Here is a 57,671-nt window from a genome sequence, read left to right as displayed (position 1 = left end):
TGTCCTGCCGCTGGAGCAAGCGATCCGTATCCGTACCGGTGAAACCGGCAACGAAGCACTTTAACCCCAACTTTTTAAGATTTTCTGGAGAACTTACCAATGGAAGAACTTCTGAATTCAACAGCTGGCGACGTAACCCAGCTTAAGTATGCACTGGATACCTTCTACTTCCTGGTGTGTGGTGCCCTGGTAATGTGGATGGCAGCGGGTTTTGCCATGCTGGAAGCCGGTCTGGTACGCGCTAAAAACACCACCGAGATCCTGACTAAAAACATTGCCCTGTACGCGATCGCCTGCACCATGTACCTGGTATCCGGTTACGCCATCATGTACGGCGGCGAATACCTGCTAAGCGGCATCACCGGCGACGGTTTCACCGGCGCTGAAGAGCCAGCAACCTACGCACCATCGGCGGACTTCTTCTTCCAGGTGGTCTTCGTAGCAACTGCAATGTCCATCGTATCCGGTGCTGTTGCCGAGCGCATGAAGCTGTGGTCCTTCCTCGCCTTCGCTGTCGTGATGACCGGTATCATCTATCCACTGGAAGGTTCCTGGACTTGGGGCGGTAACGACGTATTCGGTATCTACAACCTGGGTGACCTGGGCTTCTCAGACTTCGCAGGTTCCGGCATCGTTCACATGGCAGGTGCTGCCGCTGCGCTGGCTGGTGTGCTGGTACTGGGTGCTCGTAAAGGCAAATACGGTAAAGATGGTTCTGTAAACGCAATTCCAGGTGCAAACCTGCCGCTGGCCACCCTGGGTACCTTCGTACTGTGGTTGGGTTGGTTCGGCTTCAACGGTGGTTCCGTATTGGCAACGTCCGATGTTGAAAACGCGAACTCCGTAGCGGTTGTATTCATGAACACCAACGCCGCGGCTGCCGGTGGTGTGGTTGCCGCACTGATCGTAGCTCGCCTTCTGTTTGGCAAGGCTGACCTGACTATGGCACTGAACGGTGCGCTGGCAGGTCTCGTAGCGATCACGGCTGAACCTTCTACTCCAACAGCTCTGCAGGCTACGCTGTTCGGTGCTCTGGGTGGTGCGCTGGTCGTATTCAGCATCCTGACCCTGGATAAAGTGAAAATCGATGATCCGGTTGGTGCGATCTCTGTACACGGTGTAGTCGGTCTGCTGGGTCTCCTGCTGGTACCGGTAACCAACGGTGAAGTGAGCTTTGCAGGCCAGATCATCGGCGCACTGACCATCTTCGGTTGGGTGTTCGCTGCAAGCCTGGTGGTATGGCTGGCAATCAAAGCAGTGATGGGTGTGCGCGTATCCGAAGAGGAAGAGTACGAAGGTGTAGACCTGGCTGAGTGTGGTATGGAAGCGTATCCGGAATTCACTTCCGCTAAGTAATCCAACCTGCTCAATACCTTAAGGGTGCTTCGGCACCCTTTTGCTGTTTTTATAATCAGCTCTGAGCATTGTTTGTGAAATCTGGGTATACTAGGTCAAAACTTGCTTTTGAGTATTAATTGTCTCGCGCCTCCAGAAGGCGACAAGAAGACATAATAGGAGAACGTTATGAAGCTGGTCAGCGCGGTAATCAAACCGTTCAAACTGGATGACGTGCGTGAAGCTCTGTCCGAAATCGGTATTCAGGGTGTAACCGTTACTGAAGTTAAAGGATTCGGTCGTCAGAAAGGTCACACCGAACTGTACCGTGGTGCAGAGTACGTTGTAGATTTCCTGCCAAAAGTAAAAATCGAAGTGGCAGTGGACGACGACATGGTTGACCAAGTCATTGAAGCGATCGCTTCTACTGCAAACACTGGCAAGATCGGCGACGGCAAGATCTTCGTTATGCCGCTGGAGCAGGTTATCCGTATCCGTACCGGCGAAAGTGGTCCGGACGCGCTGTAAGCAAACACCCCCGTATTCTCGAAAAAGCACCCTTATGGGTGCTTTTTTTGTTTCAGTATCAAACTCTCCCCCTTCCGCTTCAGCGCCGTTTTGCAACGTTACCTGACGTTAAGCGCTGATCGCTCCTACCTTCCGGCCTTTGAGCACTTTTTAGCCAGACAACAACTTACCCAATCAATCTGTGTCTAAACTGAGGGTATCGCCCCATTGAAGGAGGTGCCGGATGACTCACCTATTCAACCGCCAGACGTTTGACGAAGTGATGATGCCCAATTACGCCCCTGGCGCGGTCATTCCCGTGCGTGGGGAGGGGTCGCATCTCTGGGATCAGGACGGACGCAGTTACATCGATTTTGCCGGTGGCATAGCCGTGAATGCGCTGGGCCACTGCCATCCTGAACTGGTCAAGGTACTCACCGACCAGGCAAAAACCCTCTGGCACCTGAGCAACGTGTGGACCAACGAACCGGCCCTGAAACTCGCACAGCAGCTGTGCCAGCTCACCTTTGCGGAGAAAGTCTACTTTGCCAACTCCGGTGCAGAGGCCAACGAAGCCGCGCTGAAAGCTGCACGCCACTGGGCGATTGAAACCTTCAGTGCCGATAAACACGAAATCATCGCCTTTAATAACGCCTTCCACGGTCGTACCCTGTTTACCGTCAGCACCGGCGGCCAACCCAAATACAGCCAGGGTTTTGGCCCCACACCCGGCGGTATCACCCACTTGCCGTTTAACGATATAGACGCGCTGGATACCCGGATCTCCCACCACACCTGCGCAGTAATCATGGAGCCGATCCAGGGCGAAGCGGGCATAATCCCCGCCGATCACGACTTTGTGCGTCGTGCCCGCGCGCTGTGCGACGAAAACGATGCTCTGTTGATCTTTGACGAGATCCAAACCGGAGTCGGCCGCACCGGCGAGATGTACGCTTACCAGAAAATCGGTGTAACACCGGATATCCTCACCACGGCCAAGGCGCTGGGAGGTGGTTTCCCTATCGGCGCCATGCTCTGCACCAATCAGGTTGCCAACGTGATGGGAGTAGGCACCCACGGTAGCACCTACGGCGGCAACCCACTCGCCTGTCGTGTCGCCTCGAAGGTTCTGGAACTGATCAGCGATCCGCTGCTGCTGGACGGCGTACGCGAACGCCATCTGCTGTTTATGGACTTGCTCGATCAACTCAACGAACGCTGCCATCTATTCCATCAAATCCGGGGCGAAGGTCTGCTGATTGGCTGCGAACTGCGTAATCGCTGGAAAGGTAAAGCCCGCGACTTGTTAGTCAAAGCACAGGACGTAGGCGTGATGGTGCTGATCGCCGGCCCGAACGTGGTGCGTCTGGCCCCTTCACTGATTATTCCACCCGAGGATATCGAAGAAGGTCTGAAACGTTTTGGCATCGCCATGTCCCAGTTCCATGATGAGCACAGCGAGGAGAGTGACGCATGAAGCCCGAACTGCACGAGAGCGCCAAACCAATGCTGTATTGGCTGGATCAGCACCGTACGTGGATGGAGGATCGCTTGCTGGAGCTGGTCAGCATCAACAGCGGCAGCCATAACCCGGTGGGCATCGACCGGGTGGGCGAATACTTCGCCGCGCTCTTTGCCGACCGTCTGGAAGCAGCGGTGGATAAGTTTAGCTTGGATCCGTGGCAACGCATCGACATGCAGGGGCAGATGGTAGAACAGGCACTGGGCAGTTTATGGCGCATCCGCAAACGCCCTGACGCCCCCATTCAGGTGCTCCTGTCCGGCCACCTGGATACGGTCTTTGGCGCAGAATCGGGCTTCCAGAAAAGCACCTATCAGGATAAAAACACCCTCAATGGCCCCGGTGCCGCCGATATGAAAGGAGGCATTCTGGTGATGCTCAGCGCTTTGGAAGCACTCGAGCAGCATCCGGACCACTACAACGTGGGCTGGACCGTCCTTCTCAACCCGGACGAAGAAGTGGGCTCGCCCGGTTCCGCAGGCTGGTTCGCCCGCGAAGCCCCCCGTCATCACCTTGGGATGCTGTATGAGCCAGCCCTGCCCGATGGCAGTCTGGCGGGCAGTCGCAAAGGCAGCGGCAACTTTACCCTGAGCATTGGCGGGCGCAGTGCCCATGCCGGGCGCAACCCGGAGGAAGGCCGCAATGCCATCAGCGCCGCCGCCCATGCTATTACCCTGCTGGAACGGATCAACGGCGCCCGCGAAGGCCTGACCCTCAACACCGGCATCATCGCCGGTGGCACCACGACCAACCAGGTGCCGGACAGCTGTGTGGTGAAATTCAACGTCCGTATTCGTGACCCGGAAGATGCCGATTGGTGCCTGACACAGCTGGAAAACATTCAACTGACCATCAACCAGACAGAGGGCTTTAACGCCAGCCTGCACGGTAGCTTTGGCCGTATGCCCAAGGTGCTGGATGACGCCCACATTAAGCTCTATAGCCTTCTAAAAGCATGTGGCCAACATCTGCAGCTGGACCTGAACTGGCACCCCACCGGCGGTTGCTGCGACGGCAATAACTTAAGCAGCCACGGCCTGCCCAACATCGATACGCTGGGAGTACGCGGTGGACTTATCCACAGTCCCGGCGAGTTTATCTGTCTCGACAGCCTGACCGAACGCGCCAAACTCAGCACCCTGCTGCTAATCGCCCTGGCCCACGATGGATTACCTGACAGTCTCGCCAAGCGGGAGGTACAGCGATGAATACTGACGACTTGCGCAGCCTGCTGGATGCGATGTGGCAGGATTTCCTCAAACTAAATCCCGATGCACGGCGGATTCACCAGCTGTTTACCGAACGCAACCCAACCATCATCAACGACCATATCGGTCTGCGCACGTTCGACCTGCCCCGGGTAAACATCCAGGCGATCGCCAGGCCCTTCGTAGAGGGTGGCTACAAACCCAGGGGGGAATATTACTTTCCGGTGAAAAAGCTGTTTGCCGAGCACTTTGAACATCCGGACAGCACGCTGCCTAAGCTGTTTATCAGCGAGCTGCATGTCGATCAGCTCTCGGACAATGCCGCCGAGATCATCCATCAGAGTGTCAGCCAGATCCCGGATGACGCAATCGCGGCGTCCGGCTTCTGCTACTCCGGTCGTCACTGGTCGCTGAACTCCGATATGTATCAACAGTTGCTCAGCGAAAGCGAGTATGCCGCCTGGATGTGCGCTTTCGGTTACCGCCCCAGTCACTTCACCATCCTGGTCAACGCCCTGCAGTCGCACCGCTCCATCGATGCAGTCAACGATTTCCTACTGCAGCAGGGCATCCAACTCAACAACGCGGGTGGCCTGGTAAAAGGCTCGCCAGAGGAGTGCCTGGAGCAGTCCGCCACCCTGGCAAAACCGATCCTGGTACCGTTCAGTGACCGCAATATAGAGATCCCCGGCTGCTACTACGAATTTGCCCAACGTTATCCACTGGCCAACGGCCAGCTATACCAGGGTTTTGTGGCGGCTTCCGCCGACCGCATCTTTGAGAGTACCGACGTTCACCGATAGTCCTGAGCCCTTGGTTCAGAGGTTGCGAATACGGGAGGCAACACATGAAAGTGATACGACCTATTTGCGCCGACGATCTGGATATCCTGCACCAGATCGCCATCGACACCGGCCCCGGTTTCACCTCGCTGCCGGATAACCGGGAGCTGCTGGAGCAACGCATCAGCGCCACCCAGAAAGCGCTGCACAGTGACATCCAGAAGTGTGGCCCCGAGCACTACCTCTTTGTGATGGAGGAGACCGACACCGGCGAGGTGGTGGGCACCTGCGGCATCGACGCCGCCGTGGGCCTGACCTCCCCCTTTTACCATTACCGCATCGGCACGGTGGTGCACGCATCCCGCGAACTGAAGGTGCACAACAGCTTCCGCACCCTCTACCTCTGCAACGACTACACCGGTTGCACCGAGGTCTGCACCCTCTACCTGCAACCCGACGCCCGTCACTCCGCCAATGGCAGCCTGCTGTCCAAGAGCCGCTTCCTGTTTATGGCCGAACATCCACAGCGCTTCGCCAAAAAAGTGATCGCCGAGATGCGGGGTTATACCGACGAGCAGGGTCAGTCACCGTTCTGGGATGGCCTGGGTAAACGCTTCTTCTCCATGGAGTACAGCGAGGCAGATTACCTCACCGGCTCCGGCAATAAGGTATTTATCGCCGAGCTGATGCCCAAACACAGCATCTATATCCACCTGCTCCCGGATGAGGCACAGGCCGTGATCGGGACCGTGCACCCCAATACGGAACCAGCCCGCAAGATGCTGGAAAGCGAAGGCTTCCGCTACGAGGAGTATGTGGATATCTTCGACGGCGGCCCCACCCTGGCGATCCGCCTGGACGATATCCGCGCTATTCACAACAGCCGCTACCAAAAAGCCAACATCGGAGAGGTTGACGCCTCTGGCCCCGAGTTCCTGATCAGTAACACAGGACTGGCCGATTTTCGCTGTACCAAGGCCCCCATCGATAACAGCGGCAGTATCACCACCATCAGCCAGGCCACCGCTGACGCACTGCAGGTCAGCGCCGGCGATACCCTGCGCATCGTCGAACTGAAAGGGAGGGTTACATGAACCCGGTCGCATCGTTGTTTATCAACGGCAACTGGATTGCCGGCGAAGGCTCCGCGATGGATTCGCTCAATCCCGGCAACGGGGATCAGATCTGGAAAGGCCACGCCGCCACCGGCAGCCAGGTCAAAGATGCGGTCCAGGCCGCAATCAACGCCTTTCCCGCCTGGTCGGGTCACACCTTCGAACAACGGGTGTCCCATGTGCGCCGCTTCAACGAAGTGGTGGAGCACTACCGCACCCTGCTTGCCGATACCATCGCTCAGGAGACCGGCAAACCGTTCTGGGAAGCGGAAACCGAGGTCGCCGCACTGTTGGGCAAAGCCGAGATCTCCATCCAGGCTTACCTGGACCGTACCCCCAGCGTTGAAGACACTGAGGCGGGCCTGACCAGCCGTTTGCAGCACCGCCCGCATGGCGTAGTGGCAATCTTTGGCCCGTACAACTTTCCTGCCCACCTGCCCAACGGACACATCATGCCAGCCCTGCTGGCAGGCAACACGATCATACTGAAACCCAGTGAACTGACACCGCGCACCGCCGAACTGCTGGTGCACCTGTGGCAGAAAGCAGAACTGCCGGACGGTGTTCTGAACCTGGTACAGGGTGACCGGCACACCGGCGCGGCCTTAGCCTCCCATCCGCAGATAAACGGTCTCTACTTCACCGGCAGCGCAACCACCGGCTGTTACCTGCACGAACAGTTTGCCGGGCAGCCGGAGAAGATCCTGGCGCTGGAGATGGGCGGCAACAACCCGCTGTTGGTCACCGAGGTGAAGGATATCCAGGCCGCTGTGTTTCATACCATCCAGTCCGCCTATATCACCTCAGGTCAGCGCTGTACCTGTGCACGTCGCCTGATCGTGCCGGATGGCCATCCCGGCGACCGCTTTATTGAGGCGTTGGGCAAGGCGGTTCGCCGGATTCAGGTGGGGGCGTACAACCTGCAACCGGCACCGTTTATGGGCGCGATGATCAGCAATATGGCTGTGGATAACGTCATGGGTATGGAGCGGGGGTTAACCGAATCAGGCGCTGAACCTCTGGTTGCGTTGCATCGACCTGATCCGCAATATGCCTACCTGACGCCCGGCCTGATCGATGTAACTGCGGTAAAAGACCGGGAAGACAAGGAGTGCTTTGGCCCCCTGCTGCAGGTCATCCGGGTCACCGACCTGGATGCAGCCATCCTTGAAGCCAACAACACGCGTTTTGGTTTGTCTGCGGGTGTACTGAGCGACAACCCGCAGGTGTTCCACCAGTTCGACCGCAGTGTGCGGGCTGGATTGATCAACTGGAACCGTCCTCTTACCGGTGCCTCCAGCAGGCTGCCGTTTGGCGGCACCGGCATCAGCGGCAACCACCGCGCCAGCGCCTGGTATGCGGCGGATTACTGTGCTTACCCGGTGGCCTCCCAGCTCAGTGAACGACTGCTGCTGCCCGAGGCACAACCACCGGGTCTGACACCCCCGGCGAAAACCGACTGATCAGCGCGGCGCCATCGGCACCCGGATGGTCACGTCCAAACCACCTTCCGGATGGTTACGTGCTTCGATGCTGCCTCTCAAGCGCTGTACGGCACGCTGAGCGATACTCAGGCCCAGTCCATAGCCGTTGTTCTTGCTGGTACTGCGATAGAATGGCTCGAACAGGTGTTCCAGTGCCGACTCGGACACACCGGTGCCGTGGTCACGGATGTTGATCACACACTGACCGGCCTCGTCCGTCAACATCACATCAATCGCCACGTCCTCTTCGGTGTGTTTACAGGCGTTACCCAGAATGTTGTTCAATGCCCGTTCCAGCAGCGCCCGGCTGCCTTCCACCTCGCAGTCACAATCGACGGTGAGATTTACCTTACGCCCGGCGTTGGAGAAACGCACATCCTCAATCATCTCCTGCAGCAGCTTTTTCAGCGCGAACGGCGGTCCGGCCGCTTCGCTGTTCTCCAGCTTGGAGAGGGAAAGAATCTCGCCGATCAAAGCATCCAGACGCTGGCACTCACGAATGATCCGTTGCACTACCTTGTCGTCATCCCCCCAACGCTGCTCCGCCAGCCCGGCAGCAGCCTGCAGACGTGCCAGCGGCGCGCGCAGTTCGTGGGATACGTCCTGCATCAGCTTCTGATGGGTATTCAGCGTCTGCTCCACATACTCGGCCATGCGGTCAAAATCCTGCGCCAGCGCCCCGATCTCGTCGCCGCGGCTGCGCAACGCTGCGTCGGTACGGGTATCCAGTTCACCGCTGTAGATCGCCTGGGTATGGTCACGCAAGCGGTTGATCGGCCGCACGATAATCCAGGTCACCAGGCAGGCGGCGATACCTGACATAAGCATCACTTTCAAACCGATCTGAAAGGAGATTACGATGCGGAGAATATGCAGAATCGACGCGTGTTTCAGGTCGATTGCCACATCCACACGGTAGTTGCGCTGGTGCTCGGTGGTCATATCAAAACTGACCACCTCAAAGGAATCCGGCCAATCCTGATTCGGCCCGACCACCAGTTTGTTGTTGTCCAGATCGGTAATGCGGATCAGATTGCGCTTTTTCCAGCGCTCGAACAGCTCTTCCCGATGCGGTCGACGACTATCGTGGCGCTCATCATCCCAGTCACCGTGGCGTTCAAAACGCCAGGAGCGGATAGGTGGGGGACGTCGGAGCGGTATTTCGCAATCGCCGTCCCCTTCATACCGGTCGATTACCCGCTCCGCGTGCCCCTGTGCGGTTGCAACCACCAGGTTGCGAAAATTACTGCGCTCCGACACGCCGCCAACGATGGCGATGGTCGCTAGCAAAACAATACTGCTGGCGAGCCAGATCGCCAGAAAAATCTTAACAAACAGGCGTTTATACCAACGCATCAGGCACCCCGGATAAACTGGTAACCCACACCACGCACGGTTTTGATTACTTCACACTCGGCCAGCCGTTTGCCCAGTTTCTGGCGCACGCGGCTAACGTGCACATCGATGGCGCGGTCGTAGGCGGTGAGTTTGCGGTGCAGGACCAGCTCGGTCAGTTGTTCTTTGCTGATCACACTGCCTGCGCTGTTCATCAGGTAGGCCAGTACGTTGAACTCGGTACCGGTCAGTTCCAGAGCGTGTCCACCGACCGTGACTTCACGCACGCCCGGGTCCAGCTCGATACCCGCCTCAGCGATGGGCTGGTCGGGGAACAGGGTCTGGTGTTCTTTCGGACCGCTACGGCGCAGTACAGCCTTGATGCGGGCCACCAGCTCGCGGGGATTGCAGGGTTTGCTCAAGTAGTCGTCAGCGCCCATCTCCAGGCCCAGAATGCGGTCGATGTCCTCGCCGCGGCCGGTCAGCATGATCACCGGCAGCTGCAGACGCGGGCGGATCTCCTGCAGCAGGTCCATACCGCTGCGGCCCGGCATCATCACATCCAGGATCATCAGTTGATAACGCTCGGCGCGCTGCAATTTATGCTGTGCTTCATCCGCGTCATGAGCAAACTCCATCTCAAATCCTTCGTGTTCCAGATAATCGCCGATCAGCTCGCACAGCTCGGTGTCATCATCAACCATCAGTAATCGGATCTGTTCGCTCATTTCGGTTCCGCCTCTTTTATCAGTCCTTCAATAATAATGCGCCGTCCGGCCACGCCCAGCCCCATTTACCAAACTTTACACATCCGACACCAAAGTTAACCCAGGACTGAGGGAGAATAGCCCCTGTTCCACAAACCCTACGTCTGGAACCTTTACCACCACCGTCAGGTCTTAAGCGGTGGTGCAGGAAGGCGTTAATAAGTCGCCCCTCAATTGACGTATTAACACCTTCCCCAAACCCCTCGGATGGAGGTGGGTTCGAACGTTTATATCACGCCCCGGCATGAGATAAACAATCCCTCAGTGCTTCGGGCCTCTCCATTCTGTTCTCACCGGCTGACGGATAACGTCCACAGCCGGTTTTTTTTGCCCGCCCTTCGCGATTTACCAATCTTTACATAGCCGCAACCCAACTTAGCGATGACAGGATCAACAATAGACCCAACACTACTTAGGAGATGGAACAATGCGTAAACAACTGATGATTGGTTTGACTGCAGCAACACTGACTCTGGGTGGCCTGGGTACTGCGGTCGCAAGTGGCAAATTGGGGCACGGCCCTGAGGGTATGATGGGTGGTCGTATGCTGGACCGCATGGCCGAGAAACTGGATCTGACCGCTGAACAGCAGAGCCAGGCAGAAGAGATCATGATCGGCAGTTTCAAAGAGATGCGCGAAAACAAACGTGCCATGAAGGATCTGCGCACCAAACTGCACAAGCTGGATCCAACCGCTGCCGATTACAAGCAGAGGTCCGAACAGCTGGCTGCTGATATCGCGGCCGCAACCGAGAAGATGGTGCTGATGCGCTCCGAACAGCGTCAGGCCTTCAACGAGATCCTGACCGACGAGCAGCGCACCGAGTTTGCACAACTGAAAGATCAATGGCAGGAACGCGGCCACCACTATGGCGGCCACGGCGAAGGTAAAGGAGGTAAGCACTGCCGCGACTGATCGGATCTAGCGAATCTGAATCCCACTCCCAACCTTTGCCCTGAGGGGTAAAGGTTGGGGTAACGTTCAACTACCCCCGCGGGGTTCAATGACGCCTGATCGGTTTCAGGTCGCAGCGCAACGTCCCTTTCATAAAACGATCGATCTCGAAGCTTTGGCTGATTCCCCTTCGGAAATCACGGCTGGTGCCCAAAACACGGGTGCAGTCACCACCGTAGCGGTAACTACTGTTTCGGCATAGCTCAACCTCCAAGCCTGACTCGGCAAACGATACACTAGCCTCGCGGCTGTAGCGTTCTTTCCAGTCCTGCATTTTGAGCGTCAGTTGCTCACCCCGCACCAGGTCAAAGGCTTGGGGTTTAGCCGGTTGCCATTTCGAGCTGAATTGCATGTCCACCGGATCAAGCACACACTGCACGATATCGCCGTACTGGGCATTCTGGCGCAGATAGGCCATCGCCTCATATTTGCGCGCTTCCGCCTCGGCCTGTGCCGCCCGCTCTCGCGCCTGGGCTTCGGCCCGCACTTTGTCTAGCTCCGCCTGCTTTTCATAGGCCCGCAGCTGTTCTTCACTGCTCATCCTCGCCCACTCGTCATCATCGATTCCCAGCGGGTGCAGGCTGCAGCCGGTCAGCCACAGCGTCCCCACCACTAACAGCCATTTATTCAGATGTTTCATTCCATTTCCCCCAGTCTTGATGGGCATAGCGTAGGTAGCAAGAGCTGAATAGGAACTGAAAAGGCCCGGTGTCCTATACGGTCGGCTCTGAGCTGCCGGTGTTTACGGCCAACAGACTGTCTTCCGGGTTCGGCAGCTCGTCGAAGTTGAGCGCCTGACGACTCTGCACAATCAGATCGAGCAACTCCTCGGCAAAGCCGGCACGGTTATCCTCGGTCATCCAGCTGCGGTAATCCACCATACTGAGGTTGTCCTGTTTACCCAGCATCCACAAAGTATCGATATAGGCGACAAACTCCTCTTCGTTGGCACGGAACATCTCCTCGATCGCCTGGCTGTTGGGGTGCAGTTGTCCTGCGTCGGTCAAACCCAGCGGCTGGCCGCTGCGAAAGTTGTCGATCAGTTGGTCCAGATCGAACGACACGTCACCGCTGAATCTACGGGCGTCCAACACCAGATCCTGCAAACGTACCATCCGTTGATGGGCTTCGCTCAACAGCCTTTCCTGGGTAGCGGCTCCCGCGCCTTCAAAATGATCCAACCCCATCCACTGCTCCGGCCGTATTGCGCGGCTGTTGCGGCCGGTCTCCCAGGGTTCGAGGCCGTACTGCTGATACACCACCTGCTGGGCAAGGCGGTTGTTTTCCGGAATGGCCTGCCACTCCAGACGGGTGCGCGGCAGTTGATCCATGCGCTGCTGTTTATCCACCAACGTGGTCAGTTGACTATCAACGCTCTTCACAAATGCTTGAATCTGTTCGGCCTGCGGGTGCTCACTGCCATCCTCCAGCATAGCCACTTCATTGTCAGCGGCCACATTGTCTAGCAGATCCTGCAGGCTGAAGCGGGGCTCCAACTCGCCAAGCTGGTCATAAAATGCCGTGCTCATCGACTGGAAGCTGGTCTGATAGTCGGCCAGTATGGCGCGGCGTTCGCTGTGCATCAGTTCGCTGGCAACGGCATGCTTCATCATGCCCGCGTCTCCCAGGCGCAGGGCCAGGTCAATACTGTGTTGCATCATTGCGTTTGCCGCTTCCAGGTCGTAACGCTCCAGCAATGGCATATCCATCGTATCCATCGGTATGCCAAGCGGTCCGAAGTTCTCCAGTTGCTGTCCATCACCTCCGGCACTGAGTTGGAATGAGGTGGAGTCGAGCAATCCTTGTGCCCCCGCGTATTTGCCGTTCAGACCGCTGTAGCGGTGCTTCTCCACCAACTGATCCATCGCCAACGGACGCTCGATCTGCTTTTCATCGAGCCAGCCGGATAGGTTGTCAGGACACGCTTTCAGGTCTTCGTAGGTTTGTTGCATCGCGTCGATCTGATCGCGGTTTTCCACCCAGAACGCTTCGACTTTGTCTGCTTTGGGTACTAACGAACCATCGGAATTTTCGCTGGGTTTACGACCTGCCAATACGTTGTCCAATAACTCATCCAAGTCGGTGGATGCTGGGTAATTATCCTGCAGGTTTTCAGCCAGGGTGTTGGAGAGGCTGAAGAAATCGTCCATATAGCTGGAGGCAATCTGACGACGCTCCGCGGTCATCTGTTCCAGATACCCCGCAGCCTGCCGGCCTAGTTCACCTTCACCCGACAATCCCCACCAAAGGCTGTTGATCTCTTCGCTCCATTGAGTAATTCGGAAGCGGTCCATAGTATTAACCGACATCACATTTAAGCCGGAGCTGTTTTCACCCACCAGCCCTTCCGCTTTGAGTTCCTGAAATTCTTCACGGGTTGCTGAGTGTGCGTGGATCTGACCCGGCGCAACGCCCGCTAGCAGTGTCGAGAGGGAGATATTCATATGCAGTCCTTGCCCATTCCATTGTTATCGTTTTCTGGGAAATTCGGTGTTACGTCGCACCATCGAAGCGGCAATAACTGTCCTCTGTTTGCCCCTGACATCTGCTCAATCGGCAAACAGATGAACAATCCTGTCGCTAAAATCCCAAAAAAAACGCTCGCCACTTTTTCCAGCAATTTCCATACCCAGCATCGCTACTCGAAGAGTAAATTTCATAACGCGGACAACAGACGCCTTTTCATGGACGCACAAAACGTGCAAACAACATACACTTTAAATATGAGCATGATGGCATTAGACTTAGCGCGCACAAACTGACCAGCACAGGCGGAGAAGTGGTACAATTGCTCAAATTACCGCCTGGTGCGGCTATGCGTATAATCGAATTGTTCCCTGCTGAACGCCTCTGGTGATACTTAAGGGCCTCTCAGCAGCTTTGCCCACTTACAGGAGGTGGCTAATGGAAACCGTATTTCTTGCCTTTGTTGTATTGCTGGTTGTGATCGTAGGTGCATCCGTGGGTGTACTGATGGGCCGTAACCCAATCAAAGGCTCCTGCGGTGGTGTTGGTAAGGCGATGGGCGAAGAAAACTACATCTGCCCGGTATGCGGTGACGATCCGAACAAGTGTGAAAGCGAGAACGAAAAAACCGCTGCTGCCAAAACGGACGAACTGTCTTACGAACTGACCAAGTAACAGCACGATATCTCATACAATAAAGGGGCTTACTGAGTAGCCCCTTTATCTTTTCCGCCCCTGCGTCTCGAATGCAACGCACGTCAGATCCTGATCCGCACCCAAAGCCCCTTTAGCACTACCCAAATTTATGTGATTCAAGGATCACATAAATTTCACATTAAAAAGCTTTATTTGCCGCCAATTGCTTGCAACGTCTGAAAAACAAACCTAATCTCGCCAAACTTGCCCGAGCTTAGCCGATCGGATTTGCACCGCTTTTCCAATATTTACCCAAGGCAGGCCCGCGCTCTGTTGCCCACTAGCGGGCAAACCCAGATGAGACATAATTGATGGATAGCACCACGATAATCGGGCTGATGGCCGCCTTTTGCACCACCTGCGCCTTTGTGCCCCAGGTAATCCAGATCCTGCGTACCGGCAACGTGGATGGGATCTCACTGCATATGTACACCATCTTCACACTGGGTGTCGCCCTGTGGTTAACCTACGGCATCATCATGGATGACCTGCCGATGTTGCTCGCCAACATGGTGACACTGGTGCTGGCATTGATGGTACTGTGGCTTACGCTACGTAAACGCATGCAGAATAAGAAGTAACGTTCATAATGGCGGTTGTGAATAACGGAAGCGTTATATAAATCGCGCCAGCCAGAGTTTAAAGCGCATCCCCCACTCACTGCTCAAGCCGGCGCTCACCTGCGTAATCTCACCCTCGGTGTTCAGGTAAAACAGACTCGGTGTAATGGTCACACCCCATTGTTGGCTGATCAGTCCGTTATCATCGTTCAGGGTGGTAAATTGGTAACCGTGTTGGTCCATGTACTGCTGCACCTCGGTATCGCTTCCCGAGGCCAGCACAATCGTCAGTACGTTGTTGTCATGCGCTATATCGCTGACTGCAGGGGATGTGAGACTGCAGATGCCACACCAACTGCCCCAGAAGTACACCAGCAGCGAGCCTTTCGCGAGTTCATCCTGCAGGTTGTAGGTTTTGCCCTCCAGCGTGTTCAACACCAGCGCTGGAGCAACACCCGAGACCATATTGCGCTGTTGATAAAACGCCACCGCCGACACGATCACAACCATGATCAGCACAGTTTTCAGCTGGGAGAACCACCATGCGGAGGTAAGCAAACGTTGTTTCAGCGCGCTTATCATCGTATTTATCCATACCATCCAATTCTATTTTCATGCCACATAGTCGCTGTCGGTAGACCGTCCCACGACGGTTTCATTCCAACCGAATGAGCGCGTAACCCTACCTAAATTGCGCGCTAGTTTTCCATTCATCACGCTGAAACGCACGTATCTTTGGGCCTGAAGCCCTGCATAATTTTTTCTGATCCATTTGTAAGTTTAATAATATTTTAACGATGCAACGTTTCCCCATAACCTGAACAGGCAATCGGAGGAGACTGTTATGACCGCTGTCGTGACTCCCACTAGAAGGCCTGAGCCTCTGGAGTCCTGGTTAGTTGATCCTTCGCAGATGGGTTGAGTGCATCAAATCCAGGACGCCCAGCAACGCGCCTGACACCTCTGAACCATCACCCCGTTGAACAACTGAATAACAAAAAAGTAGGACTCAGACATGACAGTTGAAAAAATCGAAATTGATACGCTTGTTGTTGGCGCCGGTCAGGCGGGTGTAGCCATGAGTGAACACCTGAGCAAACAAGGCGTTCCTCATCTGGTTCTGGAGCGCGATCGTATCGCTGAGCGCTGGCGCACAGCCCGTTGGGATTCCCTGGTTGCCAACGGCCCGGCTTGGCACGATCGTTTTCCTGGTCTGGAGTTCGAAGATCAGGATCCTGATGCATTCGTACCAAAAGAGCGCATTGCGGATTACTTTGAAGACTACGCTGAAAAATTCAATGCACCGATTCGTACCGGTGTAGAGGTCAAGAGCGTTACCCGTAACGAAAACAATGCAGGTTTCACCATTGAGACCTCTGAAGGCACCATCTTGGCAAACCGCGTTGTTGCGGCGACCGGTCCATTCCAGGTGCCGGCGATTCCACCCATCGCGCCTAAAGACGACAACCTGATGCAGATCCACTCTGCAGATTACCGCAACCCGGAACAGTTGCCTGAAGGTGGTGTACTGGTAGTCGGCGGCGGTTCCTCCGGTGCGCAGATCGCAGACGAACTGCAGCGCGCAGGGAAGAAGGTATACCTGTCTATCGGTGCGCATGACCGTCCACCACGCTCATACCGCAACCGCGACTTCGTATGGTGGTTGGGTGTTCTAGGTCTGTGGGACGTGCCTGCGATGAAACCGGGTACAGAGCACGTAACCATCGCAGTAACCGGTGCGCATGGTGGCAAAGGTACTGTTGATTTCCGCGCAATGGCGCACCAGGGTGTGACGCTGGTAGGTCTGACCGAAGCTTTCAACGACGGCAAAGTGACCTTCAAGGGTGATCTGGTAGAAAACATTGCTCGCGGTGATCAGAACTACAACGAGTTGCTGGACGCAGCTGATGCCTACATCGAGCGTAACGGCCTGGATCTGCCGGAAGAACCAGAAGCACGTATCAAGCTGGAAGATCCAGAGTGCATGGTGAATCCGATTCGTGAACTGGACCTGGCTGAAGCAGGTATCACCTCCATTGTTTGGGCAACCGGTTTTGGTCTGGACTACGGTTGGTTGAAAGTTGATGCCTTTGATGAGAATGGCAAGCCAGCCCACCAGCGTGGTGTATCCAACGAGCCAGGCATTTACTTTGTTGGCCTGCCATGGCTGTCCCGTCGCGGCTCCACCTTCATCTGGGGTGTATGGCACGACGCAAAACACATTGCTGACCACATCGCGACCCAGCGTAAGTACCTGGAGTACCGCGACCCATCTCAGCTGTAACACCGGGACGTAGCACCAAACCAGCATCAAGATAGGCCTGCGGGCCTATCTCCTTTTTCAGACAGACATATATGTCAGCATTTTGGGAGTCAGTTAATGCCTACGCATACTCGCATCCGCATGTTTAACACCAAAGAGACCTATCCAAATCAGACGCTGGATAACGATCTCTGCCAGGCAGTGCGTGCCGGCAACACCGTTTATGTTCGTGGCCAGGTGGGCACCGATTTTGACGGTAATCTGGTTGGCCTGGGTGATCCTCGCGCGCAGACCGAACAGGCGATGAAAAACGTCAAACAGTTGCTGGAAGAAGCGGGCTCCGACATGAGCCACATAGTTAAAACCACCACCTACATCACCGATCCCCGTTTCCGTGAAGCAGTCTACGGCGAAACAGGTAAGTGGATGAAAGGTGTGTTCCCGATCTCCACCGGTCTGGTCGTACAGGCACTGGCCCAGCCAGAGTGGCTGATGGAGATCGACGTTATCGCTGTGATCCCAGAAGAAGAGGCCTAAGCCATGACCTTTTCCGTTGCGGGCATCTGCCCGGATACCGGCATGGTCGGTTGTGCGATCACCTCCTCCAGCATCTGTGTCGCCAGCCGTTGCGCCTTCGTGCGCAGCGGCACCGGCGTCGCGCTGACTCAGAACATCACCAACCCCAACCTGGGACCGCTGGCGCTGGATCTGCTGCAGGAGGGCCAATCTCCTCAACAGGTGATGGCGGCGTTGGCCGAAGCAGACAGCGATGTGCAATGGCGTCAGTTAGGCGTTTTGAATACTGCCGGTGAAGGCACCACTTTCAGCGGTGAACAGGCGCTGGGGATCTTCTCCACAGCCGAAGGCCAGAACTGTATTGCCATGGGCAACCTGCTGGAGAATACCGGCGTACCCCAGGCGATGATCGACCGCTTCGAAAGCAGTAGCGGGCACCTGGCCGAGCGGCTGCTAAGCGCACTGGAAGCCGGACTTGCCGCCGGTGGCGAACTGGGTCCGGTGCACTCTGCCGGCCTGCTCGTCGCCGCTCAACCGCAGTGGCCGGTGGTGGACCTGCGCGTTGATTGGCATATCGAGCCGATCAATGAACTACGCATGGTGTGGCAAAACTACGAGCCACAGATGCAGGCCTATATCACCCGTGCAAAAGATCCGTCTAACGCCGAATCCTTTGGTGTACCCGGTGACGAGTAATATCAGTCGGTGTTTTTTTATTTGAAACAACGCTGACTATATTACGACACCACTCACTATCAGGCTCCTTTTTACTGCTTTCTAACCAGCAGTAATTTAAATAGGGGCCTGTCTCAACATGCCCGCATGCTTTTAACTGCGGTAATTTTATTTTCCTATCCGACACCCTTTCCACATCATTTCTTTTTCATATCCATTACTACAAATAAAACTATTTTAACCCCCCCCTGCTCCACTAAGGTATTTAGTGCTGAATTTAACCATACAAAAAACATGGACGATCAGCTTACCGATGGGATTTAAAAAAGGCGTTATTCCTTTCTAAAACCCGTCGTTCTTTCCAGAACAAAGATAATAACTGGAGTATCTAGATGCTATTAATGAAACGTTTCAAGCAAGCGATTGCAGCACTCGCCTTTGGTGGTTTCGCCCTGATGTCTCAGGCAGAAACATGGAAATATGCCATCGAGGTATCGCAAGGCGATATACAGGACCTTTACGCCCAGGAGTTTAAAAAGCGCATTGAACAGAAAACCAGTGGCGAGGTAGAAGTAAAAGTATTCTACGGCGGCACCCTGGGCACCTCTGCTGATGCCACAGAACTTGTCGCAGATGGTGCCCTGCAGTTTGCCAATATCTCCTTAGGCCACCTAGGTTCATTTGTGCCTGAAATCCAGCTGTTTTCCATTCCGTTTATTCTATCGGAAAACAACGACGTTAATAAAAAACTGATGACTGAGTCTAAAACGGTTTATCAAGGTATGTCGGGTGACTTTGCAAAAAGCGGTTTGCGCCTGATGAGTATTTATTCTGAAGGTGAAGACGCCTGGGCAACCAATAAAGCGATCCGCTCACCTCAGGATCTGGATAACTTCAAAATGCGTATCCTTGTTTCACCGATGCAGGTAGAAGCCTTCAAGGATATGGGCTCCAGCCCAACCCCACTGCCGTTTGGCGAAGTGTACGGTGCGCTGCAGCTGAAAACCATCGATGGCGTAGGCAACCCAATCTCCTCCATCTACCAGAGTAAGTTCTTTGAAGTGACCGATTATCTGGTATCGGCCCGCCACCAACTGTTCACCAGCTCCATCATCTCCGGCAGCGACTGGTTTGATGCGCAGTCCTCTGAACGCCAGCAGATGATCAAGGACACCATGAAAGAGGTAACCAACTACATGATGGATGAGGTGCCTCGTCTGGAGCAGGCGTTCCTGGACAAGATCCTAAAGGAAAAACCGGCGATGACCTACATCAGCCTGTCCGAGCAGGAACGGGATCAGTTCCGCGACCGTGCTGAGCAGACTCGCCAGAAGTTCGTCAGCATGGTCGGTGATAATGGCCAGCAGGTGCTGGACAACTTCCTGAATGAACGTGCGCAGTTGGAGCAGGCACTCAACTAAGCCGCGTTCTCAGATCTGCCTACAGAGGCTTGCCTGTCACCGCTTGATTTAAGCCAGCGGCGGGCAAGGCCTCCCTATTATCCGACAGCCACTTCAGGTCATTTTATGTCCCACCAAGTATTTCATCGACTGAATCAGCTCGACCACTGGCTAGGCCGCATCGAAGCCTTCAGTTTATCCGCCGGTATCCTGCTGATGGCGTTGAACACCATCGTTAATGTCTTTGGCCGCTACCTATTTTCCCAAAGCCTGTACTTTTCCGAAGAGCTGAACCAGATGCTGATGGTCTGGATCACCTTTATGGGGCTGGGTTACGTGACCCGTAAAGGACGGCATATCCGTATGTCGGCGATCTATGACCTGCTATCAGACCGCAACAAGAAGTTACTGATGCTGCTGATCACACTCAGCACCGCACTGACCCTGTTCCTGCTCAGTTATTACGCATCCCTGTACGTGGCCAAAATGGCCCGCCGGGGCATGCTGACCGCCGCCCTGCAGATCCCGATGTACTGGACACTGCTGGTCGTGCCGCTGGGCTTTTTAATCGGCGGCCTGCAATACAGTCTGGCCTTTGTGCGTAACCTGCGCAGCCCGGATATCTACCTCTCTTATCACGCGCTGGATGTTTACGACGAAAGTCAGCAAAGCCAGTCGATCTGAAGATTCAAGGATACCGTTATGACTGCAGTGATGTTAAGCATCATGCTGGTGCTTCTGCTGCTGGGATTCCCGATGATGATGCCGCTGATCATCGCCACCCTAGCCGCGTTTTTTCTCTTTTTCGATATGCTGAACCCCACGATAATCGTGCAGCAGATGGTCAGTGGCGTGAAACCCACGGCACTGATCGCCATCCCCATGTTTATCTTTGCCGCCGACATCATCACCCGCGGTCACTCCGCCGATCGTCTGATCGATCTGGTGATGCGCTTCGTCGGGCATATCCGCGGCGGGCTGGCCGTCACCGTCGCCGCCACCTGTACGCTGTTTGGCGCGGTGTCCGGTTCGACCCAGGCCACCGTGGTGGCGGTGGGCGGACCGATGCGTCCGCGTATGCTGAAAGCCGGCTACGACGACGCCTTCACCATGGCGTTGACCATTAACGCCTCCGATATCGCCTTCCTGATCCCGCCCAGCATCGGCATGATCGTCTATGGTGTGCTGTCGGGCACCTCCATCTCCGAGCTGTTTATCGCCGGGATCGGCCCCGGATTGCTGATTCTGGCCATGTTTTCGCTATACGCCGTGATCTATGCCCGGATCAAGCAGATTCCGACCGAACCCAAGGCGGAGTGGGCCAGTCGCATCCTAGCGATGAAACGGGCGATCTGGCCGGCGGGCTTTCCCCTGATCGTCGTGGGCGGTATCTATGGCGGGGTGTTTAGCCCCAGTGAAGCGGCATCCATCTGCGTGCTGTATGCGATTATTCTGGAAGTGTGCATCTTTCGCTCGGTCAAAATGCGGGAACTGGCGGACATTGCCTTATCCACCGGCCTGGTCACCGCGGTGGTCTTCATCCTGATAGGGGCCGGTGCTGGCTTTTCCTGGGCACTCTCCTATGCAGAAGTCCCCCAGACCATCATTGCTGGCCTGAATCTGGCAGAAGCCAACTCCACCACGGTGCTGATCACCATCGCGATCGCGTTTTTTGTCGGCTGCATGTTTGTGGATCCCATCGTGGTGATGCTGATCCTGATCCCGATCTTCCTGCCGGTGATCCGCTCCTCCGGCCTGGATCCGGTACTGGTGGGCATCATGATCACCCTGCAGGTTGCGATCGGCTCAGCCACCCCGCCCTTCGGCTGCGACATTTTCACCGCAATTGCCATCTTCCGTCGTCCTTACATGGAGGTTATCCGCGGTACACCACCGTTTATCTTGATGCTGCTGATCTCGTCCGTTCTGCTGGTGCTGTTTCCGCAAATTGCCCTGTTCCTGCGGGACTTGTCGATTCAATAAAACCACGGTCAAAGGAAAAATTTGATGAATGATCAAAGTGATGCACAGCCGTTTCAGCACCTGCTGCTGGCCGTTGATGGCTCGAAAAATGCCAATCGCGCCCTGCAAACAGCGGCACAGATCGCCCAGCAGTTTCATAGCAGGATCACCCTGCTCAGCGTCTACCGGCATATCTCCTACACCAACCGGCGCTACAACCAGATCCGCTTTGGCCCAATCGACGATGCCAGCCCGGTAGAGCTGTCCTTAAAAGCGATCGCCGAGGAAGTCCTGCATGAAGCGCAGAAAACACTGAACGATCTCGGCATCAACCAGATCGAGGTGCTTATCCGTCGCGGTGCCCCGGCCACCACTATCCTTAAAGCCGCTGAAGAGAAGGCGGCGGATACCATCATGATGGGATGCCGCGGGCTGGGTGAGATCGAAGGCCTGCTGCTGGGCAGCGTCTCTCACAAGGTCAACTCACTGTCCAAGTGCACCTGCATTACGGTGCGTTAGACATCAACTCAACGCGCCTCCACGAACAACCGAATGAAACAACCGGAGGCGCGCCCCCCCCTTTATAGCTAGCCTCCATAGGGGGTGACATGTTGAGTGGATGGGAAACAGACTCTGGATAGCTTTTTCTTATCCTCTTCAAAAATTAATAATATTTTAATGATACTCGCGCACCGCCTATCCTCAGGGAACAGATGAACAATTGATTTTCATCAATTTCTGTACCCCCCAACTGATCGCAGTTGTTCACGGCTCAACCGGTCAGGCTCTCATCTCAGACATCTGTACAGGATCAACAAGCACGGCCATGGAGGGCGCCTTGTTATAGGGATCAAACGATTAACACGCAGGAGTAGATATGGCCCAGTCGCTGACAATTGAAATCCTCGACAAGCTGATCAGTTTCGATACCACCAGCTGCAACTCCAACCTGGAGCTGATGGAGTATGTTCAGCAATACCTGGAAGCGCATGGCGTTAACAGCACCCTGGTGTATGACGAGCAGGGCAGCAAGGCCAACCTTTATGCCACCATCGGTCCGCAGGAAAAATCCGGTGTGATGCTGTCCGGCCATACCGATACCGTGCCTGTCACCGGTCAGAACTGGAGCAAAGAACCGTACCGGCTAACCCGCGAAGACGACCGCCTCTACGGTCGCGGCACCACCGATATGAAAGGCTTTATTGCAGCGGCACTGGCCGCGGTTCCCGCGATGCTAAAGCAGCCGCTGCATACCCCGATCCACCTGGCATTTTCCTACGATGAAGAGATCGGTTGTGTGGGCGTACGTCGCCTGATCGATACCCTCCAGGGCCACCCGCTGAAACCGGCCATCTGCATTATCGGCGAACCGACCTCGATGAACGTGGTCACCGCCCACAAAGGCAAGCTGGCGGCACGTGTAACCGTAAAAGGTAAAGAGTGTCACTCCGGCCTCGCGCCACAGGGCGTGAACGCGGTGAACTACGCCGCCCGCCTGATCACCTGGCTGGAAAACCTGGCTCGGGAAAAACGTCAGTACGGTCCGTTCGAAGAGGGTTACGAGATCCCTTACAGCACGGTGCACACCGGCGTGGTCAACGGCGGCACAGCCCTCAACATCGTACCGAACCACTGCGAATTCCTGTTCGAGATCCGCAATATCGCCGCCGAAGATCCCCGCGATCTGCTGGCACAGTTCCAGGTATATATCGACAAGCTGATCCGCGAGATGCGTATCACCGGCACCAACTGCGATATCAGTGTCGAGATCACCACCGAATACCCCGGCCTCAGAACCGCTGACGACGCTGAGGTTGTGGCCTTTGTTCAGAAACTGGCAGAGGCGGACTCAACCACCACCGTTAACTTCGGTACCGAGGGTGGATTGTTCAGCAACGTACTGGGTATCCCGACCGTTGTGTGCGGCCCCGGCAGCATGGACCAGGGCCACAAGCCGGACGAGTTTATCCACGAACAACAATTAGCATTGTGTGATTCCTTTATCGGGCGTCTGATCAACGAACTCAGCGCCTGATCGCCAGAGGAGGAGAACTAACAGAAAGACCCCGAGTTATCACCCATGACTCATACTTAGAACAACCTGATAGCAAAAATATAAAAAACGAATTCAGGAGAAGAAAATGTCTGACAACACAATACTCGCCCCCAGCGCTGGCATGACCGACAGTCAGACCAGCCAGAAGACAGGCTTCAGCCGCGTGCTGGGTCTGGGCTCCCTGCTGGCGGTTGCTGTCGGCCTGGTCGTATCCCAGGGCGTTATGGTTCTTATGCTACAGGGTGCCGGCATCGCCGGACTGGGCTTTATCATCCCACTCGCCGTGGGGTATCTGCTGGCTCTGACCTATGTGTACTCGTTTTCCGAGTTATCCCTGATGATCCCGCGAGCGGGCAGTCTCAGTAGCTACACCGAAGTCGCCATCGGCCACTTCCCCGCTATTCTGGCGGTGTTCTCCGGCTACGTTGTGGTAGCCATGTTCGCGCTCTCTGCAGAACTGCTGCTGGTCGACTTCATCATCGACAAGATCTACCCGGGTATCTTCCCGAAATACACCGTGGGTTTTAGCCTGCTGGCACTCTTTACCGGTCTTAACCTGATGGGTATCGACGTCTTCGCCAAGCTACAGTCGGCGCTCGCGTTCATCATGGTCGTAGTTCTACTGATCCTCGGTCTGAGTGCGGTAGGTGGGTTCGTGAACCCGCATCCGGAAGGTATCGACCTGACCTCTACCTGGAACCCGTTGGGTGCCGAAGTGATCACCCTGGTCGCGCTGGCGATCTGGGGTTACGTGGGTGCGGAGTTTGTCTGCCCGCTGGTGGAAGAGTCCAAGAACCCGGAGCGCAACATCCCACGCTCCATGATCATCGGTGTGACCGTGATCTTCGTTACTATCGCGATCTATTGCCTGGGCGCACTGCTGTATATCCCGGCGGATGACCTGGCCGGTTCTGCCCTGCCACACTACGACTTTGCCAAAGCGGTCTTTGGTGATGTGGGTTTGACCTTCCTGGCGATCGCCGCCGTAACCGCAACCTGTTCCACCGTGAACACCTCCCTGGCAGCGATCCCGCGTATGCTCTACGGTATGGCGCAAAACGGCCAGGCGTTCCCACAACTGAAAAAGCTGACCAAAACCACCAAGACCCCTTGGGTTGCCGTGCTGTTCACCGCAGCGATTACCGGACTACCGATGATTGTGATGGGTGACAACCCGGATGCGATCGGCCTGCTGCTAATCTCCGCAGCCATTGCGTGGTTGCTGGCGTACATCATTACCCACGTAAACGTGATTGCGCTGCGTAAGCGTTACCCGGACATCAAGCGTCCGTACAAGACACCGTTCTACCCGCTGCCACAGATCGTTGGTATTGCCGGCATGATCTACGCAGTGATCTACGCATCACCCGCGCCCGAGCTGAGCAACCAGATCTTTGGTGCCGCCGGTGTAGTACTGGGTATCGTCTCTGTCATCGGTGTGTTCTGGGTGAAATTCGTGATGAAGAAAAACCTCTTCACCCCAGAGCCGATCGAAAAGGCGCTGGACGCAGAATAAACACTGTACGCTCCCTTACCCGTCCCTGTGCCGCTCCCCTGGCACACGGACAGGTCTCCGGGCTGGTCGCACACGCGGCCAGCCCTTTCTCTTTTTTACTCCCGTTCAAGGCAGATCCAGGCAATGGCAGCCACAGCAGCGCACCCGTTTCTATACTTAGGGTAGAGGAAGATTCGAATGAGCCCCGTGGGCGCTCTGCAAACAGGGCTTGTTCGCATCTTCCTTATGGATTTTTTAATGCCACGGGTATTGGATAGGTTTTTCTGATACAGGAAAACAGAAATTAATATTTTATCAATGCTAAGCAAAGCCCTAACCTAAAACCTCAGGCGACTCGGCATATAAAGAATCACAAATGAGGAGCAATCTCGAAAATGTCCGACAATAAAAACATCGATATGAAGCAAGTGTGGCAGCAGGACAAAGACCACTACATCCACCCTTGGACCGACTTCTCTACCTTCAAAGAAACCGGCTCTATGGTATTGGCCGACAGCGACAATGTTCATGTTCAAGATGGTGAAGGACGCAAGTACCTGGACGGCATCGGCGGCCTCTGGTGTGTAAACATCGGTTACGCCCGCGAAGAGATGGCCCAGGCGATTGCTGATCAGGTTCGAAAGATCCCTTATTACTCCTGCTTCGGTCACCACACCACGGTTCCCGCGGCACAGCTGGCAGCGAAGCTGGCCGAACTGGCGCCGGGCAACCTGAACCATGTGTTCTACGGTTGTGGTGGTTCCGTAGCCAACGATACCGCCGTACGCATTATCCACTTCTACTTCAACCAGTTGGGTAAGAAGACCAAGAAGAAGATTATCTCCCGTATCGACGGTTACCACGGCAGCACCTACATGGCGATGTCTATCACCGGTGTGAAGTTTGACCATATCGGCTTTGATATCGACGAGCAGCTGGTACACCACATCTCCTGCCCGAACCCATACCGTCGTCCGGAAGAGCAGAGCCTGGAAGATTTCTGTAACGAGAAGGTGCAGGAGCTGGAAGACAAGATCCTGGAGCTGGGCCCGGACAACGTGGCAGCCTTCTTCGCCGAGCCAATCATGGGTGCCGGCGGTGTCATCGTGCCACCCGAGGGTTACCACAAGAAAACCCTGGATGTATGTCGCAAGTACGGCGTGCTGTACGTATCCGACGAGGTAGTAACCGCATTTGGCCGTCTGGGCCACATGTTCGCCTCCGAAGACGAATTCGGCATCGTGCCGGACATCATCACCTGTGCCAAAGGCCTGACCTCCGGTTACCTGCCACTGGGTGCAACCATCCTGTCCGACGACATCTACGAGGTGATCAGCAAGCCACAGGCAGACGGTGCAATCTTCACCCACGGATTCACCTACTCCGGCCACCCGGTGAGCTGTGCTGCCGGTGTGACCAACATCGAGATCATGGAACGCGAAAACATCTGTGGTCTGGTAAAAGACCTGGGCGCGTACTTCGAAGAGCAGGTGAAGACCCTGATCGATCTGCCGATTGTGGGTGACGTTCGCGGCCGTAAGTACATGATGTGTATCGAAAACGTCGCTAACAAAGAGACCAAAGAGCTGATCGATCCAGATGCAAAGGTGGGTAACCGCATCGCCGAACACTGTCAGGCTCGAGGTCTGATCGTACGTCCACTGGCACACATGAACGTACTGTCTCCGCCACTGACCCTGAGCAAGGAAAACATCGACTTCCTGGTTGCTACGCTGCGCGAAAGTATCGAAGCCACCATGGAAGATCTGAAACGCGATGGTTTCCTGTAAGCTCCCTTAACCCATGCTCGACTCCACCACCGGTAACAGCCGGTGGTCCTTTTCCGTTGATGGCTTATTTGCAGGTTAATAAGTCGACCACACAGTGTTTTTCTGAATATAGGTCAGCCCTATTCAGTCCGTATATTTACTGTGCCTTTGAGGAGGGACCAATCACCCTCCTCGTTTTTTATTCTTTTTAATTCCTTCCTTTTTATTAAACCTACTTTATTTTCTACGGATGGTAATAACTTCACCGCTTGAATATTTTCAGGAGATCCACTATGTCTTATCCGGTATTTAAAGAGACGATCATTATTGGCTCATCCATTATCAGCAGTCGTGATGCGGTTCGTCATGCCATGACGCGAGCAAACGTTACCCTTGATGCGATTAACTGGTATGAGGTGGTTGATTCCCGAGATTTTAAAGAGAACGGTGACGTTGTGAGGTATGAGGCGACGGTTAAGATTGGGTCGCGGGTTGGGTGATTGCTTTCTCAATTAACCCAGTGATCAAATCAGCTTTCCATTTTTATCCTTTATTGTCGCCCTGAATGGGCGAGGCAAGGGAGGGAGTTGGCCCTCCCTTACCAATCCCAGCCAACCCTACAGTTTGGTTGGCTATGCCAACTTCCCTGCGCGTTTCGATTTCCCGGGAGGCTGCGGAACTCGTCGCTGCGCTCCTCAGACAGTCCTCGCCTTTGTTCCCGATAAATCTGCAATGCTCGGCTGCACTGAAGGGAGGTAGCTCCGTGCCACCCTATAGATCAACTTATAAACGCAATCACTCCTAACCACCATCTGGGCTACTTCACAATCTGTAGGGCAGCGTCGTCGTCATCGAAGGTGATCACGCTGCCGGTAGGCTAAAGCCTACCCTACAGCGAATATTCCTGCTCCAAGGCTATCGGTTAGCACGAAACTCTCTCCCCTCTACGCAGCCGAGCATTTCACAAATAAAACGATTAAAAGCAAATTCTGTCTGAGGCCGCAGGCCGAGTTTATTTGCTTCGTTTTATTTTTGGAACGCGCAGGGAACCGGGCTTTGCCCGGCAAGTAGCGGGGCTGACGGGGATTGATAAGGGGAGTTCAGCTACTCCCCCTTATCTCGCCCTTTTAAGGGCGATTATTTGGAAACGACCGATCAGGTCTTCAACGAACCCAACTGCTCATCCAGTTGCAAAATCTCCCCCTCCAATAACCCACTCGCCTCATTACTCTGGCTCACCAGCTCCGCCAGCGACTCGGTGGCATCGCCGATAATCGTCAGGTTCTTGCTGATCTCCTCGCTCACCGCACACTGCTCCTCAGAGGCAGCGGCTACCTGAGTGATATGCTCGGCCATCGAACTCACTTCATTGCCCACCGCCGACAGCAGGTCATAACTTTTCAGTGTGTTTTCCCGCGTCCCCTGCGCGCGTTGCGAGCTTTTACCGATCACCGATACCGCTGCGGTCACGCCGTTCTTCAACGCCTGGATCATCTGGTTGATCTCTTCGGTACTGTCCTGGGTTTTGGAGGCCAGACTGCGCACCTCATCCGCCACCACAGCGAAACCACGCCCTTTGTCCCCCGCACGGGCCGCTTCAATCGCAGCGTTCAGTGCCAACAGGTTGGTCTGTTCGGCAATCGCCTTAATCACCTCGAGGATACGGTAGATATCCTCGGTGCGATTCTCCACCTCCTGGATGGAACGGGTAGCGGAATCCATCTCCGCCGAGAGTTGTTCCACTTCGCTCACCGAGCTGTGCAAGGTTTGCTGGGCATGCTGCACCGAGCTGCTGGCCCGTTGGGCGTTATCCGCCACATCCACCGCCAGTTTGGAAACTTCCGACGCTGTCGCCGACATCTCGTTTGTTGCCACCACCACACTGGCGATCTCCTTCTGCTGGTCCTGGGTGGCCTGCAACGAGAGGTCGTTAATTGCCCGCCCTTTCAATGCACACTCCTTGGCACCTTCACCCACCTGTTTCAGCTGGGTCACCATGGTGCGCAGCTTGTGGATAAAGTGGTTGAAGCCACCACTCAGTGAGATCAGTTCGGCATGGGTATTGATCTCAAGCGTCTGGGTCAGGTCACCTTCGGAACTTGCCAGGTTATGCACCCGGCCATCCAACTCCTTGATCGGTTTCACCACCGACGCGGACAGGATCAGCAACCAGACAATCACCACCACTGAGATAATCAGGATCTGGACAATCTGAGAGCTGAGGATCTCCACCACACGCTGGTCGATGGTAGCCACCACCTGGTTGGCACTGGCCTGAACAATGGTCTGGGGAAGCTCAACAAGAAGTGACCACTCACTTTCAACTGCATCGATCTTCACTTTGTAACCCACATAGTAGGTACCGTTATGAAGCTGGATGGAATCAGCGCGGTCGTGCAGCGAGAGGATATCGGTCGGAAGATCAGCACGTGCCTCCTGGAAGGGGCGCGCCAACTTGTTCTTGTAGTGGCTCGACGCGACAATCAGGCCTTTTTGGCTCAGCAGGGTGACCTTACTCTCACCATCGTAAAGTTCCTGACTGACCTGCTCGGTCAGTTGCTGGAAGAGTGGCAGGTTTACATCCACCCCCACCAGTCCGGCAAACTGCCCATCCACCAGCACCGGTGCAGTCAGGCTGGTCATCAGCTCGGCATTGCCGGGACTGATCTCATACAGATACGGGTCCAGTACACAGGGACGGCGGCTGTCTTTGGAGCAGAGGTACCACTCCGCCTCCCGGTTACCAAATTCGTCCAGATCTGTGGCGTACTTTTCGCTGCTGTCCGTAATCCGACTCTGCTCAATCTCCCTTGGGGAGTTACGTACCCAATAGATCTCCAACGCCCCGGTCTCTTTCACCGTATAGATCGCATCGCTATCCCTATGTTGCGCATCCTGCTGGTCATAACCATTGGGTTCGAACTGAGTATAAAGCGCGCTGATGCCCGGTTGGCTCTTCAGGGTAGAAGCCACCAGCGCATTTACCTGCTGACGGCTCAAGGGAGCCTGATTATCCACAGCCGATTCGGCCAGTTGGCGTGACAGCGTCATCGGCACCTGGAATGCGCTGTTGATATATCCAGCGATGCGGTTGCTCAGCTTTCCTGCTTCGGCATCCAAGCGGCCCAGTATCTCAGTTTCTATCCCCTCCTGAGTCTGAACTACCAGATCGGATTTCATCCCGTTTAACCCCACATACAGGCTGCCACTGAGCATGGAGAACAGGAAGATAAAGGCCACGATGATGGTGGAAAGTAGCTTGAAACGGATAGTTCGGGTGCGAACAGATAGCATGATTAACCCACTTTTTTTACGCTTCGTGCAGGGAAGCTAAAAGACTTCATGGTTGGTTGAGGTAGTCTGAAGTATGGCGACGACAGGAATCCCGGCTCAATACCTTGCATTGGGTAGACGCGACGACGTCCCGCTTCAGCGGTTAGGGAAGGTGCGAAGCCGTCGACTTAATTACCACCTGACTTTATAGAGCATGAAACTGTATAAAAAAAGAAAACCCGAATACCATTTATTAATGCTTAGAATATTTTTTTACTATCCAAATAAAATCAAAAATAAAATACAGCTTTATTTCAAATGCATTAAATTTTCATATCCAGACCATCAGCATTAAATATTTTATCCACTTCTTTCAGACCTATATATTCACCGTTCAGTTCTCCGCTGAATGGGGCAGTTTAATTGGTACGCCCTGCCTTCAATCAATTCTTCACTCCGGTGAAGAAACACAAAAATAACAAGGAACAGAAGATGAAACTAACCTGGTTAGCTCCAGCTGCATTGCTTGCCGCGTCCGTATCTGCCCAGGCTGCCGAAGTCTCCGGCAGTGTGACCATGACCAACGACTACCGCTTCCGCGGTGTATCCCAGACCTCAGGAGATCCTGCCGTACAAGCCAGCATCGACGCTGGCTTCGACAATGGTGTGTACGCCGGTATCTGGGGCAGCAACGTCAACTTCGGCGACAGCGATAACGCCAACCTGGAAGTGGATTACTACGCGGGTAAGTACGGTGACCTGACCGAAAATATTGGTTACGACGCAACGCTTTATTATTTCCAATACCACGGTTACACCGACGGTACCGACATCGACTTTTTTGAACTGGATCTGCGTCTGTCCTACAAGGATTTCACGGCTCTGTACGCCTACGCGCCGGACTACATCAACAGCGACCAGGACTACCACTACGTCGCGCTGGATTACTCCACTGGCATCACCGACGTGGTAAACCTGGACCTGCACGCTGGTTACACCTTCGGTGAATATTACGAAGACCTGGATGCCGAGTACACGGATTACTCCATTGGCATCTCTGGCAGCGCGGCTGGCTTGGACCTGTCCGTGGCGTACCTGTTCAACGACGTCAACGGCAGCAAGACCGACGATCTGGACGACAACACTGTTGTATTCAGCGTGTCCCGCACCTTCTGATCATCCCGCCCCTCCCCTTCGGGGCGTTATGGCCAAAGTAAAAAGCCAGTCCTCTTTAGATATAGAGAACCGGCTTTTTAATGGCTGTTAATTTTTATGTAATCAGTGAATCACTTCAGGTATTTCTGTCGACGTTCCGATACCGCATTGGCGTGGCCGTCAAAGCCTTCGTAGGTTGCCAGCACCTGCGCCTGCTCCGCCATCTCCGGATAACCGGATTCGGTCACGTAAGCCACGGACATAAACTTCATAAAATCCATCACGCCCAGCGGCGACACGGTTGCGGCCGCGCCGGAAGTCGGCAGTACAGCGTTACAACCCAGCACAAAGTTGCCCAAGGTGCTCGGCGAATGCTGTCCCAGCAGTACCTCCCCGGCGTTTTCTATCCGTCCCAGGTACTGCCACGGGTCGCGGGATAGAATCTGCAGGTGCTCCGGTGCATAGGCGTTGATAAAGTCGAACGCCTGATCCATATCAGAGGCCAGCACAACACCGCCCATCGGTCCGCACAAGACAGTGGCCGAGTACTCAACACGCAGATCGCTCATGTCGGCCCAGTGCTCCGGCAATGCCGCGATCGCCTGCTCGGCCACCTCACGCGAGGTCGTCACCAGATAAGCGGAGGAGTCCGGCCCGTGTTCCGCTTCGATCAGCAGATCCAGCGCGGCCAGCGCGCCGTCCACACTGCTGTCGGCAAAGACGATGGACTCGGACGGCCCGGCTGGGATACCCGGATCGATGCGTGCAGCCAGCAGCTGTTTCGCGGCCACCATCCACGGGCTGCCCGGCCCCACAATCTTGCTGCAGCGGGGCAGGCTTTCGGTGCCGTAGGCCACAGCGGCCACTGCCTGGGCACCGCCACACTTGTACACTGCGCTGATACCGATCTCGCGGCATGCCACCAGCGTTGCTGCATCCACACTGCCGTCGGCACCCGGCGGGGTCAGTACGATGGTACGCTTCACCCCGGCCACCAATGCCGGAATCGCATTCATCAACAACACAGACGGGAAGGAGCCCTTTCCACGCGGTACGTAACAGGCCACAGAAGGGATCGGCAGGAAGCGCTCACCGACAAAACTGCCCGTGCGCACCTCCTGCATGGTCATCTCACCCGGCTTTTGCGCTTCGTGGTAACGACGGATATTGTCTGCCGCAAAACGGATTGCAGTCAGAGTCTTCTCATCCACCAGTGTCGCAGCCACGTCGAACTCGGCTTCGGTCACACGCAGTTGCCCCGGCGTCAGGTCAGAGCCGTCAAAGCGGTTGGTCAACTCGGCCAGGGCGTTATCCCCGCCCAACCGCACCTGTTCGATGATTGGTGTGACCTGTTCGATATAGCTACTCAGATCAGCCTCGGTACGCTGCAACAGCTGTTCCTGTTGCGCGAGAGAGAGCGTGTCCAGCTCCCAAAAGCTCACGTTTTTGTTCATATGTGTATTTCCGTAGTGTTTTAATTCTTCAGATAAATTGCTGGCGGTTGCCGTTTTTTTGCAGACGTTCGGTAAACCAGGTCAGTGCCCGCCCCCGGCTGGAGCGTCGCCAACAGGCATACAGTTCGACGCTGCATTCCCGGTTCTCCACCTCACGCACCAGCAACCGACCCTGGTTGATCTCATCCTCGATCAGGTGCAGCGGCATGAAACCCACGGCGATACCGCTCAGGATCGCCTCTTTCTGGGCAAACAGGTCGGGGACGGTCAGTTGGTCCTGACTGATAAACACGCCGTCGCTGCTCGCTCTACGAATCAAACGGCTGCTGTCCCCGGCATCTACCAAACGGTGGACAGCTACCTGCTCCATACTCAGCGGTTCCGGCAATTCCGCCAGCGTATGTTTGGCATGCATGGCGAGGTAGAGCTGACGGCGCCCCATCGGCACATAACTCACATCCACTTCATGGGGTGGCCGCCCGACTGCACCGATCACCAGATCAGCCCGCTTGTCATACAAAGCGTCCCAGGTGCCGCTGTACACTTCGCGGATGATGCGCACGCGCGTACCGCTGTTCAGCTGATAGAACTGCGCCAGCCAGTCGTAGAGCGCGTCGCTGCGCAGCATGTTGGTGAACGCGATGGTCAGCTCCCGCTCCCAACCGCTGGCGATGTGATGCACCTCTGCTTCCAGGCTGGATTGCAGGCGCAGGATCTCCGCCCCATGTTCCACCGCAACCCGCCCCGCCTCGGTCAGGCTGACCCGGTAGTTATCCCGGTTGAGCAGGCATTCGCCCAGATTGTCTTCCAGCTGGCGGATGGCATAGCTGACACTGGATACGGTTATCCCCAACTCCCCTGCGGCAGCGGACAGGCTGCCATTACGGTCGGTGGCTATAAGTGCGCGAAGGTACTCTGCTTTCAGCGACATATTGCAAAAATCCGAACAAGTTATTGCAGGCTGTCCGGTTATCTAGCCCGGCGCTGCTGCCTAAAATTTATGCTGTTTTGTTTAATCCCTCGTTGAGCGACTGCCATGAACAGTATTGATACCTCCAACAGCAATTCCCTGATCGGTAGCAGCAACCTGCTGATTGCAGCCATCGCCTGGGGTGGTATGTATGGCGTATCGCAAACTGCCCTGCAGTATCTCGATCCGTATTCGATGACCAGCATCCGCTACGGCTGTGGCGCCCTGATCTTCTGCCTGATGCTGTGGCTGAAAGAGGGGCGAACCGCATTCCGCTACGACGGTCAATTCCTACGCCTGTGGCTGTATGGCTCCTGCGGCTTCTGTGGCTTCAGTATTCTGCTGTTCCACGGTCTCAGGCACGCCCCAGCCGAACACGGCGCGGTGATCGCCTCTTTGATGCCCCTGATCAGCGCCCTGATCAGCTGGATCACCCAGGGCAAGCGCCCCAACGGTGCCACCCTGCTCTGCACACTGGTGGCAATCGCGGGTGTGATCCTGGTGATCTCTCGCGGTGATATCGCCAACCTGCTACAACTGCAGGCGATCAAGGGTGACCTGATGATCATCATCGGCGTGACCTGCTGGGTGATCTTCTCCATGGGCATCAGCCAATTGCCGGACTGGAGTTCCAGCCGCTACACCGCTTTGTCCTGCTCGGCCGGTCTGATCACCATTTTGTGCGCCAATACAGTGGCCAGCTTAATCGGTGTTTCCGTCCTGCCCACCCTGGAGCGAATCACCCCGGTGCTGTTCGAGATCGGTTACCTGATCCTGGCCGCTGGAGTGTTGGCGGTGTCCTGCTGGTCCAACGGCGTGGCACGCATGGGTGCCCTGAACTCCCTGCTGTTTATGAACATGATCCCGGTCGCGGCTTTTGTGATTGCGGCTCTGCAGGGCAAGGCGATCGAACCGATGGAGATCTACGGCATGGCGCTGGTGATTACGGCGCTGGTCGCCAACAACGTGCTGCCGCGGATTCAGCGGGCTGATCGGGTTGCACCGGCATCCTCCCGTTAAGGGAACGTTAGAACAGGGGGAGACCTTGTAGGGATCAGGAACAGGGAAAGCAAAACAGCGGGCCCGATATCAGGCACAAAAAAACTCCGGCAGCGCTGCACTGCCGGAGTTCTCAGATCAGGCCAGTTTGATCCAGGTGGTTTTCAGCTGGGTAAACTTATCGATGGCGTGCAGGGACAGGTCACGGCCAAAACCGGACTGCTTGTAACCGCCAAACGGGGTGCTGAAATCCAGCGCATCCATGGTGTTCACCGACACGGTACCGGCACGCAGTTTCTTAGCTACGCGGTGCGCACGGTTCAGGTTGGTGGTCCACAGGGACGCCGCCAGGCCGTAGATGGAGTCATTGGCGATCTTGATCGCTTCCGCTTCGTCTTCGAACGTGATCAGCGCAGCAACCGGACCAAAGACCTCATCTCGGGCGATGCTCATCTCCGGTGAAACGTTATCGAAGATGGTTGGCGCCACGACTGCGGTGGATTCATCACCGGCACCGCCGGTCAGCATGGTCGCGCCTTCCTCATTGGCCTGAGCGATGAACTTACGCACACTGCAGGCGTGGTTGGTATCGATCAACGCGCCTACTTGAGTATCAGCATCCAGTGGATCACCCACCACCATCGACTTGGCTTTGGCCAGGAACTTCTCCACAAACTGATCCTTGATGCTGGCTTCGATCAGAATACGGGAGTTGGCCGAGCAGACCTCGCCCTGGTTGAAGAAGATACCCATCGCGGCGTGGTCTACCGCAGCATCCAGGTCACAGTCGGCAAAGATCAGGTTCGGACTCTTGCCACCGGTTTCCGGCCATACCGGTTTCAGGTTGGATTCCGCCGAGTAACCCATAAACAACTTGCCCACCTGGGTAGAGCCGGTGAATGCCAGGCAGTCTACATCCATATGCAGTCCCAGAGCCTTGCCCACGATGTGGCCGTGACCGGTCACCACGTTCAGGACACCGTCCGGGATTCCCGCTTCTTTTGCCAATTCAGCCAGCTTCAGCGCGGTTAACGGCGACTGCTCAGCCGGTTTCAGCACCACGGAGTTACCGCTGATCAGTGCTGGGCCCAGTTTCCAGGCGGCGATGTCCAGCGGGAAGTTCCACGGTACCACCGCCGCAACCACACCGATCGGTTCGCGGGTGATGGTCGCCACGTTGTTGCCGTCTGTTGGCGCCACTTCACCGTAAAGTTTATCCACAGCCTCGGCGTACCATTCGAAGCAGCCCGCGGAGCCCGGGATATCGATGTTCATCGCATCCTGCACCGGTTTGCCCACGTTGAGGCTCTCCATCAGCGCCAGTTCTTCATGATTTTCCATGATCAGGGCGGCCAGCTTTTTCATCACTGCCTTGCGCTCGGCCGGGGCCTTATCGGCCCAGACTCCGGATTCGAAGCTGTTACGGGCAGCCGCCACGGCGCGATCCACATCCTGCGCGGTACAAGCAGCGGTCGCCACCAGTAGTTCACCGGTGGCTGGGTTGATGGTGTCGTAGGTGCCGCCATCGCTGGCGTCGGTAAATTCGCCGTTAATAAATGCCTGCGCAGGCAGGCGCATGTTCTGCTGTTTGTTCAGCCAGTATTCTTTGTTCTGAGTGGTCATCTTTATACTCCTTACAGCTGTTCAGACAGCATTACTGTTCACTGCGTTCTTACGCATGCGACGTGGCGCGGTCATATTTTCGACGCTGAGAATGTCGTCCAGCTCCTCGATGGAGAGCAGGCCTTCGGTCAGGATCAGGTCGCGCACGCTGTGGTTGTTCTCAATCGCGTTTTTGGCAATGCGGGTTGCGTTCTCGTAGCCGATATACGGGTTCAGGGCCGTGATGATGCCAATGCTGTTGTTCACTACGTTGAGGCAGTGCTCGCGGTTGGCGGTGATGCCCTTGATGCATTTCTCGGCCAGCGTATTCACTGCACGGATCTGCAGGCGCAGCGACTGCATCACGTTGAAGGCCAATACCGGCTCCATCACGTTCAACTGAAGCTGACCCGCTTCGGCCGCCATGGTCACGGCGATATCGTTGCCGATCACCTGGAACGCTACCTGGTTCACCATCTCCGGAATCACCGGATTTACCTTGCCCGGCATGATCGAACTGCCCGGTTGCATCGCCGGCAGGTTGATCTCCTGCAGGCCCGCTCGCGGGCCGCTAGAAAGCAAACGCAGGTCATTACACATCTTAGATAATTTGACCGCGTTGCGTTTCAGCACGCTGCTGAAGGTCACGAACGCGCCCATATCAGAGGTGGCCTCGATCAAGTTGTGTGCCCGTTTCATCTCCTTGCCGGAGATATGGCACAGCTCCTCAATCACCAGGCTGGAGTACTCGGGATCGGTGTTGATACCGGTACCAATCGCGGTCGCGCCCATATTGATCTCGCGGAAGAACTCCACCACATCCTTGGCTTCCTCGATGTCCTCCTTCACCGTGGAGTACCAGGCATCAAATTCCTGGCCAAGGGTGATCGGCACAGCGTCCTGCAACTGGGTGCGGCCCATCTTCACCACATCGGAGAACTCCACTGCTTTCTGCTTCAGCTGGTAGCACAAGCAGGACAGGGCATTTACGTACTCCTGATGACTGAGCAGGATGCCGAGACGGATCGCCGTTGGGTAAGCGTCGTTGGTCGACTGGGACAGGTTGACGTGGTTGTTCGGGTGCAGGTGTTGGTAGTCGCCACGGGCGTGACCCAGGATCTCCAGACCCCGGTTAGCGATCACCTCGTTGGCATTCATGTTGGTGGACGTACCGGCACCACCCTGGATCACGTCCACAACAAAGTGGTCGTGCCACTGCCCGGCGATAATCTCGTCACAGGCCTGGCTGATCGCAGCGGTCTTGGCGTCGTCCAGCAGGCCCAGCTTGTTGTTGGCGCGGGCTGCGGCCTTCTTCACCATCGCCAGTGCATTCACCAGCTTCGGGAAGTGCTTCAGCTTGATGCCAGTGATCTCAAAGTTTTCCTGCGCACGCAGGGTCTGTACGCCGTAAAGCGCTGCCTGTGGAACATCCCGTATCCCCAACAGGTCTTTCTCCCGGCGCACCACTTCGTGGGTCTGTGCTTGCTGAGTGACCTCACGGCGTAGCGTGTCCAATCGCATTAAAACCGCTGCCAGCGCTCCACACTTGGCAGAGCTGTTCAGCCAGCGCTGCAATCCGCTGCGCTCGATCTGCAGCAGGGTGACATCGGTGACAGCCTGGAAATGATCCTTGCACGCAGCACCCAGGGTTAGGTCGTTGGCTAGGATGGGCCCGGCCAGCTCGACCTGATAACCCGGACCGGTCTGTTGCAGGATGCCGGAGAGAACAACCACCAGCTTCGTTCCGTCATCCAGCAAGGTGGATTCACCCTTGGTAACGGTGGTGATTGCGCTGATTTTGACCAGTGCGCTCAGCTCCTGAGCTTCAAGGCCTTCACACTGCAGAACTGTTTTGAGTAGCTTTTTATTATTTGTATTCATTTTTTATCCGAATGCTCGGCGGCTGTTCAGCCTGGTTGGTTCGAACATTTCGAACGAGATGTTCGGGGGATTCAGATATCCAGCCTAAGAATCACCACTACATCTGTAAAATATTATTATTTTCTCCTCTGCATTATTTTTTCTTATGCAGCACAGGCTAGCCGGCTGCGGGCTCCAACAATAGCGTAGGTTGGCCATCGCGAAGCGATGCCCAACAAGTCCACTCAACATTACTCAGTAACTGTTGGGCTTTGCGTAGCGAAGACCAACCTACAACGAACGCCGCGGCAGCAACGCGGGTTACGGACAATAAAAAACCCGGCACAAAGGCCGGGCTTAATCAGAAACGGAGGGACAACCTACAAGTTTCGGTAGAACCGCTTATCGGTGAAGATCACTTCGGACAGTTCCGCCGAGCGCTCCTTCAGCATTTTGATAAATGCCACCGCTACAGGCGTCAGCCTGAATTGGGCAATCTTAGCCACGCCCAGGTGCAGCGGGCGTAGGTTACCCGTCAACGGGATCGCCTTCAGCTCTGTCCCGTCCAACGCCTTGTTGTTTACCAGTGGCGCATTCGCCAGGGTATAACCAAAGCCGTTACTCACCAGACCACGCACCATACCCAACGACTGAGCCTTGTAGGCAAAGTCCGGTTCCAGATCCTGGCTCAAAAACAAAGAGAAGAAGTAATCCCGCGTCATCGGCCAATCCAGCAGCACCATCGGGTACTCCACCAGATCATTCAGAGACAGCTCGCTGCGATCGGCCAGAGGATGATCGACCGACAGTAACGCATAGGGCGGGAACTGCATGATCGGTTCAAACTCGATATCCGCAGGGATCTGCAGATCGTAGGTCACTGCCAGCTCATAACGGCCGTCCATCAGGCTTTGGATGATATCTTTCTGGTGGCTTTCGTCACACTGAATGTTCACTTCCGGATAGGTATCCACAAAACGACGCATCAATGACGGTAGCAACATCGGGGTGAACGTTGGAAAGCCAACTATACGCAGCGATCCCGCCACCTCTTCGCCGAGGGTATTGGCGTAGTGTCCCAAACCTTCAGCATCTGCCAGCAGCTGCTTGGCCCGCAGAATAAACTGGCGTCCCGCCGGGGTGAGTGACAACCCCTGTGCATGGTGACGCACAAACAGCTGCAGACCGGTAACTTCTTCCAGGTGAAGTACTGCCGAGGAGATCGAAGGTTGCGAAACATGCAGGGTTTCGGCCGCTTTGGTAACGCTGCCAAACTCCCCTGCGGTAACGAAATAACGCAATTGCTTCAGAGTAAATCGCATATACAGCACCCGCTTTCTGTTTTATCCACAAGATATAATTAAAAACTTAGCATATATCAACCAGGATAAATTTATCCTATACAGAAGAAAGCAAATCCTGATCGGAGCACGCCTAATAAACACGATGCCCGCATGATCCTATCTTTGATAGATAAAGGGTGAACCCGCATCATTGCATCCTAGATAGAGTAGGCACTCATTACTCTTGAGCCTTCAGTAAGATTTACGCCCGACTTGATCTATCTGAGCGGGCAGCAGGAAATGGACGGCACCAGCTTTTTACATGTGCCGGGTATGTCAGCGACAAAACCGCCTGGTTTTCAGTAGCAACCCAAGCCGGTCATGAGGAATCGGGACCGTAGACAGAATAGCCTGTTGCCCAGGGAAATATGCCTGTCGCGATAAGTGTTCAGATATAGCAGTTCGCCTTAAATACACAGCGTAGCCATCCCCCTGTGCCGAGGAACGGCCAACGCTGCGGTTCTTATGCCTCGCTATTAGAAGGTGGTTGCCACTTCGATGTACGCTGTGCGCGGTTCTCCTACATACAGACCACCGTTGTTCTCGATACTGGCGCGGGTAAAGTAACGTTTATCAAACAGGTTCTTGATACCAAAGCTGATTTGGGTATCCAGACCTGCCAGGGTCAGATCACGCTGTGCAGAAAGGTTCCAACGACTGAAGCCCGGGATCTTGCCATTTGCGCCGTCAGCACTGGCAGCAACAGTGTTGGCGTCGTCGGCAAACTGTGACGACTGTGCAAAACCGCGCAGGTTCATACGCCAATCTGTCTGACGGTAGTTCAGCCCCACACTCCCTGTATGGCGTGAGTAAAGACGCAAGTCGTTACCGCTATTCTCGCCACTGGTATGCTTAGCCTGGGTATAGGCATAGCTACCGTCAACAGACAGCCCCGCCAGAACCAATTCAGACAGGTCGTAGCTAAGCGCCAGTTCCAGGCCCCGATGCCGGGTAGAACCGATATTTACATTGGCCCCGACACTGGCATCGTACTGAATCTGATTATCGAAATCGATGTAAAATAATGTGCTATCCAGCCCCAACGGACCGGACTCATAGCGGGCACCGATTTCATACAGGTCAGAACGCTCTGGCTCCAGAGAGGAGTCGCTGGCAGTCGACAACGCCAGGTGCCCCACCGCAGCGAACGAACGGTTGGCGTTGGCATACAGCAATGTACTTGGACTTAGACTGTAGCTCGCGCTAACAGATGGCAGTAATTCACTGTAATCCTCATCATCAGTGAAATTGGTGAGCAGGTTGGTGCGTGATACCGAAATGTTCTCGTAACGCAACCCCGGCACCAGCTCCAGGTTGCCAAGCGTGATGCGGTCGTCGATATACAGCGCATGTGCGTCGGTTTCGCCATCCGTGTTGCGGTTAAGTACCTCTGCAACTGACGTTGGATCAAAGCCAGCAGCACCGGAGCGACGGTAACGCTTCTCGTTACTCTCTTCACGAATATATCGGTAGCCAACGGACCATTCGTGGGTATTGTCCCCCACAACGCTCACGCGTGAGAAGCGAGGTTCAATGCCAAATACCTGATATTCACGGGGCAGGCGATCAAGCCGGGTTAAGCTGCTGTCGTTGCCGTTGGCCAACGTAAATTCTCGGAAACTGTCGCTGGCGAATACCCCTACCTCGAGATCACTCAGGGCGTCGATCTCGTTGACGTAGCGTGCAGTCACCTCCTGACGGTCACCATCAAAACGCTCGAATGAATGTGTGGACTGGAACGGGTCCGCATCGAATTCAGCGCTGCTCAGTGGTCCTGGCAAGATGGCCTCCGCTTCATACAGATTAATCCGTCCCTCAATGCGGGAGGTATCACCAACCGGGACGGTGTATTTCAATAACAGGTTATCGATATCCTGGTCATTGTTTTCGCGGAAACCGTCACCGTGATCTCCACTGTAACTCAGCAGCGCACCGGCGCCGTTTTCGGCAGTACCTCCGATGCTGAAGCTGCCATTCAGGCGGCTCTCCTCACCATCGCTGGTAGACATTTCGGAACGCAACGCCAGACGGCCAGCAACATCATCCGGAATGGCCGGGGTGATAAAATTCACTACCCCCCCTATATTCTGTGGACCGTAACGTACAGCACTACCGCCTTTTACTACATCAATCGCCTTGATATTTCCCAGACTGATCGGCGCCATCGAGAGTTGCGGCTGTCCATACGGCGCGTTAGCCAGCGGCACGCCATCGAGCAGTACCGTTGCCCGAGAGGTCAGACGTGACCCCAGACCACGTAGGCCAATATTTAGCGCAAAGTCACCACTGCCGGTCCCGTTATTTTCCGGCACTTGGACACCGGGTAGAAGACGCAGCGCTTCTGCCACGGTGTTCGCTCCGCTCTCTTCAATCTGCTCCTCGCGCACCACATGGCGCGCACCGGCATGGGCTTTGACCAGTTCCGGGTCGGCATCGTCCAGCCAGTTCCCGACCACCATAATCGTGTCGTTATCTTGCGTGGGCGACTTTTCGGTCGCTGCAGCAGTCGCTGCAGACACCGCCAGCGTCAGCGGCGCGACGCTTACAATCAATCCCACTTTGCGGGTTAAGGACTCGGTTAACATTAAACCTCCTGTTTATAGTATGAATTCAAAGTTTTTTGGTCGGGGAAACCGGTGTTTAAAGCGTTCCCAACGGGGATGGGATGCGCTCAAGGTACTGACTGTCAGCGAACTGCTCCGGCAACCGTAGCCATTCGCTCATCTGTCCAGCTCCGCGCCACAGCACACAGCCAGGACGCAAGTGGATAAAAGGAACTGTTCGGGAGAGGTTGTAGGCGCCCAGCCCATGCATCAGCAGCAGATCATCTTTATGCAAAGGGGGTAACTGCGCCTGATCGGTGATGCAATCGTGGTTCATACAGGAACTACCCAGCAAGCGAGTCGTGACTTGGCGTCCATTGAGGTTGCCACCTGCAGCCAAACGTATCGGGTGACGGTAGGTTCGCACCGTAGGCGATACATTAATGCCACCATCAACGATCCAGTTGTGGTCACCGCGCTCGCCAATGACCGACATCAGCAAGCCACCACAGGCATCCACCAGAGTGCGTCCCGGTTCAAGGATAATGCGGGTATTGGGGGCCACTTCCAGCAAAGGCGGCAACACCGCCTGCAAATATTGCTCGGCACACATGGGGGCGTATACTTCACTACGTGATTCATCCCAACGCGGACTTATTCCCGCCAGCCCCCCACCGATATCAAGCCAGTCAAGCTCTGTACCAAATTTCGAGCGCAACTGAACCACGACCTCAGCCATGGTAATCCCCATGTGGCGGAACCGTTCCAGATCGCGGATATTGGTCCCCAGGTGGCAATGCAAACCGGCCAGTCGCAAGCCGGGCTGGGTGTAGATCCATTCAATGCAACGCCACGCCTCACCACTGTGCCAATCAAAACCAAATCGGCCCCATGCTTCATCGGAACGCTCAACCACCAGCCGGATTCCTACGGGTACGGGGCGTTTCAGAGTTGCCCCCAACGCAGCTAAACGCTTCAGCTCGGCCTTATTGTCGGCATTCAGTATGCAGCCGTCGGCAACAGCGTTGGCGAGATCTTCATCGCTTTTCGCAGGTCCGTTAAACACGATCTGCTGCGCAGGCACCCCAAGGCTCTTCGCCAACTGGTACTCGTGGCCGGATACAACTTCCGCCCAGGCACCGTCCTGATGGAGCAGGTTGATCAAGCCATGCAGCGGATTGGTTTTGTAGGAGTAGGCAACCGTACCGTTGCACGTCATACGCTGCAGCGCATTTTTCAACTCCGCGAATCGCGTACGCAGGGTACGCTCACAAATCAGATATAAAGGAGAGGCAAAATTGCGCACCAAGGCACGCGCGTCTGCCGGTGATATATCGTCAAACGGGTGTAGCATGGCCGGTCTCTTTTTCATTCGGGTATTGAGAAAGGATGAGTTTACGCAGCCACCACAACCACAACGCCAGCAGCAGATAGGTCAATGCCACCGCGCCAAATGCCAGAGTGCTGTTGTAAAGAGCCGCCACCAGCCCTCCAAGCAGGTATCCGCTGAAGTTGCCAAGTTTGACCGCCGCTTGTCCTGGCCCCACACTGCGCCCGGACGTCGCACGAAGACGGCTGAGTAAACCAAATAAAGTAGGCATCGTTGCCGCAAGACAGATCCCCCAGGCAAAGCGCAAGACCAGCAAGCTCCACAGGTTCTGTTCCAAGGAATGCAGCAACATCAATAGGGCACTGAACAACGCCAAAGCCGATGCCTGCAGCAGAACCGTGTCATTACGCTGACCATCCAGCCTCCGGCCCCATAACGGGGCTGCAACCAGCATCGCTAGCCCACTCGCGCCATACAACACACCGATCAGCATATTGCTAACCGCTAAGCTGTCTTCCACATAAAGGGCGAAGAACGATTGTGGCATCATACGGGCCACCTGGCAGATCACGAGCGCAAGCAACAGTCCCTGCACAATCACCTTTCCATGCTGCCAGTGTGGTGCGGCGGCTTCGTTCGGGTGCGTGATTGAATTTATCTGTTTACGGTCATCCGTCAGGGCAACCAGCATAACCAGAGCAACTGCTATGCAGGCTGCGGCGGCAAACTGAAAGATCTGAGAGTAATCCCACAGGTCTGAGACCAGCCCCCCTACCACCGGCCCCAGTAAAGTTCCGGCGGCAGTTGCGCTTTGCAGATAGCCCAGAGTACGGCTGCGGGTATTTTCCGTGCAAAGATGGAGGCCGTAAGCCATTGCAGCAGCGATTACCCCCGCCAATGCCCCTTGCAACAGGCGCAAACACAAGATCATAAGGATCAAGTCCTGCTGTGCGATCAGCCATTGGGTGAGTGCCAATCCCAGCAAAGCCCTGAGCACCATCCATTTATGACCGTAACGGTCTCCTATCCGTCCCCAGAACGCGGCAGTGGCAAATGCAGTGATCATCGGTGCGGCGATAAGAGCCGCACTCCACAGCAACAGCAGCTCACCTTGCAACCCAACCTGATCACGCAGGAAGAGAGGCCAGAATGGCCCACTCATTTCCATCGCCGCAATGGCTATACACTGTCCGCCCCACAGGAACCAGAGGGAGCGTCTGTGTACTGTGTTAGCCTGCATCCGGCAGCCCTTGCAGCGGGTTCGGTAAGTCGATGTAAATGTAGTGATGCGACGTTTCATCCAATCGCATACGGGTCAGCGCTTTCAGCTGCCAGTCCTGCTCCAGGATGGCGCGATACTCCGTCTGCCAGCGTTCTGACGGAACGTGCGGCTGCAGATCGGTAAAGCGATCAACGATTACTTGCTGGACACATTGCCACAGCGTTGTTTCAGCGATACCAAAAGTACGATGAAGACAGAGAACAACTTCGCCCAAATGCCCCTGCAGAACTGCATGCAGGAATTTGTTGCGTACTTCCTCCGCATCAGTGGTGACCGTTACTGCCCCCGGATAGGGTTTCAGTTCAAAACCATGTTGCGCCAAGGTGGGAGCATGTATTCGGATTCCACCAAAGTCCCTTGCAAGCACTCGGGTCAAACGATGTTGCTGGTCAAACACTGCTACGGCATTCTGCTGATGCGCTTCCAGTGCGATACCGTAGCGCAGGAACAGGTCCAGATGCCCTGCCAGCACTCGCGATGCATAATCCGCAAAGTACTGCATGATAGCCGGCTCATCGTCAGCACCGGCCGCAGTTAAAATCTCCTTCAGCAAAGGCTCTCGAGTAACCGGGCTGTCCACGAACAAGGCAGCCACAGCCAGAGCGATTTCGCCGGCTTCGATGCAGCTCGCCGGGCTACCGCGGAACAGTACCGAGAGGAAGCGCATATCATCGTCATGTACGTCTGCGCCTGGTCGACGCAAGTGCATTCCGACCGACTCTGGCAGAATTCTCAAAGCTGTGCCGATATGTTCATCCCGCGCGCAGATCTGCTGCAAAATCTCTGTGACCTGTGGTCCGGTCTGCACGGATGCAGGTGAGACTGTGCGTACAGCGCTGGTCGCCTGCACCGCCACCGGCAGCTTGATATGCGGTGCCAATGGCTGATTGATCGGTGCCATCGTGCGGAACGACATGGTCGCCCCGGTGGTCATCTCCGGGCCATCCAACATACAGATATGATTCGCCGCGATATCCGCTGCAAAGCGCCGCGGGATCACCGTTTCCGCCTGCCAATGATGCACTGGCACCGGTGCGTATTCATCGGCATCAAACCCACGCTGAGCCAACTCTGCTTGCCACTGTGCCAACCACTCTGGATAGTGATCGGCCAGCCAATCAACTGCAGTGTCAGCTTGATCCATTCTCAGCTGCACATGCAGATGGCTGCGTCGGACAGCGGCCAAGCGCACGCTGGCACCGCCACGAAACTCGGGTGAATACTGCAGAACTTCGGCGGGTCTCAATCCTAGTTTGGTTTTGGAGCAGGGATGGTAAGGATGTCCGATGGCAGCCCACTGCTCAAAGAACAACGCAGGATCACTGCCCACTCCACCTGCACGAACCCATAGCCAGAAACTTTCACAGCCAGCGTCTTTTACTTGTTGGGCTAACTCATCATTCCAGCGTCGACGGTAGGCCAGACACATCGCATTGTTGAAAATGCCGTTATTCAGCTCCTCTTTCAGAGTCCGCCAATCGTTGTCTGCCAAGCAGGCCCCGGCTTCTACAGCAAGAAGCGCCAATAGCTCCTGTACATCATTCAGCTCGCGACTCTCTGCCGATCCATGACCGATCAGCTCGATACCCTCAAACCCTTCGAAGCGGCATAGAGAAACTTGGCGAACGCCTTTTAGCAGCAACATAGCTCGGCTGCGCCACATTGGCACAACCAGCTCTCCTGTACCACGATCAACAAAGCTCAGCATTTGCTCTCTCAAGGCTGCCTGCAGTAACTGCTGCAGACATTTGCGTGTTGCCTGCACCTGAAAACGCTGTAAGGCCGGAAAACTATTCACATCGTATGTGTTCTGAGCGATCGTCGGGTCCATGTGCCCTCTCTCCCTAGGTACGCGAAAATAAGCTTTTACATGAGCACGTTACAGCCACCCGATGAGGGAGGAAGCTCACATACACGACCGAATACTATATGATAATAATTCGCATTACCAGTTACATATGATTATTAATTACTTTTCGTAACCCAAGCTTCATCAAAACATCTCTATCTTCGTACCAATGCAGACACCCCGTCGTGAATGAAATTTCGCCGCGGGTCCAGCAGGAGGGGGATTAAGCCTGGGCCTTGCAGAAAGCCCCATTGAATTAACGCTGCACCGCGTCTAGTACGTCTTTGGCAATCAACTCTGCACCCAAAATCCCTCGACCCAATGACCATGCGTTGGGGTCGACCTGAACGATTTGCCGCTGATTGACCGCTGCCAAATACGACCAGACAGGATGTTGTTGCCAGCGCTTTAGGATATCGGCACCACCCTGCTGAGACACGTAATCCCCAAGCAAGAGCCAATCGGGATTGATGCCCGCCAGCTGTTCGAGACCGACCGGGATATATGGCCTGTTATCGTTTTGTGGGACCGCATTATTAAGCCCAAGACGTCGCAGCACGCCGCTGGCAAAGGCCCGGCTGCCATGCAACGTAACACTTTTATGACTTGCAACAGCAAATAGCAGGCGCTGTCCTTTTAATAAACGTTGCAGCTGCGCTGCGTAGCGATCCATGGTCAGATGATGTTGCCGCAACGCCTGTTCTACCTCACCCTCACGCCCCAGCGCTTTGCCTATCTTTCGAGCATCCAGCAGTAACTCTTGATACCCGGCCCCGTAGCTAGCTAGCAGAATTGTTGGCGCAATAGCCTGCAACTTGTCGTAGATGGTCTGGTGACGAAGTTGGTCAGCAATGATCAGGTCCGGATACAGGCTTGCGATGGTTTCCAGATCCGGTTGCCCGCGTAACCCAACCGACCGATATGCCCCCATTTGCTGCCTTATATCCGGCAAAATACGCTGTTCACGACGATCATCCGCAACACCAACAGGACTGATGCCAGCCAAGATAGCCGCATCCAGGAAGGAGTACTCCAGCACAACCACACGTGGCGACTTCGCTGGGGGTGCTTCCCGCCATCCGGCCTCTGATCGCGGCTGAGCACATGCAACATTGATCAGAACTACACTAAGCAGTCCACACACCCACTGTAAATGCGTCATCGTTCAACTCCCTAAACAGCCTGAATAGATTGGTACTGGTCGACGGGCGTAATTATCGTTAAATCCAGCGGGCCTGCGTTTTGGCCAGAGCCAATGGGAAAATCCAATACACTATCCGTGTTTCACCGGGTCAATTGCCGCGGCGCCATAACCCTCACTAGAGTATCCATTACAAAGTTGCCACAGTAAATACAAATCATTATCATATTGCTTATCAAAATTACTTAACGCACCCACAAAAGTATCCTGGCATGCCAGCAGGGAAAGGCGAGCATTCCGTTGACCTATAACTCTATTCAGTCCGAAATCCGGACAAACCTTCTACGTAGATTGAACCTGTCTCCAGGTCATTGCCGAGCGCTATATCCATCCCGTTCACCTTTACGCTCGATATTGAGGATCAGTCATAGAGAAACAGCATGTCGGATGGTCATGCAGGTCCACCAAGAGCACGTTCGGTGATCTGACTGATGTATTTTCGTACCCAACCGATTTTGCCACTCTCGCTGCTGTTCTTACTCTTGGCCAGTGGCTTTGTTACCGCCTTGCTTGGCGGGTCAACCTTCAATCTGCAGTTACGGCACCTCTGGGAGGCTCTGTCAGGCAACCAAACCCTGGCGACAGAACTTATTCTCAGCCTCCGACTGCCACGCGTGTTGATTGCCTCCGCCGTAGGAGCCGCTCTTGCAATCTCCGGGGCACTGATGCAAGGCATCACGCGCAATCCACTGGCGTCACCAACACTTTTTGGAATCAACGCAGGTGCTGCATGCCTGTTGGTGGTTGGGCAAACCATTAGTATCCCGCTCTTATCCGATATGCCCCTCTTGATACAAACAATGCTGGGGGCACTGCTGGCAGGCGCTGCTGTGTTTCTGTTAAGCGGTGGTACCACTGGCCGCTTACACCCCTCTCGCATGATCCTGGCGGGTGTAGCGGTAAATGCCCTGTTTCTTGCGCTCACCCGTACCCTTCTAATTCTGGATGAACAGGCCCAATCCGTAGTTTCCTGGCTAGCTGGCTCGCTAGTTGATACAGACTGGACCCACTGGCAGCAACTTTGGCCTGCGGTACTGCTCGGAATCTCAGTGTCGCTTCTCCTGAGCCAGAAATTAAATCTGTTAGCGCTGGGAGATGAAGCAGCAGCTGGCCTGGGCGGTTCACCTGAGCGCTTACGCTTACAAGTCTCGGCAGTCGTGGTATTGCTGGCTGGATCTGCGGTCGCCGTAAGCGGCCCAATCGCCTTTCTGGGTCTGCTGGTGCCACACTTGGCACGCTTGCTGGTAGGACAAGACTACCGCATGCTGCTCCCAACAACGGGGATGCTGGGAGCAGCTCTACTCTGCTGGGCGGACTACCTGTCACGACTGCTGATCTTTCCCACAGAAACGCCTGTAGGATTGGTCCTGGCCCTGCTGGGTGCACCATTCTTTATTTGGCTGTCACGTCGGCAAGGGAGGACCGCATAATGGCGCTACGTATGGGAATAATTGCCGGTGCATTGCTGCTGTTGGCAATAGCAGGTGTCATGTTGGGTACACTGGACCTGAAACAGGCAATGACGAGCACCTGGGTGCTACAGGAGTTACGCCTATCACGCGTGCTGATAGCAATACTGGCTGGAGCGGCTCTGGGCATTGCTGGTGCGCTCACCCAAGGCGTGATACGTAACCCACTGGCCTCGCCGGACCTGATCGGTGTTACAGCCGGAAGCGGGCTGGCAGCAACCACGACACTGCTGCTGTTTCCACAACTAGCGTATGGCTGGCTAATCCCCGCAGCTATTATCGGAGGCCTGTTGGCACTGCTTCTCTTGCTGTGGCTGACAGGTGATCATGCTCTTTCACCGTCGCGCCTCGTACTGGTAGGAATCGCCCTCAGCTTCTGGTTCGGCGCATTGGTCGACTGGCTCCTGAGTAGCCAGCCACAACAGATCAATGCAGCTCTGGTGTGGCTCACCGGGAGCCTTTGGGGCAGAGGCTGGTCCCATGTCTGGCTCCTTCTCCCGTGTTTTCTGGTACTGATACCGTTTGCATTGACCCTAAGTCGGAAGCTGGACCTATTGGCATTGGGGGACGACACCGCACATTGCCTGGGCACGGAGGTACGGCAAGTGCGACTGCTAGCGCTGAGCACCGCAGTCGCCTTAGCGGCCATCAGTGTGGCGGTATGTGGAGCAATTAGCTTTATCGGCCTGGTTGCTCCCCACCTGGCACGTTTGCTGGTCGGTGGCCGTCACCTGTTACTGGTACCGACCGCCGCCCTGCTGGGAGCCGCATTATTGCTCTGTGCAGACATCGCTGCCCGCACACTGGCCCCACCGATTGAGCTGCCCGCCGGAGTCCTGACCTCTGTTATAGGCGCGCCGTATTTTATGTTCCTGATGTTGCGATATCGAGGTTGGTAATGAGTTATCTGAGCATTGAAGGCCTGCGCCTGAGTTATGGCAAGCAAATTGTGATCGACAATCTCGACCTGGAGATCCGTGCCGGCAAGATTACCGCTCTAATCGGGCCGAACGGTTGCGGCAAGTCTACCTTGCTAAAAACGATCGCTCGTGTGCTAACACCGGAACGAGGTACGGTGAGGTTACGTGGTGAAGACATACACCTGCAGAATAGCCGCACCGTATCGCAACATCTCGCTCTTTTGCCTCAGTCTCCGATAACACCAGAGGGAATAAGTATTCGGGACCTGGTCAGTTACGGGCGGGCACCTTGGTGTGGACGCTGGGGTCGACTGTCAGGCGAGGATGAGCAGATCGTCTCAGATGCCCTAGAGCACGTTGGTCTGACCGAATTAGCCGACCAGCCGGCCTCCGCCCTCTCAGGCGGACAACGTCAGCGTGCCTGGATCGCTATGATTCTGGCACAGCAGACGGAGCTGGTACTGCTCGATGAACCCACGACCTGGCTGGATATCTGCCACCAAATTGAGTTGTTACAGATGATGCGCCAACTGAATCAGGCCGGCAAAACTATTGTGGTGGTGTTGCATGATTTGAATCAGGCATGTCGTTACTGCGACGAATTGGTAGTGCTGAAGCACGGCCAACTGCAACGCCAAGGTTCACCCGCCGACATTTTTACGTCAGAGCTGGTAAGCTCCGTATTTGATGTTACGGCGGAGATCCACCGGGATCCGATAGCCGGCAGTCCGACACTGGTGGCACTGAATTGATAGCTGCATCCTTATGCGGTTATCCGGGAAGCACGGTGGGAAATGGTCAACTCACGCTGGAGGGCTGATCTGATCAAGATAACTAACCCAGCCTTCTGCGGCCGTTTTCAGCTGCTTATCTTTGGCTGCAACAACCAAGGCTTTACGCGCCTTATCGTAGTGCTTGAGCTTTATCCTGGTAATACCCAACAATAACTGCAGCTGCCCCTGTTCGCCCTGACTGCTTTCTATCGCCCTTTGCAGAGTATGCTGTGCCGCTGACCATTTCTGGAGGTCAATCTGAGCGCGAGCCAATTGCGCCAGGCTCTGCTCGGTTGGGGCCACATCGTTGAGCCACTCCAAGGCGTTAACGGCTTTAGTGCTCTCACGAGCCTGGATCCAACTGCGACTCAGTAGCCGCAAGGTTTTGGCGTCTGGTTCTAAAACGCCCCGCGCCAACCCCTTCTCCAATACTTGACCCGCAAAATAGGGTATCTGTGCTCGCAACATCATCTGTGCCAACAGATGATAATCATTGCGCTCTCGAAGTACTCCCCGTTCAAAAGCTATGCGTTGATCCGCAAGCGCTGCCTTGTGATCCTTTGCCTGCAAGTGCAGAGACACCAGTTGTCGCCAATGCCCCGGCCTATCTGCATAGCGACTGATCAACCGCTTTTGTTCACGAATCGCAGCGCGCCAATGAGACTGGCGACTGTGAGCGATGACCTTCAGTTGATGCCAGCTCTCCGGGGCGACCTCACGGCTATCAATCGCACGGGATATCGGACTTATAACCTCACTCCACTGCTCAGTTTGGCTATAGGCTTGCGCCAGCAACAGGTTATCTTCACCACTCACGTTATCCGGCATTTTAAGCATCCATTGCTTCAAATACCCGATGCAATCCTCCCACTGCTCCTCAATACAGTTCAACTGGGCCAGGCTTTTTAACAGACTAGTTTGTTGCCCTCTGGGCAACACATTAAGCGCATAAGCCTCACCCAGATACCCCAAAGCCTGCTTATAGCGTTCACGCTTTACCTCCACCTGCCCCAGATTATGGGACACCAGGGCGCGGGCATATGTGCTACTCACCTTCTCTTTTACCGAGAGAAGGTGAGCGTATGCTTCAGCGTATTTTTCAGCTCCGATGAGATCGGAAGCTTGCATAAGCAACTGATAGTCCCGTTGCGGCAATTGTGAGGCAACACTCACAGGTGACGCTAGCAGCAGGAGAATAATAATCAGAAAGTGACGCATCCTATTTCTCCAGCCTGAATTCCAGTTCCTGACGCGCCCTGAACGGCACTGCTTGACCATTGACGGTACGAGTCTCAAAACGCCAAGCTTGAATGGCACTCATTACAGCTTGATCAAAGACCCCCGGCGGTGAGGACTCCACCACCGTCACGGACCCCGACTTAACGGTGCCCTGCTCCGTGATGATAAACTCCACAACAACTCGCCCTTCCTGACGGCGGCGTAAAGCGCGATGCGGATAGCGTGGTGGAATCTGGCTCAGCACTGTCGGACTGGTGTTCAGCTGCATTGATTGCGTGGCCAGAGAGAGGTTGTGAAGTGATGGTGACAGACTCACCTCGATCCCCGTACTGATATCCGGCACTGCCATATCAGGCAGCTCGACACTGAGACGGGTGGTGGTCTGCGGCTGTAACGGAGGTATGTCGGGCTCCTGTTGCGGCATTAGCGTTTCCGGCTCCGGCGGGAGCACACGTTCACGTGCCTCAATCGCAGACTCCTGCCGCACCATCAGAAAATCCAGCGCGGGATTCTGTCTTGTAGACAGAGCCTGCCTGTCTCCCACAGAGGTCATCAGAGCAAGCCCATAAAAGAGCAGTAGAGACAGACACAACGCCAGAGGCGCTGAAACCAACAACCGCATCATGCTTATTCGCCCACCTGAGTGGCCACGGTGTACTGAACCTTTGCTAAGCGCAGTTGGTCAATCAACTTCACCAATTGCCCGGTACTGGATGCCTCATCGGCCTGCACGACAACATTGATCTCTGCCTGATCACTGCGTAATCGCTCAATTGCCGGACGTACCATGCGCAGATCCAACGGTTTACGGTCCAACCAAACCTCGTCATCAGCCGTAATTGCCACCAGCACGGCGTTCTTGCTTTGCGTATCGCTGCTCTGCGCACTCGGTCGATTCACGTCGATGCCCGATTCCCGCACAAAGGAAGTGGAGACGATGAAAAAGATCAGCATAATGAACACGACATCAAGCATTGGCGTCATGTTTATTTCTGCATCATCCTGCTGTTGCGATAGATTCAAACGCTGACGCATCACCGCACTCCTTGATTTTCGTTCAGCACAAGATGTAGCTTTTGGCGTTCAACTTCAGACCAGCGCGATAGCCGGTTGTGAAACAGTAGACCCGCAACAGCCACTGCCATACCACTCATGGTAGGAAAGGTTGCACTGGCAACTCCCGCTGCCATCAGTCGGGGATTGCCGGTACCGTAAAGGGCCAGGCTATCAAAGACCTGGATCATACCGGTCACCGTACCCAGCAAGCCGATGAGAGGACACAGCGTAATCAGGGTTTTGATCAGGGCAAACTGGCTTTTGAGCGCAAGGTCAAGATCACACAACTGGCTGCGTTTTTTTACTGCCAGTGTCGCGGACACCAGCACCGAAACGGTGTACGTCTTCTGCCTTGGATAAACGACCACGCAGTAAATAACACGCTCCAATATGAGAGCGAACATCAGAAAGCTGACAACCAGAATTGGGTACAGTACCCAACCACCAGTGTGGAAAAACTGTCCCAATGCAAACAGCCAGTCATGCAGCCCCGGCAATTCAGGCAGCACGCTCAAACACCTCATCCATGTGAGCCGGCTGCGTATCCGCCAAAAGCCCTAGACTCTTCTCCTGCAGGATTTGGGTCATTCGACGACCACGCGCTGCAAGATAACTGTGGCAGAATAGCAGCGGAATCGCGACGACCAGCCCCAGTACGGTTGTAATCAGCGCCTGTGATATTCCGCCAGCCATCAGCTTCGGATCGCTGGTTCCGTATAACGTGATGCTCTGAAAGGTTGCAATCATGCCGATGACGGTTCCAAGTAATCCCAACAGAGGAGCCACCGCTGCCAGCAATTTCACAAAACTCTGGCCGCGTTCGATGCCCGGGAGTTCCTGCAATATCGCTTCATCCACTTTCAGCTCCCGCTGTTCTTGTGTCAGGTTATGCTTGGTTACCGCCAGCAGGACACGGCCCAGTGCGTTATCTTGGCTTAGCCTATCGGCCCGATTCAGCTGAGCCCGCACTTTCACCTCGCTGTAAAGCATATTCAACATCTGCAAGACCGCGACCAACAGCCCCAATGCCCCGAGAGCAAGAATCATGTAACCCACTTCACCGCCCTGCTGCACACGCTCGAATAACTTTGGCTGCCGGTCGAGCAGCCTAAATAGTTGGCCACGCGTCGGGTCTATTTGAATCTCGTTGCTGGCACCCGACAGGTAAGCGAGCAATTGCGGCATCGCCCCATCAGGCTGGGTTGGCAATACGGTCAGGCTTTGCTGCTGTATATCCCAGCTCAGATAATCTCCCTGCTCGGTTGCAGCAGAAAATAGGCCAAAACGAACCACCGGTTGCTCGGTTACGCTTCCATCGTCGTTCACCACTGGTGCGTTGAAGCGGCTGATTCGACCGGAGGCCATCATCTCTAACTGCAATTGGTACCAAAGTGTTTCTAGTTCTCGTAACGAAGGTACACGCTTGGAATCCGTGAATGCCAAAGTGTCAGCACGCCCCGGATATTCGGCGTTGGCCAGTGAATCCTCCAACACAGAACGCAGCTCGCCGGCCTCCTCTTTGACAACGCCAAACACCTCACCCAGCTGTCCGGCACGTTGCTGAATCAAAGACTCCATCTCCGCCAGCTTCAGGTCGTTTGCATCAAAAGCGTTCTTCAGTCGCTCCTGTTCCGTTGCCGCTGCCTGCAAGCGCTGTTCACTTTTTGCCAGCAACACTTGCTGCTGTTTCAGATCCGCATCAAACAGCTGTTCTCGCTGCCGATTTACTACTTCATCGGCGCTACTGAACTGACGCACCTCTTGCAGAAGTCCATCCAGATTGTGTGGTACCTCTGTTGCCTGAACAACCACAGCGCCAGCACCCAGAAGCCCCCCGATAACCATCTGTTTGATCATGAGCGCACCTCCGGAAACGGTAGGGGCAGATTAATCAGACTTGGTACTTGCTGTTGTTGTGCAATCTGTATTGCCCTGCGCAAAGTCAGATTCTGTTCTTCGGTCAACGCCTGCCAGCTATTCTCAGACGGCAGCCACATACCGCTCTCTTGTCCTCCCAGTGTCTGGAAATACAGCGCGGTGCGCCCCAAACGCAGGAAGTTCACCTGACGACGGCTGGCATCCGCTGTCAGATGCCCGCTATAGGCTTCAAATGTGCGGCCATACTGTACCTCCACCACATACGCTTCTAGAATCTGGCGGTACTTCTCTGCAACACTAACATCAGCGCGCAACAACACAGCCTTCAATTTGGCGATTCTCTGCGTCCGCTCTTCGATAAGAAATGGTAGGTCCGCAGCCACAAATTTCTGCAACGTATCAACCATGCTGTTTAGCATCGGTAGTACTGTCTTATCTGTCTCTTCAATCGATTTAAGCTGCAGTTCCAGATCCGACAATTCGCTTTCCTGGGAAGCAACCAGCAACTGCATCTGTCGGTTGTATGCCTCAATCACATCCGCCATGCGTGCATTGTTCAGGTACTTAGTACGCGCATCACGGTTAGCGAGATCCAATTGATCGATACGAGACTGAGATTTCTGCGCCGCCATATGAGATGCAGATGCTTTGTTTTCGCTGTTAGTCAACGGATTGGCGGGTAGCACTGCCGACACGGAAATCCCGAGCCCGAGCATACTTGCGGTAAGGAAAGCCTTGGTAAATCGTTTCATGGATCCTTCACAAACGACAAATGAGTAAGAATGATTTTCTGACAACCGTTACATAATCTACCGAGTAACAAGGACTTAACTAATGCCTATTCGATGCCATCGGTGCAAACTGGAAAGCTTATTGAAGCGGCTGTTGAATCTGAAACATTATATGCGAATCCTTCTCATATTCAATTGCATTAGCATTTCATTGGTTAAAAATATGAAGAGTCGAACGACTGAGCACGGGAAGTGCACTCAATTTACAAGGTAAAGTTGCATAATCGATAAAAGTAGCGGCCTAACAAAAAACCATTTCATCACTCGACGTTGGCTTGGGGCCGATTATTGCCGCCGACATTCTCGTGGCGATCCCCGTAATGCGCTACGACAAAGCTCAGGAAAACCACATCCATAGCAGCTTTCTTAGGGTGATACTCAGGGCTCTGAGTTTTAATAGGGGATGCAAAAAGGCCTGTGTGCGAAAACAATAAAGTCGTTAAGTAAGACCACTAATAATCAATAAGCTATGAGCTCTCACTACATAGGCTCCCGCGTTAATGTCTTTAACCAACAGCAGCAGTTGGTTAAAGACTTTTTCTAAGGTACCTATACGTAACTCTCAGACCTAATGAACGCAAAAGGTAGCACTGTGAGAAGCCATGAGCTGTCTAGAAAGTTAGGCTTTGACCAAGAACCTGAAGTAGCACTATGAACTCGACGTTTCCAAGTGCTTTCCGACATACGCTATAACCATCTTGCGGTCGATAATCTTGAAGTAGACATGGATGCATGACCTCTCATCACGACGCACACCAAGCGTCAAATGTTGTTTGAAAAGAACATCCTTTCCATCGAACTTAAACTCACGTTGCGCACGCAGCTTTGCAATAGAAAGCGTTGTCTCTGATTCCTGGGCGCGGTAACTTGCTCCGAGAATATCTTTAGCCGTAGTATCCGGACATCCATCTACAACAATGGCCTGGTAGTACGGACCACAAAGCTTCAACAGCATATCAATGACTTTACGTACATTTTGGTAAGACGATTCGGCGGCGCTCTCCATCGCGCTATCGAGCACAACGACAGTACCTGGAAACAGCTGATCCAGAACTTCGAGTACATCGAGCAGCGTTACATTTTCACTTAGGGCTCGATACAAAGGACTCTGAACTGAAAGTCCCTTTTCCTCATTGTCTAACTCAAAGGTGCGTTTTAAAGTCAGATTATGGCTACGTTCTTTGTGTAATAAGCCACATAAGTCTGTAACTTTCTCCTCAAGACGAGCGTTCTCAGCATCCAACATCTGTAGTCTATTTGAACGCTCATCATCGTCCGATAACTGTTTCACATGCAGCTCAATCCCTTTATTTTGGCAGACCCGAACCTCTTCCACCTGCTTTGAAACACGCCCCAGAACGAGAACGTCCTCCAGGTAAGATTTAGTCGCAGGTTCAATCTCTGTCTTGAATGCCTCGACCTCAGCCGACAACTCAAGTAAGCGGTTGGTATCCATGGCCTGGGCGGCTTGAACCAACTCTTTCCTTATCCCAACGAGTTTCTCCGGGCGAATATCCAGACTGTGGGTTATTGAGTAGTCTTTGAGGTATTCCTTAAAAGACTTCTTAGAACTGAGCTTATCCAATACCTCTAACAAGGCTTGGCGCCACACCGCCCGTATCTTAAGGTCATCATCGGAACATTCGGCGATAGGTACGTCTGACGTACTTCGCTCTAAGAGTACATTGAATTCATGATCAAACTGTAAGAACCATGAAAGGCAATCTGTAGTGGTCAACTAATTCCGGACAGTAAATTAAGCTGTTCTTCGGCTCGCGCAGGAGCCAATCCCTTGTTGTGCTGATGAGGCCTTTGG

50 protein-coding genes (1 of these 50 running past the window's edge) are annotated in these 57,671 nt (G+C 54.8%); 27 read left to right on the top strand and 23 right to left on the bottom strand.

Features of this window, described 5'->3' with window-relative positions; genetic code table 11:
• The 8 genes from glnK (QKW35_RS09340) to astD form a co-directional block, all read left to right on the top strand.
• Positions 1 to 64, top strand: the 3' portion of a protein-coding gene (gene glnK, locus QKW35_RS09340) for a P-II family nitrogen regulator (RefSeq protein ID WP_282352565.1). It extends 275 nt beyond the left edge of the window; 64 of the gene's 339 nt are visible here — the last part of the coding sequence; its start codon lies off the left edge, out of view; it ends in the stop codon at positions 62 to 64.
• 35 nt (positions 65 to 99) lie between these two features.
• The gene (locus QKW35_RS09335) at positions 100 to 1,356 is read left to right on the top strand and encodes an ammonium transporter (protein ID WP_282352564.1); all 1,257 of its coding nucleotides are present in this window, start codon (positions 100 to 102) and stop codon (positions 1,354 to 1,356) included.
• A 168-nt stretch (positions 1,357 to 1,524) separates the two neighbouring features.
• Entirely contained in the window at positions 1,525 to 1,863 is a 339-nt protein-coding gene (glnK, locus tag QKW35_RS09330) for a P-II family nitrogen regulator (protein WP_282352562.1), read from the top strand.
• Between the two features lie 223 nt (positions 1,864 to 2,086).
• Entirely contained in the window at positions 2,087 to 3,319 is a 1,233-nt protein-coding gene (locus QKW35_RS09325) for an aspartate aminotransferase family protein (RefSeq protein WP_282352561.1), read from the top strand.
• Complete coding sequence (locus tag QKW35_RS09320) at positions 3,316 to 4,572, top strand: hydrolase (RefSeq protein WP_282352560.1); 1,257 nt, start codon at positions 3,316 to 3,318, stop codon at positions 4,570 to 4,572. Before QKW35_RS09325 ends, QKW35_RS09320 begins: the two co-directional genes overlap by 4 nt.
• Positions 4,569 to 5,375 (top strand): DUF1338 domain-containing protein, encoded by an 807-nt coding sequence (locus QKW35_RS09315; RefSeq protein ID WP_282352559.1) that lies wholly within the window; start codon positions 4,569 to 4,571, stop codon positions 5,373 to 5,375. Before QKW35_RS09320 ends, QKW35_RS09315 begins: the two co-directional genes overlap by 4 nt.
• A 44-nt stretch (positions 5,376 to 5,419) precedes the next feature.
• Positions 5,420 to 6,448: an arginine N-succinyltransferase gene (gene astA / locus QKW35_RS09310; RefSeq protein ID WP_282352558.1), complete on the top strand. Its 1,029-nt coding sequence runs from the start codon at positions 5,420 to 5,422 to the stop codon at positions 6,446 to 6,448.
• The gene (astD, locus tag QKW35_RS09305) at positions 6,445 to 7,932 is read left to right on the top strand and encodes a succinylglutamate-semialdehyde dehydrogenase (RefSeq protein ID WP_282352557.1); all 1,488 of its coding nucleotides are present in this window, start codon (positions 6,445 to 6,447) and stop codon (positions 7,930 to 7,932) included. Before astA ends, astD begins: the two co-directional genes overlap by 4 nt.
• Here astD and QKW35_RS09300 read toward each other — a convergent pair whose 3' ends face one another.
• Positions 7,933 to 9,309: a sensor histidine kinase gene (locus QKW35_RS09300; RefSeq protein WP_282352556.1), complete on the bottom strand. Its 1,377-nt coding sequence runs from the start codon at positions 9,307 to 9,309 to the stop codon at positions 7,933 to 7,935.
• The gene (locus QKW35_RS09295; protein WP_282352555.1) at positions 9,309 to 10,016 is read right to left on the bottom strand and encodes a response regulator transcription factor; all 708 of its coding nucleotides are present in this window, start codon (positions 10,014 to 10,016) and stop codon (positions 9,309 to 9,311) included. Before QKW35_RS09295 ends, QKW35_RS09300 begins: the two co-directional genes overlap by 1 nt.
• A gap of 466 nt (positions 10,017 to 10,482) precedes the next feature.
• On the opposite strand from QKW35_RS09295, the gene QKW35_RS09290 reads away from it, so the two are divergent.
• On the top strand, positions 10,483 to 10,971 hold the full coding sequence (locus tag QKW35_RS09290; protein ID WP_282352552.1) for a Spy/CpxP family protein refolding chaperone: 489 nt from the start codon (positions 10,483 to 10,485) through the stop codon (positions 10,969 to 10,971).
• An 85-nt stretch (positions 10,972 to 11,056) separates the two neighbouring features.
• Here the strand turns inward: QKW35_RS09290 and QKW35_RS09285 are convergent, their stop codons facing one another.
• Complete coding sequence (locus QKW35_RS09285; RefSeq protein ID WP_282352549.1) at positions 11,057 to 11,650, bottom strand: hypothetical protein; 594 nt, start codon at positions 11,648 to 11,650, stop codon at positions 11,057 to 11,059.
• A gap of 73 nt (positions 11,651 to 11,723) precedes the next feature.
• Positions 11,724 to 13,454, bottom strand: coding sequence for a hypothetical protein (locus QKW35_RS09280; protein ID WP_282352546.1), 1,731 nt, complete (start codon positions 13,452 to 13,454; stop codon positions 11,724 to 11,726).
• 460 nt (positions 13,455 to 13,914) lie between these two features.
• Between QKW35_RS09280 and nqrM the strand changes: the two genes are divergently transcribed.
• Positions 13,915 to 14,151, top strand: coding sequence for a (Na+)-NQR maturation NqrM (gene nqrM, locus QKW35_RS09275; protein WP_282352544.1), 237 nt, complete (start codon positions 13,915 to 13,917; stop codon positions 14,149 to 14,151).
• A gap of 332 nt (positions 14,152 to 14,483) precedes the next feature.
• Positions 14,484 to 14,753: a SemiSWEET transporter gene (locus QKW35_RS09270; RefSeq protein ID WP_282352542.1), complete on the top strand. Its 270-nt coding sequence runs from the start codon at positions 14,484 to 14,486 to the stop codon at positions 14,751 to 14,753.
• A gap of 33 nt (positions 14,754 to 14,786) precedes the next feature.
• On the opposite strand, the gene QKW35_RS09265 is transcribed toward QKW35_RS09270, so the two are convergent.
• The gene (locus QKW35_RS09265; RefSeq protein WP_282352541.1) at positions 14,787 to 15,314 is read right to left on the bottom strand and encodes a protein disulfide oxidoreductase; all 528 of its coding nucleotides are present in this window, start codon (positions 15,312 to 15,314) and stop codon (positions 14,787 to 14,789) included.
• A gap of 433 nt (positions 15,315 to 15,747) precedes the next feature.
• Here QKW35_RS09265 and QKW35_RS09260 point away from each other — a divergent pair, with 433 nt between their 5' ends.
• The 11 genes from QKW35_RS09260 (at position 15,748) to QKW35_RS09210 (ending at position 27,368) form a co-directional block, all read left to right on the top strand.
• Positions 15,748 to 17,016, top strand: coding sequence for a flavin-containing monooxygenase (locus tag QKW35_RS09260; protein ID WP_282352539.1), 1,269 nt, complete (start codon positions 15,748 to 15,750; stop codon positions 17,014 to 17,016).
• A 96-nt stretch (positions 17,017 to 17,112) separates the two neighbouring features.
• A complete protein-coding gene (locus tag QKW35_RS09255; RefSeq protein ID WP_282352537.1) occupies positions 17,113 to 17,532 on the top strand; it encodes a RidA family protein in 420 nt (139 codons plus the stop codon).
• 3 nt (positions 17,533 to 17,535) lie between these two features.
• Positions 17,536 to 18,207: a DUF1028 domain-containing protein gene (locus QKW35_RS09250; protein WP_282352535.1), complete on the top strand. Its 672-nt coding sequence runs from the start codon at positions 17,536 to 17,538 to the stop codon at positions 18,205 to 18,207.
• Positions 18,208 to 18,578: 371 nt separating this feature from the next.
• Positions 18,579 to 19,607: a TRAP transporter substrate-binding protein DctP gene (gene dctP / locus QKW35_RS09245; protein ID WP_282352533.1), complete on the top strand. Its 1,029-nt coding sequence runs from the start codon at positions 18,579 to 18,581 to the stop codon at positions 19,605 to 19,607.
• Between the two features lie 105 nt (positions 19,608 to 19,712).
• Positions 19,713 to 20,270, top strand: a complete 558-nt coding sequence (locus QKW35_RS09240; RefSeq protein ID WP_282352530.1) for a TRAP transporter small permease — start codon at positions 19,713 to 19,715, stop codon at positions 20,268 to 20,270.
• A gap of 18 nt (positions 20,271 to 20,288) precedes the next feature.
• Positions 20,289 to 21,569 carry a TRAP transporter large permease gene (locus QKW35_RS09235; RefSeq protein WP_282352527.1) on the top strand — a complete coding sequence of 427 codons (1,281 nt, stop codon included), beginning with the start codon at positions 20,289 to 20,291 and terminating at the stop codon, positions 21,567 to 21,569.
• A gap of 24 nt (positions 21,570 to 21,593) precedes the next feature.
• Complete coding sequence (locus QKW35_RS09230) at positions 21,594 to 22,067, top strand: universal stress protein (protein WP_282352524.1); 474 nt, start codon at positions 21,594 to 21,596, stop codon at positions 22,065 to 22,067.
• Between the two features lie 358 nt (positions 22,068 to 22,425).
• Positions 22,426 to 23,583 carry an acetylornithine deacetylase gene (argE, locus tag QKW35_RS09225; RefSeq protein WP_282352522.1) on the top strand — a complete coding sequence of 386 codons (1,158 nt, stop codon included), beginning with the start codon at positions 22,426 to 22,428 and terminating at the stop codon, positions 23,581 to 23,583.
• A gap of 106 nt (positions 23,584 to 23,689) precedes the next feature.
• Entirely contained in the window at positions 23,690 to 25,120 is a 1,431-nt protein-coding gene (locus QKW35_RS09220) for an APC family permease (protein ID WP_282352520.1), read from the top strand.
• 374 nt (positions 25,121 to 25,494) lie between these two features.
• Positions 25,495 to 26,889 carry an aminotransferase gene (locus tag QKW35_RS09215; RefSeq protein ID WP_282352518.1) on the top strand — a complete coding sequence of 465 codons (1,395 nt, stop codon included), beginning with the start codon at positions 25,495 to 25,497 and terminating at the stop codon, positions 26,887 to 26,889.
• Positions 26,890 to 27,161: 272 nt separating this feature from the next.
• Positions 27,162 to 27,368, top strand: a complete 207-nt coding sequence (locus tag QKW35_RS09210; protein ID WP_282352516.1) for a dodecin domain-containing protein — start codon at positions 27,162 to 27,164, stop codon at positions 27,366 to 27,368.
• Between the two features lie 655 nt (positions 27,369 to 28,023).
• On the opposite strand, the gene QKW35_RS09205 is transcribed toward QKW35_RS09210, so the two are convergent.
• Positions 28,024 to 30,162, bottom strand: a complete 2,139-nt coding sequence (locus QKW35_RS09205) for a methyl-accepting chemotaxis protein (RefSeq protein WP_282352515.1) — start codon at positions 30,160 to 30,162, stop codon at positions 28,024 to 28,026.
• Positions 30,163 to 30,633: 471 nt separating this feature from the next.
• Here QKW35_RS09205 and QKW35_RS09200 point away from each other — a divergent pair, with 471 nt between their 5' ends.
• Positions 30,634 to 31,317, top strand: a complete 684-nt coding sequence (locus QKW35_RS09200) for a TorF family putative porin (protein WP_282352513.1) — start codon at positions 30,634 to 30,636, stop codon at positions 31,315 to 31,317.
• 110 nt (positions 31,318 to 31,427) lie between these two features.
• Here QKW35_RS09200 and hisD read toward each other — a convergent pair whose 3' ends face one another.
• Together hisD and QKW35_RS09190 are read right to left on the bottom strand one after the other, a co-directional pair.
• On the bottom strand, positions 31,428 to 32,750 hold the full coding sequence (gene hisD, locus QKW35_RS09195; protein ID WP_282352512.1) for a histidinol dehydrogenase: 1,323 nt from the start codon (positions 32,748 to 32,750) through the stop codon (positions 31,428 to 31,430).
• Positions 32,751 to 32,778: 28 nt separating this feature from the next.
• On the bottom strand, positions 32,779 to 33,681 hold the full coding sequence (locus tag QKW35_RS09190) for a LysR family transcriptional regulator (RefSeq protein ID WP_282352511.1): 903 nt from the start codon (positions 33,679 to 33,681) through the stop codon (positions 32,779 to 32,781).
• A 105-nt stretch (positions 33,682 to 33,786) separates the two neighbouring features.
• Here QKW35_RS09190 and QKW35_RS09185 point away from each other — a divergent pair, with 105 nt between their 5' ends.
• Positions 33,787 to 34,740, top strand: a complete 954-nt coding sequence (locus QKW35_RS09185) for a DMT family transporter (RefSeq protein ID WP_282352510.1) — start codon at positions 33,787 to 33,789, stop codon at positions 34,738 to 34,740.
• 117 nt (positions 34,741 to 34,857) lie between these two features.
• Here the strand turns inward: QKW35_RS09185 and QKW35_RS09180 are convergent, their stop codons facing one another.
• From QKW35_RS09180 to QKW35_RS09145, 8 genes are all read right to left on the bottom strand, one after another.
• Positions 34,858 to 36,342 carry an aldehyde dehydrogenase gene (locus tag QKW35_RS09180; protein WP_282352507.1) on the bottom strand — a complete coding sequence of 495 codons (1,485 nt, stop codon included), beginning with the start codon at positions 36,340 to 36,342 and terminating at the stop codon, positions 34,858 to 34,860.
• A gap of 21 nt (positions 36,343 to 36,363) precedes the next feature.
• On the bottom strand, positions 36,364 to 38,202 hold the full coding sequence (gene aspA, locus QKW35_RS09175; RefSeq protein ID WP_345774489.1) for an aspartate ammonia-lyase: 1,839 nt from the start codon (positions 38,200 to 38,202) through the stop codon (positions 36,364 to 36,366).
• 359 nt (positions 38,203 to 38,561) lie between these two features.
• Positions 38,562 to 39,503 (bottom strand): LysR family transcriptional regulator, encoded by a 942-nt coding sequence (locus QKW35_RS09170; RefSeq protein ID WP_282352505.1) that lies wholly within the window; start codon positions 39,501 to 39,503, stop codon positions 38,562 to 38,564.
• Positions 39,504 to 40,000: 497 nt separating this feature from the next.
• On the bottom strand, positions 40,001 to 42,109 hold the full coding sequence (locus QKW35_RS09165) for a TonB-dependent receptor family protein (protein ID WP_282352503.1): 2,109 nt from the start codon (positions 42,107 to 42,109) through the stop codon (positions 40,001 to 40,003).
• A gap of 55 nt (positions 42,110 to 42,164) precedes the next feature.
• Positions 42,165 to 43,421 carry a type III PLP-dependent enzyme domain-containing protein gene (locus QKW35_RS09160; protein ID WP_282352501.1) on the bottom strand — a complete coding sequence of 419 codons (1,257 nt, stop codon included), beginning with the start codon at positions 43,419 to 43,421 and terminating at the stop codon, positions 42,165 to 42,167.
• Positions 43,405 to 44,637, bottom strand: a complete 1,233-nt coding sequence (locus QKW35_RS09155) for an MFS transporter (RefSeq protein ID WP_282352499.1) — start codon at positions 44,635 to 44,637, stop codon at positions 43,405 to 43,407. The genes QKW35_RS09160 and QKW35_RS09155 overlap by 17 nt, the downstream gene beginning before the upstream one ends.
• Positions 44,627 to 46,510 (bottom strand): IucA/IucC family protein, encoded by a 1,884-nt coding sequence (locus QKW35_RS09150; RefSeq protein ID WP_282352497.1) that lies wholly within the window; start codon positions 46,508 to 46,510, stop codon positions 44,627 to 44,629. The genes QKW35_RS09155 and QKW35_RS09150 overlap by 11 nt, the downstream gene beginning before the upstream one ends.
• A gap of 274 nt (positions 46,511 to 46,784) precedes the next feature.
• Positions 46,785 to 47,690 (bottom strand): ABC transporter substrate-binding protein, encoded by a 906-nt coding sequence (locus QKW35_RS09145; protein WP_282352495.1) that lies wholly within the window; start codon positions 47,688 to 47,690, stop codon positions 46,785 to 46,787.
• A gap of 470 nt (positions 47,691 to 48,160) precedes the next feature.
• Here QKW35_RS09145 and QKW35_RS09140 point away from each other — a divergent pair, with 470 nt between their 5' ends.
• Genes QKW35_RS09140 through fecE form a run of 3 tightly spaced genes read left to right on the top strand, consistent with a single transcriptional unit; the run spans position 48,161 to position 50,870 of the window.
• The gene (locus tag QKW35_RS09140; RefSeq protein ID WP_282352494.1) at positions 48,161 to 49,159 is read left to right on the top strand and encodes a FecCD family ABC transporter permease; all 999 of its coding nucleotides are present in this window, start codon (positions 48,161 to 48,163) and stop codon (positions 49,157 to 49,159) included.
• Entirely contained in the window at positions 49,159 to 50,097 is a 939-nt protein-coding gene (locus tag QKW35_RS09135; RefSeq protein WP_282352493.1) for an iron chelate uptake ABC transporter family permease subunit, read from the top strand. The genes QKW35_RS09140 and QKW35_RS09135 overlap by 1 nt, the downstream gene beginning before the upstream one ends.
• Entirely contained in the window at positions 50,097 to 50,870 is a 774-nt protein-coding gene (fecE, locus tag QKW35_RS09130) for a Fe(3+) dicitrate ABC transporter ATP-binding protein FecE (RefSeq protein WP_282352491.1), read from the top strand. Before QKW35_RS09135 ends, fecE begins: the two co-directional genes overlap by 1 nt.
• 51 nt (positions 50,871 to 50,921) lie before the next feature.
• Here the strand turns inward: fecE and QKW35_RS09125 are convergent, their stop codons facing one another.
• The 7 genes from QKW35_RS09125 to QKW35_RS09095 all read right to left on the bottom strand — a co-directional run bounded on the left by QKW35_RS09125 (position 50,922) and on the right by QKW35_RS09095 (position 57,467).
• Positions 50,922 to 52,109: a tetratricopeptide repeat protein gene (locus QKW35_RS09125; protein WP_282352489.1), complete on the bottom strand. Its 1,188-nt coding sequence runs from the start codon at positions 52,107 to 52,109 to the stop codon at positions 50,922 to 50,924.
• A gap of 1 nt (position 52,110) precedes the next feature.
• Positions 52,111 to 52,755 (bottom strand): energy transducer TonB, encoded by a 645-nt coding sequence (locus QKW35_RS09120; protein ID WP_282352488.1) that lies wholly within the window; start codon positions 52,753 to 52,755, stop codon positions 52,111 to 52,113.
• A 2-nt stretch (positions 52,756 to 52,757) separates the two neighbouring features.
• Positions 52,758 to 53,165 carry an ExbD/TolR family protein gene (locus QKW35_RS09115; protein ID WP_282352487.1) on the bottom strand — a complete coding sequence of 136 codons (408 nt, stop codon included), beginning with the start codon at positions 53,163 to 53,165 and terminating at the stop codon, positions 52,758 to 52,760.
• A complete protein-coding gene (locus tag QKW35_RS09110; protein WP_282352819.1) occupies positions 53,165 to 53,695 on the bottom strand; it encodes a MotA/TolQ/ExbB proton channel family protein in 531 nt (176 codons plus the stop codon). Before QKW35_RS09110 ends, QKW35_RS09115 begins: the two co-directional genes overlap by 1 nt.
• Positions 53,685 to 55,043: a MotA/TolQ/ExbB proton channel family protein gene (locus QKW35_RS09105; RefSeq protein WP_282352486.1), complete on the bottom strand. Its 1,359-nt coding sequence runs from the start codon at positions 55,041 to 55,043 to the stop codon at positions 53,685 to 53,687. Before QKW35_RS09105 ends, QKW35_RS09110 begins: the two co-directional genes overlap by 11 nt.
• A complete protein-coding gene (locus QKW35_RS09100) occupies positions 55,040 to 55,816 on the bottom strand; it encodes a DUF3450 domain-containing protein (RefSeq protein WP_282352484.1) in 777 nt (258 codons plus the stop codon). Before QKW35_RS09100 ends, QKW35_RS09105 begins: the two co-directional genes overlap by 4 nt.
• 688 nt (positions 55,817 to 56,504) lie before the next feature.
• Positions 56,505 to 57,467 carry a hypothetical protein gene (locus QKW35_RS09095; RefSeq protein ID WP_282352482.1) on the bottom strand — a complete coding sequence of 321 codons (963 nt, stop codon included), beginning with the start codon at positions 57,465 to 57,467 and terminating at the stop codon, positions 56,505 to 56,507.
• Between the last annotated feature and the right edge of the window lie 204 nt (positions 57,468 to 57,671).

Origin of the sequence: Pontibacterium granulatum, assembly GCF_029961155.1 — a bacterium.
Taxonomy (GTDB): domain Bacteria; phylum Pseudomonadota; class Gammaproteobacteria; order Pseudomonadales; family Balneatricaceae; genus Pontibacterium; species Pontibacterium granulatum.
Note: the sequence above shows the minus strand (reverse complement) of the source record. Positions and strands in the feature narration are given on the sequence as shown.

Excerpts from the sequence above, each read along its gene's own strand:
- QKW35_RS09335 (WP_282352564.1), top strand. The coding sequence starts at position 100 with ATGGAAGAACTTCTGAATTCAACAGCTGGCGACGTAACCCAGCTTAAG.
- glnK (WP_282352562.1), top strand. The coding sequence starts at position 1,525 with ATGAAGCTGGTCAGCGCGGTAATCAAACCGTTCAAACTGGATGACGTG.
- QKW35_RS09325 (WP_282352561.1), top strand. The coding sequence starts at position 2,087 with ATGACTCACCTATTCAACCGCCAGACGTTTGACGAAGTGATGATGCCC.
- QKW35_RS09320 (WP_282352560.1), top strand. The coding sequence starts at position 3,316 with ATGAAGCCCGAACTGCACGAGAGCGCCAAACCAATGCTGTATTGGCTG.
- QKW35_RS09315 (WP_282352559.1), top strand. The coding sequence starts at position 4,569 with ATGAATACTGACGACTTGCGCAGCCTGCTGGATGCGATGTGGCAGGAT.
- astA (WP_282352558.1), top strand. The coding sequence starts at position 5,420 with ATGAAAGTGATACGACCTATTTGCGCCGACGATCTGGATATCCTGCAC.
- astD (WP_282352557.1), top strand. The coding sequence starts at position 6,445 with ATGAACCCGGTCGCATCGTTGTTTATCAACGGCAACTGGATTGCCGGC.
- QKW35_RS09300 (WP_282352556.1), bottom strand. The coding sequence starts at position 9,309 with ATGCGTTGGTATAAACGCCTGTTTGTTAAGATTTTTCTGGCGATCTGG.
- QKW35_RS09295 (WP_282352555.1), bottom strand. The coding sequence starts at position 10,016 with ATGAGCGAACAGATCCGATTACTGATGGTTGATGATGACACCGAGCTG.
- QKW35_RS09290 (WP_282352552.1), top strand. The coding sequence starts at position 10,483 with ATGCGTAAACAACTGATGATTGGTTTGACTGCAGCAACACTGACTCTG.
- QKW35_RS09285 (WP_282352549.1), bottom strand. The coding sequence starts at position 11,650 with ATGAAACATCTGAATAAATGGCTGTTAGTGGTGGGGACGCTGTGGCTG.
- QKW35_RS09280 (WP_282352546.1), bottom strand. The coding sequence starts at position 13,454 with ATGAATATCTCCCTCTCGACACTGCTAGCGGGCGTTGCGCCGGGTCAG.
- nqrM (WP_282352544.1), top strand. The coding sequence starts at position 13,915 with ATGGAAACCGTATTTCTTGCCTTTGTTGTATTGCTGGTTGTGATCGTA.
- QKW35_RS09270 (WP_282352542.1), top strand. The coding sequence starts at position 14,484 with ATGGATAGCACCACGATAATCGGGCTGATGGCCGCCTTTTGCACCACC.
- QKW35_RS09265 (WP_282352541.1), bottom strand. The coding sequence starts at position 15,314 with ATGATAAGCGCGCTGAAACAACGTTTGCTTACCTCCGCATGGTGGTTC.
- QKW35_RS09260 (WP_282352539.1), top strand. The coding sequence starts at position 15,748 with ATGACAGTTGAAAAAATCGAAATTGATACGCTTGTTGTTGGCGCCGGT.
- QKW35_RS09255 (WP_282352537.1), top strand. The coding sequence starts at position 17,113 with ATGCCTACGCATACTCGCATCCGCATGTTTAACACCAAAGAGACCTAT.
- QKW35_RS09250 (WP_282352535.1), top strand. The coding sequence starts at position 17,536 with ATGACCTTTTCCGTTGCGGGCATCTGCCCGGATACCGGCATGGTCGGT.
- dctP (WP_282352533.1), top strand. The coding sequence starts at position 18,579 with ATGCTATTAATGAAACGTTTCAAGCAAGCGATTGCAGCACTCGCCTTT.
- QKW35_RS09240 (WP_282352530.1), top strand. The coding sequence starts at position 19,713 with ATGTCCCACCAAGTATTTCATCGACTGAATCAGCTCGACCACTGGCTA.
- QKW35_RS09235 (WP_282352527.1), top strand. The coding sequence starts at position 20,289 with ATGACTGCAGTGATGTTAAGCATCATGCTGGTGCTTCTGCTGCTGGGA.
- QKW35_RS09230 (WP_282352524.1), top strand. The coding sequence starts at position 21,594 with ATGAATGATCAAAGTGATGCACAGCCGTTTCAGCACCTGCTGCTGGCC.
- argE (WP_282352522.1), top strand. The coding sequence starts at position 22,426 with ATGGCCCAGTCGCTGACAATTGAAATCCTCGACAAGCTGATCAGTTTC.
- QKW35_RS09220 (WP_282352520.1), top strand. The coding sequence starts at position 23,690 with ATGTCTGACAACACAATACTCGCCCCCAGCGCTGGCATGACCGACAGT.
- QKW35_RS09215 (WP_282352518.1), top strand. The coding sequence starts at position 25,495 with ATGTCCGACAATAAAAACATCGATATGAAGCAAGTGTGGCAGCAGGAC.
- QKW35_RS09210 (WP_282352516.1), top strand. The coding sequence starts at position 27,162 with ATGTCTTATCCGGTATTTAAAGAGACGATCATTATTGGCTCATCCATT.
- QKW35_RS09205 (WP_282352515.1), bottom strand. The coding sequence starts at position 30,162 with ATGCTATCTGTTCGCACCCGAACTATCCGTTTCAAGCTACTTTCCACC.
- QKW35_RS09200 (WP_282352513.1), top strand. The coding sequence starts at position 30,634 with ATGAAACTAACCTGGTTAGCTCCAGCTGCATTGCTTGCCGCGTCCGTA.
- hisD (WP_282352512.1), bottom strand. The coding sequence starts at position 32,750 with ATGAACAAAAACGTGAGCTTTTGGGAGCTGGACACGCTCTCTCTCGCG.
- QKW35_RS09190 (WP_282352511.1), bottom strand. The coding sequence starts at position 33,681 with ATGTCGCTGAAAGCAGAGTACCTTCGCGCACTTATAGCCACCGACCGT.
- QKW35_RS09185 (WP_282352510.1), top strand. The coding sequence starts at position 33,787 with ATGAACAGTATTGATACCTCCAACAGCAATTCCCTGATCGGTAGCAGC.
- QKW35_RS09180 (WP_282352507.1), bottom strand. The coding sequence starts at position 36,342 with ATGACCACTCAGAACAAAGAATACTGGCTGAACAAACAGCAGAACATG.
- aspA (WP_345774489.1), bottom strand. The coding sequence starts at position 38,202 with ATGAATACAAATAATAAAAAGCTACTCAAAACAGTTCTGCAGTGTGAA.
- QKW35_RS09170 (WP_282352505.1), bottom strand. The coding sequence starts at position 39,503 with ATGCGATTTACTCTGAAGCAATTGCGTTATTTCGTTACCGCAGGGGAG.
- QKW35_RS09165 (WP_282352503.1), bottom strand. The coding sequence starts at position 42,109 with ATGTTAACCGAGTCCTTAACCCGCAAAGTGGGATTGATTGTAAGCGTC.
- QKW35_RS09160 (WP_282352501.1), bottom strand. The coding sequence starts at position 43,421 with ATGCTACACCCGTTTGACGATATATCACCGGCAGACGCGCGTGCCTTG.
- QKW35_RS09155 (WP_282352499.1), bottom strand. The coding sequence starts at position 44,637 with ATGCAGGCTAACACAGTACACAGACGCTCCCTCTGGTTCCTGTGGGGC.
- QKW35_RS09150 (WP_282352497.1), bottom strand. The coding sequence starts at position 46,510 with ATGGACCCGACGATCGCTCAGAACACATACGATGTGAATAGTTTTCCG.
- QKW35_RS09145 (WP_282352495.1), bottom strand. The coding sequence starts at position 47,690 with ATGACGCATTTACAGTGGGTGTGTGGACTGCTTAGTGTAGTTCTGATC.
- QKW35_RS09140 (WP_282352494.1), top strand. The coding sequence starts at position 48,161 with ATGTATTTTCGTACCCAACCGATTTTGCCACTCTCGCTGCTGTTCTTA.
- QKW35_RS09135 (WP_282352493.1), top strand. The coding sequence starts at position 49,159 with ATGGCGCTACGTATGGGAATAATTGCCGGTGCATTGCTGCTGTTGGCA.
- fecE (WP_282352491.1), top strand. The coding sequence starts at position 50,097 with ATGAGTTATCTGAGCATTGAAGGCCTGCGCCTGAGTTATGGCAAGCAA.
- QKW35_RS09125 (WP_282352489.1), bottom strand. The coding sequence starts at position 52,109 with ATGCGTCACTTTCTGATTATTATTCTCCTGCTGCTAGCGTCACCTGTG.
- QKW35_RS09120 (WP_282352488.1), bottom strand. The coding sequence starts at position 52,755 with ATGATGCGGTTGTTGGTTTCAGCGCCTCTGGCGTTGTGTCTGTCTCTA.
- QKW35_RS09115 (WP_282352487.1), bottom strand. The coding sequence starts at position 53,165 with ATGCGTCAGCGTTTGAATCTATCGCAACAGCAGGATGATGCAGAAATA.
- QKW35_RS09105 (WP_282352486.1), bottom strand. The coding sequence starts at position 55,043 with ATGATCAAACAGATGGTTATCGGGGGGCTTCTGGGTGCTGGCGCTGTG.
- QKW35_RS09100 (WP_282352484.1), bottom strand. The coding sequence starts at position 55,816 with ATGAAACGATTTACCAAGGCTTTCCTTACCGCAAGTATGCTCGGGCTC.